A 57,671-nucleotide genomic window follows, 5' to 3' on the forward strand; every position below is an offset into this window, starting at 1 on the left:
TGTAAGTTGGCTGCTGAAGCATTTGGTGAAGTGTTAAGCATGGTTGAAAATGGCCAAACCCAGTATGCGTTGGTTCCATTTGAAAACTATTCATCCTTATTCTATACCATTCAGCAAGGCTGGTTGATGCCTGGTGGTACTGAAGCAATTATCAGAAGCCCAACGTATGGCCCCGATTCATACTGGAGACAGATGAACTCATACCAGCCTTCGCCAATGGCACAGGGTGATGGTATTGTGCTGGCACCTGCTGCCAACTATGTGAACTACTATGGTATGGCCAATGGTATGCCGCTTGATGATCCCGAATCTGGTTTCAACGAGAATCAACCATGGAAAGATCGCGATCCCCGATTCTACCACGACATTGTTTTTGATGGTATGAAAATGGTATCAGGTACAATCACAAACGCCGATGACGAAGTATGGCGCTATGCCAATCTTTTCACCGGAGGTAACTATGTGTCGGATCCACGTCGTGTGAGCCGTACAGGATACCTGAATTACAAGTTTATTCCACTTGGAGCTAACATTTGGGATGCCACTTATGGATACAGTTATGCCACTCACTTACATCTATCTTGGATGCGTTTGTCTGATGTGTACCTGATGTATGCCGAAGCAGTTGCTCAAGGATTTGGTTCACCAACTGCTAAAGCTGTCTCTTTCTCAAAAACAGCTGCCGAAGCCGTGAATACAGTGCGTGAGCGTGCAGGTGTTGCGCCAATGGCATCAAAATATACCAGTTCATTATCGGCGTTTATGGATGAACTCATCAGAGAACGTGCCGTTGAGTTGGCTTTTGAAGGACATCGATTCAACGACCTTCGCCGCTGGCTCCTGTTAACAGAACAACCTTACAATATCAAAACCAGACAATATTTTGATCGTGCACAACCGCTTGATACGAAGGTTGATCCTAAGGAGAATTCTGTATTGAATTGGAGAGAAGAAGTTATAATTGAACGGAATCTCACAAGCAGGCACTATTGGTTCCCATTCAAGACTGATGATGTCAGCATGTATCCCGAGTTTTACCAAAATCCGGGCTGGTAACAAATTGAGAATAAAAAAAAGACTAAAATGAAACAAATATATATTGGTCTCGCAATTTGTATCGTCTTTGTTTTCAGTGTCCTACAAGCTTCTGCGCAAGTTGAGTTTTCAGAAACTGAGACAGTGGCAAACGATACAATACAAAGGAAAGTGGAGGTCGCGTTCCGTTCTATGGACGAAAAGGACCTTTTGGGCGGTATCTCAGTCATTGAGGTGGACGACATGACAAAAAAGGCATATACCGCATTCAGTTTTGCATTTGTTGAGAACCTGGTTGGGGGCTACAACAATGGCATTTGGGGTATGAACGATCTTTTGGTTGTGGTAGATGGTAATGTTCGTGATGCGAACAACGTATTGCCAACCGAGATTCAGCAGATTACCATACTGAAGGGTATGGCAGCAGTGGTACTTTATGGTAGCAGGGCTGCAAAGGGTGTAATTATGATTACTACCAAACGCGGACAAGCCGGGGATCCTACCATCAATGTTCGGGTTAATACTGGTGTGCGTGTGCCTAAAGCTTTTCCCAAATATCTTGGATCTGCTGAGTACATGACCTACTACAACGAAGCGCGTGCAAATGATGGATTGGCACCAAGTTTTAGCGATGAACAGATCTATCGTCATGCATCTGGCGAAAATCCTTATCGTTATCCGAGTTTAAATATGTACTCTTCTGATTATTTGCGCAAAATGTACAATCAGTCGGAAGGTATTGTGGAGATCATAGGAGGTAACGAGCGTGTACGTTATTATACCACAACTGGTTATTCACGTGAGGGTACACTTTTAAAAGTAGGCAACACAGCCGATGATAACATTACCCGTATGTTTGCCCGTGGTAACATCGATTTGGATTTGCATGAGAATTTCAAAGTGCAATCCGATGCAAACGTTACTTTTTATGATTATATGCAAGCCATGACTAGCTGGTGGGGAAATGCTGCTACATTGCGTCCTAACCGTGTTTCTCCATTAATTCCACTGAGCTATCTGGAGGAAATGGATCATCCTTCACGTGCTACTGTGCTTAACAGTAACCACATTGTTGATGGCAAGTATTTTCTGGGTGGTACACAGTTAAATCCTACCAACCCGATTGCTTCAGCCTATGCCGGTGGTATCGATAAGTTTGTTAGCCGCCAGTTTCAGTTTAACACACGTTTTGATCTGAACCTCAGATCGCTGCTTGATGGTTTGCATTTTCGCGCTAAGTATGGTATTGACTATGCCTCTACTTACAATCAGACCTATCCAAATGAGTATGCGACTTTCTCGCCTACCTGGACAAACTACGCCGGGCCTGATATGATTGCCAATGTTACGCAGTACGGAAATGACAGAAAAGCAGGTGTTGAATTTATCTATAACTCTGCTTACAGGTATACTTATAATACTAGTGCTCAGTTTGATTATTCAACTACTGTGAACGAAAACCACAACTGGTTTGGTATGGTAGTAGCCAATGCCTGGCAAAGAAGATTTAGCGGCGAGTATCACATGCTTACCAACGTGAACCTGGGTATTCAGGCTTCCTACAATTTCAAGCATAAGTATTATGTTGATTTCAGCTCTGCTCTTCCTTATTCTGCTAAGCTTCCCGAAGGTAACCGTTTAGGATTTTCTCCTACTGTGACATTGGGATGGCGTCCTGTTAAGGAAGATTTCTTTAGCAACACTGCTTTTGATGATTTGATGCTGACCGTTTCAGGAGGTGTCATTAATCATGATATAGACATATCAGTGGATGGTAACGAGATGGGTTATTATCTCTATAAGCCTATTGTGCAGAGAAGCGGATGGTACTCATGGGCCGATTTGGGTGGTGAAGCAGCTACTTCATTCCAGCGTGGTGAAAACCCTGCTATGACATTTGTGAAGAGAAAAGAGTTGAATTTGGGTGTAAGGGGTTCGCTTTGGGATAGATTCCTAACATTTGATGCCAACTATTTCGTTGGTAAAATGGATGGTAACCTTGCTTTGGTACATTCACTTTATCCTATCTATTTTACGCAGGTTGGATACCCAACATCTTCCATCATTCCTTATGTGAATTACAATATCGACAACCGTTCCGGCTTTGACTTCAGCATGTATTTTAACCAAAAAGTGAGTGCTGTGGATATGATTTTGGGCGTGAGTGGTATGTACTCTAATACCGAAGCCGAAAGACGTGACGAAAACATCAGCTATGATTATCAAACCAGTATTGGTCGCCATGTGAGTGGTATTTGGGGCTTGCAAAGTCTTGGATTCTTCAGAGATCAAAACGACGTTGACAACTCTCCGGAACAAGCATTTGGTGAGCAGGTAAGACCTGGTGACATCAAATACAAAGACCAGAATGGTGATGGTATCATCGATAACAACGACGCGGTATTTCTTGGACGTTGGGATACACCATTCCGTTTAGGTGTTAACTTTACTGCAAAATGGCGTAGTTTCACCTTGTTTGCCATGGCCGATGGTTTCTTTGGCGGATACGGTCTGAAGAGCAACTCATATTATTGGGTGCGCGGTGATAGCAAATATTCGGACATTGTTCGCAACAGATGGACAGAGGAGACTAAAGATATAGCTACATATCCAAGACTCACTACTACCAATGGCAATAACAATTTCCGTAGTTCAGACTTCTGGTTATACAAAACCGACCGTGTGAATTTGTCGCAGGTTCAATTAACGTATGATATTCCTGAAACAGCGTTGCAGGGATCTTTCATAAGCGGACTCAGTGTTTATGTAAGTGGATATAATCTGTTGACTATTTCGGACGAGCGTAAGCATTTGGAGATGAATGTTGGACAAGCACCGCAGACACGTTTTTTCAACATCGGTGTTAAAGGCATTTTTTAATGATGTAATCAGAACAAAATGTATTCAATCATGAAGAAAAGAAATAAATTATCCATAATTGCGCTGATTGCTTTGTTCTCATTTGTTCAAACAGGTTGTGAAGACATGTTTGAGCCCGCAATTGAGAATCACAAAGAAACCAGTGACTTGTACAACATGCCGGCATGGGCTGCCGGTCTGTTGGGACACGTGTATATCAGCAACCCGCTGGGTTCCTGGTCTTTCACCGATGTGGCTACCGACGACGCCGTATCTAACAACCCAAACAATGGTTACAGATTGATGGCTACCGGTTCGTGGCGGGCTACCAACAACCCGATGGACAGATGGCAATACATGAGGGCTTCATGGCAGTATCTAAATACATTTATCAGCATTGCTGACGATGTAAACTGGGCTGCTGACCCTTTGGTGGCTGAGATGTTTAGAGATCGTCTTAAGGGTGATGCTTTTGGTATGAGAGCACTGTTCATGTATCATTTGTTGCTTCACCACGCAGGTCCTATCAATGGCCAGATGTACGGTATACCCATTGTATTGGAGCCTGAAAATCTGAACTCTGATTTTAATTTGCCGCGTAACACTTTCCAGGAGTGTATCGATCGTCTGTTTGCCGATGTGGACTCTGCTCTAAGATTGCTGCCCGACGATTATGGTGCAATTGAAGATGAGAATCTTGTTCCTGAAAAGTATCGTTCAAAAGGTGTTAGTGCAGGTCAATATACACGCGTATTTGGCGACAATGCCAAAAACCGTATGAGTGCCCGCATTGCCAGAGCCGTACGTGCGCAGGCTTCTCTGCTAGCTGCAAGTCCTGCTTATGCCAGTGGGTCAAATGTGACCTGGGCTGATGCTGCCAATAGCATGGCGATTGTGTTGAACGGATTGGGAAGCAATCCTGTTGCTGAATTGGATCCGCAGGGTAACCGTTGGTATGCCAACAATGCAGCCATCAGGGATTTGCCAGCGGGTGTAAACCCAAAGGAGATTCTTTGGCGTGGAAACAAAGAGAGCAATGTGAACTTGGAGGTGGATAACTATCCTCCAACACTGTTTGGTAATGGACGTATCAACCCAACACAAAATTTGGTTGATGCCTTTCCAATGGTTAATGGTTATCCAATCACCGATCCTGCCAGTAACTATAACCCAAACAATCCGTATGCCAACAGAGATCCCCGTTTGGCGCTTTACATCATTTATAACGGAAGTCAGGCCGGACCTGCAAATGCGGCGATTACAACAGCTGCTGATGGTGCAGATAACAACGCGCTTAACAGAACTGAGACATCTACACGTACCGGTTACTATATGAAGAAGTTGTTAAATCAAACGGTTAATGCCAATCCAAATTCACAAACACCCGGACACCGTTACAAACCATTTATCCGTTATACCGAGATTTTCCTTGGTTATGCCGAAGCCGCCAATGAGGCTTGGGGACCAACAGGAACCGGTACACATGGATACTCTGCGTACGATGTGATTAAGGCCATCCGTCAGAGAGCAGGAATTGGTGTAAACGGAGACGATCCTTATCTTGAGTCTGTGAAAAACGATAAAGATAAGATGCGCGAATTGATTCACAATGAGCGCCGTCTGGAGCTTTGCTTCGAAGGTTTCCGTTTCTGGGATTTGCGTCGTTGGAAAAAGGAGTTAACTGAGCCTGCAAAAGGTATGAGCATCAGTGCAGGTAACTTCACGGTTCTGCCACAGGTAGAAGGTCGTGCTTACCAGAACTATATGTATTATGGACCTATCCCATACGGAGAAGTGAACAAGTTCAGTAATCTGATTCAGAATGATGGATGGTAGAACATATTTGAACATTTAACAAGATTGAAAATGAAAAGGATACTATTTATAACACTTATAACGGCGCTGGTAACAGGGTTATTTACCTCCTGCGAGAATGGTGATTGGGAATTTCCCGATTATGAATATTCGTCGGTATATTTTGCCTACCAGAGCCCAATCCGCACCATTTGCCTTGGTGAAGATGTGTTCGACACCACATTGGACAACGAATGGAAGGCCCAGATCATGGCCACCATGGGCGGTGTTTATGCCAATAAGTCTGATGTTGTTATCAGCTTCCGCGTTGATAACTCCTTAACTACTGGTTTGGCGTTTGCCGACAGTTCTGACATTGTAGCGTTGCCAGCTAATTATTACACACTCTCTTCTGATAGAATCACAATCAAGAAAGGTGAAATTATTGGAGGAGTTGTAGTTCAACTTACTGAAGCGTTTTTTAACGACCCCGCTGCACTCACAACAAATTATGTTATTCCGGTTGTGATGACAGGTGTATCAGGTGCCGACACCATTCTTTCGGGCAAACCGTTGGTTGCTAATCCACGTCGTGGCGTAGCTTCTGATTGGGAAGTTCAGCCTAAAGATTATGTGTTTTATGCGCTTAAGTATATCAACAAGTACGACGCCGTTTATCTGCGCAGAGGTGTTGATGTAATTTCTGGCAGCCAAACTGGTACAAAAACTCGTCGTGCTTCGTTTGTGGAGAGAGATGAAGTGGTAAGTGCCATTACTACCCGCTCACTCAACACCATTGCCTGGGCACATCAAACCAGAGACATGAATGATTTTAGCCGTAGCTGCGTGTTATTGCTTACATTCGACAATCAGGGAAATTGTGTTGTTACCACCGAAACTGCTGGTGTAACTGTTAGTGGTACTGGAAAATTTGTGTCTAAAGGCGAGAAAAACAGCTGGGGCAACAAAGACCGGGATGCGATTTATCTGGATTATACTATAAACTATGGCGACATACAGTTTGCCATTACCGATACTCTGGTAACTCGCGACAGGGGACTTAAGCCTGAATGGTTTACTTCCATATTAAAATAATAAGCTAGTACCTTTTGTAAAACAAAAATTATGAAACATACTTTTAATATCTTAGCTGCTTTCGCCCTGCTATTGATTTTTGCCGTTTCATGTGTGGATGATACGCTTGACCATTTTAATGTGGAGAAGCCTCAGTCTATTGCTGAGCTGGAGTATCTCGACGAATATGAGCCGCTTAAATCTTACGTTGACAGGGCAGCAAATCCCCATTTTATACTTGGCGCTGGTGTAACTGTTAGTGATTACCTGAGAATGGGTCATTACTATCGGTTTATCAATTCCAATTTTGATGGGATGACTGCGGGTAACGCAATGAAATACAGCTCTGTAGTTGGTGATAATGGTGCAATGAACTTTGCTTCAGTTATTCAATTTGTTGATGCTGCCAAAGCTGCAAACATGGCTATTTATGGTCATACACTTGTGTGGCACTCACAGCAGAACAAAGTTTATCTGAACAGCCTTATTGCCGATAAGGAAGTAGAGATTGATCCCGACGCAACTGTAGAGGTCGTTGATGGAATTAAAGATTATTCTGTTGAAGGATTTACCGGTTGGGTTGGTGGCCCTGTGACACCTTATGTTCAGGATGGCGTATTGGTTGTAGCCAACCCTACTGCTCAACCTAACTTCTGGGATGTACAGTATCACGTTGCCAGCGGTATTCCTACCATTGTTGACACCAAGCATAAGGTGACAATTCGTATCAAAGGTACTACGGCCGGACAAATCACTTTGGCTCTCGGAACCTGGGGTTCAACTGCAAATACCACTATTCCAATTACCACGGAGTGGGCTGAAGTAACTGCTGAACTGAATGGTCTCACTACTAACAGCTTTGTAATGCTGCAATCTGGACACTATGTGGGAACCTATGAGGTAGCTTGGGTGAAAGTAACCCACTCAGAAGCTATGGCTGTTACCTGGTGGACAGAATTACTTAACAACAGTGATCTTGAAGGTGATGATGTGTCAAACTTCTTTGCTACTGAAGAACGGGTTGGTCCAGTTCCCGCAACCATTGGCGCCCCGGGCACCGGTTCAGATGGTGTTGGACGTGCAATTGTTGTGAAATCAGGTGCAGCTCCTGTAAATCCTTGGGATACACAGTTTTTTGTAAAAGCTCCAAGAAAATTTGAGGAGGGTGACAGAATCCGATTCAGCATGAAATATAGAGCTGAAAAAGCTGCAAGTTCAGAGTCTCAGGCTCATAATGAGCCAGGTGGATATTTGCACTGGTCAATGGTGGGAAGTCCTGCCTTCACCACTGCCTGGAAGGAACATACCTTCACCGGAGCAATCAATGCCAGCCAGGCCGGTATGAACACCATTGCCTTCAATTTGGCATTGTTGGGTGAAGCAAACACCTACTATTTTGATGACATCTATTGGGCAGTTGAAGAGTCAGGAAACAAGATTCCTCTTACTCCTCAGGAGAAAAGAGATACCCTTACCTGGGCTCTGGACAACTGGATTGCTGGTATGATGACTGCCACTCAGGGTTATGTAGTTGAGTGGGATGTGGTCAACGAAGCGCTTTCTGGTATGGATAAAGATGGTGATGGCAATTACGATCTCAAATCAGCCGTGCGCGAAACAGTATCAGCTGCCGATATGGAAAACAGCTTCTACTGGCAGGATTACCTTGGTGATGACTATGTGCGAGTGGCTGTAGAACTAGCCCGTAAGCATGGTGGTGACAATTTGAAGTTGTTCATCAACGATTACAACCTGGAATCGGATTGGGACGACAACAAAAAACTCAAGAGTCTTATCAATTGGATACAGAGATGGGAGAGTGACGGCAAAACTGTTATCGATGGTATCGGTACTCAAATGCACGTTTCTTACCACATGGATCCTGTGGTTCAGGCCAGAAAAGAGGCTCACATTGTTAAAATGTTTGAGTTGATGGCTGCTACCGGTAAGTTGATTAAGGTAACTGAACTGGATATGGGACTTGTAGGGGAAGATGGTCAGCCTGTAATGACACCTGATGTTACAAGCGAACAACACAAGGCCATGAGCGACCATTACAAGTTTATCGTTCAAAAGTATTTCGAGATTATACCTGCCAATCAGCGCTATGGTATCACACATTGGTCTCCTGTTGACAGCCCTGCTAGCTCATCGTGGAGAGGTGGAGAACCAATCGGCTTATGGTTTGAATCATTTAGACGTAAGCACACCTTTGGTGGATTTGCCGATGGCTTGAAATAATTAGGTGAATAAACGCTTGTTGCAGTAAGTAAGATATTATTTATCTGGCTTAGCAAAGACAAGTAAGGGTTTAATAATCAGGGGTTACCTTATTTTGCGAGGTGACCCCTTTTTTTATTGTGCGGTAAATTAATAATCAATTCATCCATAAATTTCCGTGCAATGAAAATGGCATCCAATTCTAAGTGACTGTTTAAATTTTATATAAAATCAGCTTTGAAGATTTTTAAACTATTTGATGCAGAGCAAAGCGATGTCCCACAATGCGGGATTAGATATTTAGACTGATAGATATAATTCAATAGAAATAAAGATCAATCTAACGACCTTTTTTCTCATCTACTCTATCTATCTAAAATCTAACCCTCTTTGCATCTATATCATGTTTTAAAGATTAATCTGAAACAGATTCTAAATTTTTAGCAGGTTTATTCTGATGATTTGCTCAACAGAGCCAAAAATGAGTGAAATATATCTGATTTCAGAAGTTTAATATCTAAAATTAGAAACAAAAAGGAAGGCTCTTGACTTAATTTTACGTTGTGATTAGGATGAATCTAATATGGATTTGATTCTTTCAGAAAAACATTTGGCTCTTTCAAATTATCGATAATTGATGATGAACCTTTTCTCAATGAGATTAAGCGATTATCTAAAATGATAAAGATGAATAGAAAGAGCTGATAGGAGAGCATGAGACCATCTTTTGTCTGAGTTTTACCGAGGCCAATGACGGTTGATTGATTTCAAAAATGTGACATCCATTTTTCTCATAAATAGATGTAATTTGGTTTAAGAAGAGACCGCCCCATTGCTGTTCGGGGCGGTTTTTTTATTTCCTGACCTCATTGAATGTAAAATCAATCTTTTTAGGTGCACAAATACCTGAAAAAGTCATATTTCCTCGCCTTTAGGTTGCGAAATATCTAAAATCTCAACCAGATTATCTATTATCTAAAGTCAGATCTTCCGACCTTATGTATTATTGTATATTATTTTGAAAAATTAATAAAGGAAGTTCAGTTGCACGATACAAAAATCGCATCAGTTATTGTTGAGCTTTTTTCGTGTGAACGATTTCTAAAATCATTTTCCAGCAGCCTGACATTATTAATACTTATTTATAAAGTAGGAAGTTGGATTATCAAAAACATACAAGCACCAATGAAAAGATTTTTATTACATACGATTTTACTCTCGCTCTTCGTTACAGTTGGTTTGCCTGCCTTTGCCTGGGTGGGTATGCCAACACCAAGATTACGCGTTGAGGGGCGATATCTGAAGGATCCGCATGGCAATATTGTGAATTTGCATGGAACGGCAGTTACACCAAGTCCTTGGTTCAATGGAGGCCAGTTTGGTACATGGCGCTGGAACAATTATGATGTGGAAGGATGTCTTAATTATAATAAGGCTGTAATTGATAAGCTGACGGATCCGGATGAAGGCTGGTTCATGAGCTACATCAGATTACACATAGACCCCTATTGGACAAATTTACCCGGTACGCCCATTCCTGAGCATGACATTTCAAGGTTTAGGTATGATCGTTTGGTGTATGCAGTGGACAATGTTATTATGCCGCTCATTGATTATGCAAAAGAGCGTGGTTTGTATGTGATTCTTCGTCCACCGGGAGTATGCCCCGAAGAGATTGAGGTTGGAGATGACTATCAGCAATACCTCACGGTAATATGGGATTATTTGTCGAAACATCCGGGTTTGAAAAATGCAGATCACGTGATGTTCGAATTGGCCAATGAACCTGTACGCATTAAAGGTACCGATGGCAATATGGGTTCCAATTCACAGGCGCATTTCGATGCTTTGAAACTCTATTTTCAACCATTGGTAGATCTGATTCGCGCCAATGGGGCTGATAACATTCTTTGGATTCCGGGTTCTGCCTACCAGTCGCATTATAAGGGTTTTGCTGTGAACCCCATCGAAGGTCACAACATTGGATATGCGGTACACATCTATCCGGGATATTGGGGAGGCGTGCGAAACTATAACGATTTTAAGCGCGCATGGGACGAAAACGTGAAACCTGTGGCTGATTTTGCACCAATAGCCATTACTGAAATAGATTGGTCGCCCGACGGAGTAGGCTCATGGGGTGTTGGTGTTACCGGAGTGGCCGGAGGGGAGGGCTTTGGTGCCAACTTCAAGAAAATTACAGATGAGTCGGGTAATGTGAGCTGGAACCTGTTGTTGCCTGATAACCTTTTGAAAGACGCAGATCCCAATGGGCCACTGGCTTACGATGGCGATCCTGAGGCATGTGCCTATCCTTCATATATCTGGTGGCAGGAGTATGCCAACTACGACAAACCAAAACCCGATTTTATCTACCAATCGCGCAGCGACAATGGGGATGGTACTTTCACCAATCCGTTAATATATAGTGATTTTTCCAGTCCCGATGTGATTCGGGCAGGCAACAGGTATTATATGGTATCATCCTCCGGAAATCGTTTTTCGGGAGTTACATTGCTCAGTTCACCTGATTTGGTAAACTGGGAGTATGTGAGTAATCCGGTAGAGAATATTGCCGGTTACAATGCACTTAATGGAACGGTTGAGTCTAAGCTAAATTACCATCAGGGGGTTTTCTATATTGTGGTGAGTGTTTCAAATGGGCAAACGTTGCTGCTTAGCGCAACCAATCCTGAAAAGGAGTGGACTACCATAATGCTTTCTGATGACATAGAGCATGCAGGTCTGTTTTTCGATGCCGATGGTAAGGTTTACCTGTATCATGGTGTTCATTCACTTGGGATAAAAGAGCTAGATGATGATTTTCAGCTTATTGGCAATGGGGTAGAATTGGTTAGTCGTCCGGAGTCTGATTTGAGAATTAATCAGATGCTTAAAAACAGTGGATACTATTATCTTTTTGCTACTTATTCTGGCGTTCAGCCATCGCTGGTGGTTTTTCGTTCTGAAAACCTCACAGGGCCTTATGAAGAGCGTGCTATCACAAGCGATATACCCTTTAAAAGTGGAGCTCTGGTCGAAACCCAAACGGGTGAATGGTGGGCTGTTTTATCGGGCGAGACCGGTATCTTTGGTCATACTCCAAACTTACAAACCATTAGTTGGATAAGTGGCTGGCCGGTGATTGGTGCTTTGGGGCAAACCAGAACTACATTTAGAAAACCAAATGTGGGGCGTACCTACATTGGAACTACTTTACCAACAACTGACAATTTTCGTAATTATAAGCTCGGTTTACAGTGGGCATGGAGCAACCATGCAGAACCATCTGGTTGGTCGATATTTGAACGTCCCGGCTTTTTAAGATTACACACGGTTGATTTGGGTGGCTCATTGTCTGAAGCCCATAATATTCTGTCTCAACGTGTGTTTGGTTTCCATTCCGGTGACAAGAGTTCATACGCAACCATTCGTTTGGAAACAGGTGAAATGTTGTCAGGTGATTTAGCCGGATTGGCAATAATGCATGGAACAGATGATTTTGTGGGTGTTCGCTCATCAGGTGGCGTAAAACAAGTTGTGGTTCATGTGAACAATGTGGAACATATAGGTTCTGTTATTGATGATGATGTGGTTTATCTGCGAGTAGTAACCAATGGCCAGACCGGAATCACCAATTTTTATTATAGTCCGGACAACCTGAATTACCATATTGTTTCGGAGCATGCAGTAGTTGAACTCAATGCTTCTGCATCGGTTAAAAGGTTTGCAATTTTCAACATTGCAACCGAGGCTGCAGGTGGGTATGTGGATATTGATTGGTTCACTACCGAGGAGGTTTTCAACGAAGATATGTTTTATGATGACCGGTTTACTGGTTTCACTGAGGAAGAGTTGACCTTGGACTATTTGTACATGCTTCCTGAGGAGGTGGAAATGCTTTTGGGTACCAATAAAACCATCTCACTTTATGCCTTGTTTCAGGATGGTCATTCGGAGAATGTTACGCTTCAGGCAGCCTATTCCAATTCGAATCCGGATGTTATAGAAATACGCAATGGCCAGCTCATTGCAAAAAAGCCGGGCGAGACTACCATCACTGCTTCCTACGAAGGCAAATTGGGCGGTTTAAAAACGCTTGAGTTCACCGTTAAGAGCATGATGTTTCCGCTCACGGCCGAATTGTTCAATCCATCGATATGGGAAACAGGCTCGTTTAATCCGGAAACCGGCGAACTGAGAACTGGCCAGTGGGGATTTGGCGGCTGGCGATATGACAATGGTCTTAACCTTTCGGGATATAAATATCTGGTGGTTCGGCTTAAGGTGCCAACCAGCAGTGGTGCTGCTTTCCGAATTTTTGACCAAAGCAATTATTGGGCGCCTCCGGTTACTTATGATATGGGGTCTGCTACTCAACTGGTTGTTGAACTTAAAAATATGACCAAGAGCGTGAATGGGCAAACCGTGGCGGCCAACCCATCCTCAATTTACATTGTTGGGTTTTGGTCACATGGCAACGCACCTATCTATATCGACACCATTTATCTTTCTAATTCAGATGATTTAACGCCAACCTCAATTTCCGAAGAAGTGTTGGCCAATGATTTGGGCAATCTTATTGTGGATGTTTACAGCCTCATGGGCGTTAAAATTCGCTCCGCTGTGCAGATGAAGGACGCCACCACAGGATTGCCGCGAGGAGTTTACGTTATTGGCAATGCAGTTGCAGGATATAAAAAAGTTCTGGTTTCAATGTCTGCTTTTTAGCGCAAAGCAATCACGTGAGTTGTAGCGGTGGTAATAAGTTTAGGCGTGTAACCTGTTGATTTAGTTGAGTTTTAGTACGAATATATAAATGAGTATTTAGTTGATAATTAATTTTTTGTATGATGAAGAAATTGTTTTTTCAAAGGTTCAGTTTATTGGCAATTACCATACTCCTAAGTATGGCAGGTGTTGCCGATGCTATCGGACAAAGAAATGCAAACAGAAATGCACCCCTGTTTTCACAATTTGTTTACGAAGGCAACGACCAGGTTTACATTGACAACCCACTGGGACCGGATGAGTTTTACACTCCAATCCTTCAGGGCTGTTATCCCGACCCGGCTATTGTGCGACGTGGAGATGACTACTTCATGGTGCATTCGTCATTTGCCATGTTCCCTGGTGTACCAATCTTTCATTCAAAAGATTTGGTTAACTGGAAGCAGATTGGACACGTTCTCGATCGTAAATCTCAGCTAAAGGTTTATGATTCAGGGATTAGTGCCGGTATTTATGCTCCAGCGATTAAATTTAATCCGTTCAACGAGACATTTTACATGATTACGACCCAGTTTGCCGGTGGTATTGGTAACATGGTTGTAAAAACAAAAGATCCTTTTCAAGGATGGAGCGACCCATACAAATTGAACTTTGAAGGGATTGACCCATCTATGTTTTTCGATGATGACGGAAAAGCTTACGTTGTTCACAACGATGCTCCAGATGCTGGTAAAGAGCTTTACAGCGGACACCGTGTTATCAAAATCTGGGATTACGATTTGGAGAAAGATCAGGTAATTGCCGGTACGGATAAAATTATTGTTGATGGCGGTGTTGACATCACCAAAAAGCCCATTTGGATCGAGATGCCCCATATCTACAAAAAGGATGGCCGTTACTTCTTGATGTGTGCCGAAGGTGGAACAGGTGGCTGGCATAGCGAAGTGATTTTTGTAAGTGACAGCCCAAGAGGACCCTATGTGCCTGCGCCTAACAATCCTATTTTATCCCAGAGGTATCTTAACCCAAACCGTCCAAACAGAGTTGAGTGGGCTGGTCATGCCGACTTGGTTGAAGGCCCCGGTGGTAAACTGTATGGCGTATTTCTAGCTATCCGTCCCAACGAGAAAAACCGTGTGAATATTGGTCGTGAAACGTTTATTTTGCCTGTTGACTGGTCTGGAGAGTTTCCTGTATTTGAAAATGGACTTGTTCCAATGCAACCTAAGTTAAAAATGCCTGCCGGCGTTGTAAACAAAACCGGAACCGAAGGTTATTTCCCTAACGGAAACTTTACATTTACCGAAAACTTCACTACCGAAAAGCTGGATTACAGATGGATTGGAATGAGAGGTCCTCGCGAAGATTTCATCTCTGTTACCCGCCGTGGTCTTCAGATTCGTCCGTTCGAAACCAATATCAAAGAAGTTAGACCAATTTCCTCTCTGTTTAAGAGACAAATGCACCAGCGTTTCACCGCATCTACTGTTTTGGAATATACCCCACGGTCGGAGAAAGACCTCGCCGGAATGGTATGTTACCAGAGTGAGTTGTTCAACTATGTGTTTGGCGTTACCAAAAAAGGAAAAGACTTTTACCTGGTACTTCAACGCACCGAACGCGGTAAGTCAACAATCATCGCAAGCGAAAAGATTGATGTGAAAAAGCCAATCCACTTGCAGATTGATGCCGATGGTGACAACTATAATTTCAACTATTCATTTAATGGCACCGATTACACTACTTTGGGAGGAACCGTATCAGGTGATATTTTGTCGACCAACGTAGCAGGTGGTTTTACCGGTAACCTGATTGGATTGTATGCCACATCAGTGAACGATGCACAACCCGAATAGTTATTGAGAAAATAATATATATTTCTTTTCCATAGTTTGTTTTTAGTTGTGTTGATTCAATTGTTTTAGATTGAGCTTGATTGTTGCGCCGGCCTATTCTCATTTTGGGAATAGGCCGGTTTTTTTATTCGCTGTTACATGATGAACAATGAGCAATTTGAAATCTGAGATTTTTACATTCTTTGTGTACCAGTTTTTTCGTCACCAGAATAATGGTTTGATGTGCTCCAAACATCCTTACTGCGGGCAAAAATATCTAATCTCATAAATCAATTATCTAAAATTGATAAACCATAGCGAAGTGGTTGGTTAATTTTACAATTGTTAAGATTGTTTAGTTTTTATGCCGTAACTTGGCTTTAAATGTTTGAGCAGAAGGATGTCTGTGCAGCGCGTGTTGTTGCGCTATTGTTTATATCTTCTTTTTGCTGCATAAAAACGCTTCTGACACATTAATTTTCTCAAACTACAAACTATTTTATCTATGAAAAGAAGCGATTTCATTCGTTCGGTTATGATTCTAATTGTTTTAACGATGATTTTTGGATGCAATAACAGTACAGAGAAGGGAAGCGAAAGCCCATACCATACCGGCAATTACCGCAATCTCTTTTTGGAAGCCGGTTACAGCCAGGAAGAGATTGATCGAAAAGTAGAAAAGGCTTATTATGATCTGTTTGAAGGGTCGGATCGAATCTATTTTGAGGTGGGCGATACCATGGGGTATGTCTCTGATTTAAAGAATTTCGATGTGCGCTCTGAAGGGGTTTCTTATGGTATGATGGCTGCTGTACAATTAGACAAGAAAGATGTGTTTGACCGTATCTGGCGATATGCCAAACACTATATGCAACATCAGGATGGGCCACATGAAGCTTATTTTGGTTGGAGTTTTAATCCGCAAACATTAAAGCTTAACTCAAAAGGAAGTGCTTCCGATGGTGAGTTCTGGATTGTTACAGCCCTTTTGTTTGCATCTAACCAGTGGGGCAACGATACGGGTGTTGATTATTACGGCGAAGCCCGACGTATTTTGGATGCCATGTGGTCAAAGGATGGCACAGGCAACGTTTACAACATCATCAATGTAGAGCATAAACAAATTTCTTTTGTGCCGCATGGAGATGGATATAACTGGACCGACCCATCGTACCATGTAGCTGCCTTTTATGAGATTTGGGCAGAGTATGCCAACGATGGACGTGAGCAGTTTTACCGCGACTGTGCCGATACTTCACGTGTTTTCCTTCATCGTGCCTGCCATCCGGTTACCGGACTAAACTCTTGTTATACTGAATTTACCGGAGAACCTCACCCTACACGGTGGATGCCCGAAGGTTTCCGTTACGACTCGTGGCGTGTACCTATGAACATAGCCATGGATTACACCTGGTATGGAAAAGACACAGAATGGCAGGAAGATTATGCAGCTCGTTTTCAGGCATTTCTTAGGTCACAAGGGATTGATTCGTTTTTGGATCAGTACAATTTGGATGGTACCACGCCCGAATACATACTTCCGGCCGGCGAATTTCAAAAGCTGAGGCACTCACTTGGTCTTAAAGCTACTGCTGCCACGGCCTCGTTGGTGAGTAAGGATGAGAATACGCTTGATTTTGTTCATGAGCTTTGGAATGCCAAACTGGAACCATACGAGGACGGCTATTTTGACCCCTATTACGATGGTTTGCTATATCTCTTTAGCCTCATGCACCTGAGTGGCAAGTACCAAATTATTACGCCACAACACAATTAAATGCCACTGTTAATAAATCAACAATTAACTATCTGGAACGTATTTATATTTATATAACACCTTAATTTTTAGTCAAATCTATATCATGAAACAAATCCTGATTTTATTATCTCTTTTCGTGCTTTTGTGCCACGGCGTACATGCACAAATAAACATTGAACGCGCTCCACAGGGGTTCGATCAGGCTCGGCCGAATGTTCCAAACGGCAAGGTTGAACTCATCACCTACAAGTCGAAAACTGTTGGCGTTAACCGCAGTGCACGCGTTTACACACCTCCCGGATTCAACAAAAAGAAGAAGTATCCTGTTCTTTATCTTTTGCATGGCATTGGAGGCGATGAAAATGAGTGGTACAACAATGGCGTTCCACACATAATTTTTGACAACCTGATTGCCGAAGGCCGGATGGAGCCTATGATTGTTGTGTTGCCCAACGGACGTGCCATGAAGAATGACCGTGCCGAAGGTAATATTTTCGAGCCTGAGAAAGTTGAAGCCTTCGCAAGATTCGAAAAAGATCTGCTGAACGATTTAATCCCTCACATCGAAAAGAAATATCCGGTTCTAAAGAACCGGGAGAATCGCGCCATTGGTGGTCTCTCAATGGGAGGCGGTCAAACACTCAACTTCGGGCTTGGTAATTTAGATAAGTTTGCATGGGTGGGAGCTTTTTCGTCGGCACCCAACACCAAGGCTCCTGCTGAATTGCTGCCCAATCCTAATAGTGCAAAAGAGTTGCTTAATCTGTTGTATGTTTCCTGTGGCGACAAGGACAATCTGATTCATGTAAGCAAGCGCACGCACGAGTATCTCAAAGCCAATGACGTACCGCATATCTATCGAGTTATTCCCGATGGTTATCATGATTTTGCCGTGTGGAAGGATGATCTATACCATTACGTTCAAATGCTTTTTAAACCGGTTGAGTTGCCTACACAGGTATCAACCTTGAAAGATGCCTATAAAGGCAAATTTTTTATTGGCACCGCACTTAATACACCACAAATTTTGGGAACGGCTGTTGATGAGGTTAATATTATTAAAACCCATTTCAATTCAATAGTTGCCGAAAACTGCATGAAGAGCGGCCCTATGCAGCCCGAAGAGGGTAAGTTTAACTTTGAGCTTGCTGATAAGTTTGTTGAGTTTGGTGTAAAAAACAACATGCACATTGTGGGGCATACACTCATTTGGCATTCACAGGCACCACGGTGGTTTTTTACCGATAGCGAAGGCAACGATGTATCGCCCGAAGTGCTTAAGGAGCGCATGAGAACTCACATCCATACTGTGATGGGTCGTTATAAAGGGAAAATCCATGGCTGGGATGTGGTGAATGAAGTGGTGTTGGATGACGGCAGTTTCCGCGACAGTAAATTCTACCAAATATTAGGCGAAGATTTCATTAAGTATGCCTTTATCTATGCCCACGAGGCCGATCCTGATGCCGAGCTTTATTACAACGACTACTCGATGGCATTGCCCGGGAAAAGACAAGGTGTTGTGAATATGGTAAGAAAGCTTCAGGAGCAGGGTGTGAAAATTGACGCCATTGGGATGCAAGGCCACGTTGGACTTGACTATCCCGAGCTGGAAGAGTTTGAAGCAAGTATGGAAGCTTTCGCTGCTTTGGGCGTAAATGTGATGATTACCGAGATGGAGATAAGTGTGCTGCCAATGCCGGTGAGAAACCTTGGCGCCGATATTTCAACCAACATTGCATACCGCGAACAATTGAATCCTTATACCGAGGGACTGCCAGAATCTGTTAACAAGCAGTTGGAAGAGCGATATCTGGAGTTTTTCCGTCTGTTTCTCAAACACGACTATGTAACACGCGTTACTGTTTGGGGCGTGAACGATGGCAACTCCTGGAAAAATGGATTCCCGGTACGCGGAAGAACGGATTATCCTCTGCTGTTTGATAGAAACAACCAGCCAAAATCTGTTGTGCCTAAGTTAATTGAGTTGGTTAAGACCAATTAAAAAGGTAAATTAAACCTTCATTTATTGCACTTGTCAAAGGGAAGTCGGTCAGTTTGATTTCGGATAGCGAAATTAAACTGACCGACTTCAATCTATTTTTGATAAGGAGTTCCTGTTCAACCAACAACATGCTACGGCTTTGTCTCCATGGTGAACACAGTTTGTCTCCATATCATCATGGTACTAATCGCTTTTTTATGTAGTGAATTAAATATTAGTGAGTTGCTGATTGTTTTTCAGTTTATATACCTTAATTCTTAAATCAATTTAAAAAGCTTCAAAAAAATGAAAAAGCTTATCCAGTACATTGCATTATCAACCCTGGCAATTGGAGGTTTCTCTCATGCACAGGTTGTTGAAGACTTTAAACCTTCATCAGTAAACCAACCCGGAAAAGAGTATCCACAGGTTAATTCCGAAAGACGCGTGCGCGTCCAAATCTTAGCACCTGATGCAAAATATGTTCAGCTCGACATTGGTGCTGTTAAGTATGATTTGGTGAAGGATGAAAACGGCGTCTGGACAGGAGAGTCGGCTCCGCAGGACGAAGGGTTTCATTACTACCAGTTGAACATTGACGGTGCATCAGTACCCGACCCCGGAAGTCTCTATTTCTATGGCGCAAGCCGATGGGGTAGTGGCATCGAAATACCTGCTCACGACCAGGATTTTTATGCCCTGAAAAATGTGCCACACGGACAGGTTCGTGAGCATATCTACTTTTCAAAAACAGACAATAGTATGCGTCGATGCTTTATTTATACGCCTCCCTGCTATAATAAAGACCAGAACAAGCGCTATCCTGTGTTGTATCTTCAGCATGGTGGTGGCGAAAATGAAACCGGATGGTCATCGCAAGGAAGAGCCAATTTAATCATGGACAACCTTATTGCTGAAGGTAAAGCCAACCCATTTATTATTGTTATGGATAACGGAACATGGCGTATGCCGGAGAGACCTCAGACAGCTCCCGGTGCCGAGAGACCTCGCGGTGCTTGGCCTCCTGCTGGATGGGCTGATGGCTTCATGAATGTGCTAACTAAGGATATTATTCCAATGATAGATGAAAACTATCGTACGATAGCCAACCAACAAAACAGAGCTATGGCCGGATTGTCAATGGGAGCCATGCAAACAAGAGTGATTACACTGGCTAATTCTGATCTGTTCTCACATGTTGGTATGTTTAGCGGTGGCAGCATCTCGGTTGAGGATGTGGAGAAAAACCCTCAGTTTCTTAAAAATGTTAAAGTGCTTTTTCTGAGTTTCGGAAGCAAAGAGGTTGAAAGTGGACGATACAATCTCGGTTCTGATCCAAAGTCTAATGTGGAGGAGCTTAATAAGAGAGGGTTAAAAACCCATTATTATGTGTCGCCCGGGACAGATCACGAATGGCAAACGTGGCGCAGAAGCTTGTATCAGTTTGCGCCTTTATTGTTTAAAAACTGATTGCCGATATATATAATGTAAAGTAAAAACCGTTGAGTGACATCTGGTGAAAACAAGCTTGATGTCATTACAGTGTAAATAATAAAACATATTGAAAATGAGAATTACCAAAGTTATCGCTATTGCTTTATTGTCGTTTCATTTTGCAATGGTGCAATCGGCTAATCCAGTTATAATTGAAGATTTTAAACCCGCCATTTCTAATCAGGTGGGTAAAGAATATCCAAAAGTAAACTCCGAAGGAAGAGTTAGAGCTCAAATTTCAGCTCCTAACGCAAACCTTGTTCAACTTGATATTGGTGGCATTCAGTACGATCTGGTGAAAGACGAAGCCGGCGTGTGGACAGGCGAGTCGGCACCTCAGGATGTGGGTTTTCACTACTACCAGCTTATTGTCGATGGTGCTGCCGTACCTGACCCGGGTAGTATGTTTTATTTTGGTGCTTGCCGTTGGGGAAGTGGAATCGAAATACCATCTGACGACATGGACATGTTCGCTATGAAAAATGTACCACACGGACATGTGCACGAGATTCATTTTCCATCAAAAAGCACCAATGTTTCGCGAAGAGCTTATGTTTATACACCTCCCTGTTATCAGAAAGAAACCGCAAAGCGTTACCCTGTTTTATACCTTCAGCATGGCTATTGCGAAAACGAAACTTCATGGCCAAATCAAGGATATGCCAATCTGATTATGGACAATCTTATTGCCGAGGGTAAAGCAAAACCTTTCATCATTGTAATGACCTATGGCATGATAAACCATGTGGAGTTTGGGAAAATCAGAGAGTTTGATATTAATCCTTTCCAGACTGTGCTTATCGATGAGTTAATACCTTATGTGGATGCCAATTTCAGAACACTTAGCAATCAGGAAAACAGAGCTATGGCAGGGTTGTCGATGGGTGCTTTTGAAACACGTCTTGTTACACTAAACCGTCCTGATGTATTTTCACATTATGCTCTGTTTAGTGGAGGTGTCTATTCTCCCGAAGAACTTAAAGATCATAAAAATCTAAAGCTTGTGTTCTTGAGTTGCGGAAGCAAAGAACGGCCTGAGAGAATCAAAGCCGCCGCCGATGAATTGCTAAAAGCCCGAATTAATACTGTATCGTATGTATCAGAAGGCACAGCTCATGAGTTCCACACGTGGCGTCGCAGTTTACACCAATTGGCTCCTTTGTTATTCAAATAAGAAACAGTAGCGAATTTCATAAAAGCCTGTTAAATAAAAGTATTGCCTATGGTTCTTGCCTTGTTAACAGGAGCCATGGGTAATGCTCAATCGGTAAAGGTTGTTGAAGATTTAAACCATCTGAGGTAAACCAACAAAGAGTTTTCCGCCGGTAAACTCCGAAAGAGGTGTACGTGTTCAAATTGGGTTTTTTGGTGATATGCTTAACGAACAGAAAATTAAGCATGTTTTTTATGAGTCAGAGGAGACCGGTCACCACTGGTTAACTTGGCGTAGATGTTTATATCAATATGCCCAATTGCTTTTTAAATAATATTTTAAGTTTTGGATTATGAGAAATAAGGTGAGATGGTTCAAAGTTTGCGCTTTGGTAATGGGATTTGCAGTTTTTTGCATTAATAATTCCGAAGCACAACCGGTAGAGGACTCAGTTGCAGCATCTACAAACATAAATCTTAATCAATGTCCATGCATAATGCCCGATAATAGTGTAGTGTTTCGGGTGAATGCTCCCAATGCGCGGAAAATTCAGATTGATTTGGGCAAAAAGTATGATATGGTTAAGGATGAAAGTGGGGTGTGGACAGTTCGCACTGAGCCCATTGAACCCGGCTTTCATTATTATTTTCTGGTAATTGATGATGTGCCGGTTGCCGACCCTGCAAGCCAATCATTTTTTGGTACAGGTAAGATGACCAGCGGAATAGATATACCTGAAAAGGGGATTGATTTTTACGATATTAAAGATGTTCCTCATGGTTCAATGAGTTCCAGAATATACTTTTCGAAAGTAACGAACAGCTGGCGAAGATTATATGTTTACACGCCACCGGGATACGACAAAGATATTAACAAAAAGTATCCTGTTGTTTATTTGCAGCATGGAGGTGGTGAAGACGAAACCGGATGGGTAAATCAGGGAAAAACCAATCTTATTCTTGATAATTTATTTGCCGAGGGAAAGGCTGAGCCTATGATTGTGGTTATTGCCAACGGAAATGTTAGGGCAACAATGGCAGGTTACACAAGCGAAGCAATGGATAGTTTCAAAAAGGAGATGACCCAGAATATTGTTCCTTTTATTGATGAGAATTATAGAACAATACCCGATAGAAGCAACAGAGCACTTTGCGGACTTTCAATGGGTGGAGGACAATCTTTCTATGCAGGCCTTGAAAACTTGGATGTTTTTAGCGCTGTAGGGATTTTTAGTTCAGGATTATTTGGAGGTATCCACACCTCCTCGGCCAATGCCTTCGATGCCGAAAAGGAAATGCCAGGCTTACTTTCTAAATCAAATGAGTTTAACAAAAAACTGGATTTGTTCTATATCTCTTGTGGTGACCAAGATATGCGTATTGATCACACTAAAAAAGCTGTTGCTACAATGCGTGAAAAGGGATTAAGGGTCGAGTTTAATTCCTTCCCCGGTGACCATGAGTGGCAGGTGTGGAGAAAATCGTTTCACGATTTTGCTTCGAGGGTCTTTAAATAGCAGAATACCTTTGCCCAATTATTATTATGTGTAATAACGATTACTCTGAACACAAATATTCAGGGACACTATAATTAATTATTATGAATAAGAATTTAATTTATATTATTGGTTTCTTTATTCTTGTGCCTTTTATTTTAAAGGCACAACAAGCCAATGTAAATCTCGATTATAATCCGCAAAAAGACACCGAAGGACTTATCCCATTTAGCGCTCCGGTTAATTCACCCGAAGTGCACGACGACCAAACGGTGACTTTTCGCTTGAGGGCTCCTAATGCCAAAACGGTGGTTTTGCCTCCGGGTGCTATACACACTGCCAATGCTCTGGGTAATCAACCTATACCTTTTACAAAAGGTGATGATGGTGTATGGACATTAACCATTGGCCCTTTAAAAACAGATATGTATGCATATCATTTTCATATTGATGGCGTTCAGGTTCCCGACCCAGGTAATACCTATGCAGCGTTTACCGCGATGCCTCCATACAGTCAGCTGGTGGTACATGGCAGTGAGCCTGCTTATTACGATGCCAAAAATGTGCCTCATGGCAATGTAACCCGCCATGTTTATCGTTCCGATGTGACTAATGGTGAGCGTGAACTATATGTTTACACACCTCCGTGTTATGATGCATCGAAAGCGTATCCGGTTTTATATCTTGTTGGTGGCAGCGGAGAGCTTCCCTCTAATTGGGTTTATGATGGTAGGGTTAACTTTATTAAGGATAATCTTTTAGCCGAAGGCAAGGTTGTTCCAATGATTATTGCAATTCCAAATAATCAGGTTATTCATCGTAACAATCCGCGACATGCAGAGCTTACATTCGATGTTTTTGAAAGAGAGCTTAGAGAGCATGTCATTCCGCTGGTTGATAAAAGCTATAGCACTATTCAAACACCTAAGGGACGCGCAATTTCAGGTTTGTCCATGGGCGGTCGGCATAGTATGTTTATCGGATTTCGTTCTCTTGATCTATTCGCCAATTTTGGAATTCTTAGCGCGGGTGATGAGAATCCTGAGACCACTCTCAAGCATTTTCTTACCGACCCAAAGGTTAACGAAAAAGTGGATTATCTGTTTGTAGGTCAAGGTACGATGGAGGCTACGAGTTTTTTTAATCGTCGATGTAAAGCTTTAGGCGACGCCTTAACCAATCACAATATTAAACACGAGTACTATGTTGGGGGCCACGGCGGCCACGATTGGGGAACATGGCGCCATCTGCTCTATTACCGTTTCCTTCCAAATCTCTGGAGAGAAAACTAACCCATAAATACATTAAATATTATGCGACGAATCTATTTCACTCTGATTGCATTATTTGCAGTTGTATTAAGTTCTTGTAATCAGCAACCTCCCGGACAGGTAAAGGTTGAAGGCGGCACAATACAGGGAATTGTGACCGAAGATTTAACTATCTATAAAGGCATTCCCTTTGCCGCACCTCCGGTAGGCGATTTACGCTGGAAAGCACCTCAGCCTGTGGAAAAATGGGACGGTGTGAAGCTTACTACTGAATATGCGCCCGCGCCCATGCAAGGTGGCAATCCTCCTTCGGGTAAAAGTGAGGACTGTCTTTACCTGAATGTATGGACACCGGCAAAATCATCGAAGGAAAAACTACCGGTTTTGGTGTGGATTTATGGCGGTGGGTTTAGCTTTGGGTCTACCTCTGAGCCGGTACACAATGGCGAGCATCTGGCCCGAAAAGGGGTGGTGCTTGTAAGTATTGCCTACCGTGTGGGTCAAATTGGCTTTTTAGCCCATCCCGAGTTAAGTGCTGAAAATCCAAATGGTGTTTCCGGAAATTATGGCTTGCTGGATCAAATTGCGGGTCTGGAGTGGATACAACGCAACATTGCGGCCTTTGGTGGCGATCCCGACAGGGTAACCATCTTTGGTGAATCGGCCGGAGGTATTTCTGTGAGCATGCTTTGTGCTTCTCCGCTGGCCAAAGGGCTGTTTCACGGCGCCATTTCTCAAAGCGGTGGTTCTTTTGGACCAACCCGACCAACTACTTATCCTGGAGAAAACATGAAAACCCTTTTGCAAGCTGAACAGGACGGCATTGAGTACCTCAAAGGATTTGGTCTCTCAACCATTGAAGCGCTTCGTCAGGTTGAGGCTGAGAAGTTAATACCGCAAGGGTGGACGATGCCAGGAAGTTGGCCCATCGTGGATGGCTACGTTATTCCTGATGATCAATTTAAACTTTACGAAGCGGGCAAGTATAATGATGTGCCGGTTCTTGTTGGTTACAACTCCGATGAAGGGTTGAGTTTTCCGTCCGGACGCACACCACAGGAGTATATTGACAATGTGAACAGACGCTTTGGCCCTTTTGCCGAAAAGCTTTTGCAAGCCTATCCCGTAGGCGAAAACTCTGTGCCCCGCAGCGCACGTAACCTTATGCGCGATGCGGCTTTTGGTTGGCCAACATGGGCATGGGCCAGACTTCAGGCTCAGACTGGAAATTCAGATGTGTTCCTCTACTATTTTGATCAGCATCCGGCTAGAGAAGCAGACTCCCCTCAAGCTGACCACGGCACACCGCACGGGGTGGATGTACCTTATGTATTTATGCACATCGACCCTTCAAACCCAAATACCACTGAGAGCGATTTGGCAATCTCGGAGATTATGGCAACGTATTGGACCAATTTTGCCAAACGTGGCAATCCCAATGGTGATGGCCTTACCTACTGGCCGGTATTTAGGAACGACAATCCGCAGGTGATGTACCTGGGGCCAAATGCCTATCTGGGCTCTGTGCCCGATGAAGCTTCTCTTTGGGTGATGGATGCCTATTTTGAATGGCGCCGTTCGACTGCAGGAGCTGAATGGGCTGAATAGAGCTATTGTTTAAATCTATTTAAGCTAGTATTAATTAAGCCGGATGAGAACAAACTGTGCAGGCTTGCCTGACAGGCTGAGGGTTTCCATCCGGCCATAACAAAAAATGCGATGAGATTAGATATCAGATTCCGGTTGACCATGTTGTACCTGATTTTAAGCACTATGGTTTTTTCACAAAATCCAAATTTCCATATTTATCTATGCTTTGGACAATCGAACATGGCGGGTTCAGCTCCTGCCGAAGCACAAGATTCATTGGTTGATTCCCGTTTCCGAATGATGAGTGCCATGGATTGTATGGATAAAGACCGGAAAAAGGGCAAGTGGTACACGGCCACACCACCAATCAGCGACTGTAATGCAGGTCTTTCGCCGGCAGATTACTTTGGCCGCACGCTTATCGAAAATCTTCCTGACTCTATAATCGTTGGGGTGATAAATGTGTCGGTGGGGGGTTCTCGTATCGAATTGTTTGATAAAGAGAATTATCAGAGCTACATCGAAACGGCTCCTGACTGGATGCTCGGCTGGATTAGAAACTATGGCGGTAATCCTTACGGACGATTGGTTGAGATGGCTAAGTTGGCTCAGAAAGATGGTGTAATCAAAGGCTTTTTAATGCACCAGGGAGAATCAAACCCAAACGATACACTCTGGACGCAGAAAGTAAAAGGTATATATGACAACTTGCTATCTGATTTGAACTTATGTGCCGATAACACGCCTTTGCTGGCTGGCGAACTGTTAAGCGCCGAGTTTGCAGGCAAATGTCATCTGTTTAATGCATTTATACACCAATTGCCATGCGTGATACCCAATGCACACGTGATTTCTTCCGAAGGGTGTCCGGGAATGAAGGATGGACTTCATTTTACCGCCGAAGGATACCGGATTTTGGGAAAACGGTACGGTGAGAGGATGCTATCACTGCAAGGTGTCAACAAGTAAAGTCTAGTACGGTTTAGGGTTGGGATGACAAACAACAAGTCACAAACCCTGTTACTAAATATTTAAGAGTTTTATCCAACCACAAATAAAAAAAATACCCTAATGATGAAGAAAACTTTTATATCTCTTATGGTTCTGATAGTTGCCGGTTTTGGCTTTCAGAGTTTGCTTTTTGCACAGGATTGTGCCACTCCAAATCCGCTGGGACGTGTTGTGGAGGACGGCGGAACAGGTGCTTATAGTGCAATAATGTACACCGACAGCACTCTAAAAACCCACACCATCTTTCGTCCAAAAGATTTGAAGGTGTTTGGAACTGATAACAAATTGCCAATCATAGCATGGGGGAATGGCGCATGTGCCAACTCGCCCTGGGAGCATGTCAACTTTTTGTCCGAAGTGGCCTCACATGGTTTCTTGGTAATTGCCATTGGCCCAATGCCGCAGGAGGGAGAACAAGGACGTGGCCGTTCATACGCTTCTCAGTTGCTAGATGCCATTGATTGGGCTATTGCCCAGAATGGCGACCAGACGAGTCCGTTTTACAATAAGGTGGATGTATCGAAAATTTCAGTAAGTGGTATGTCGTGCGGTGGATTGCAAACACTTGAGGTTGCTCCCGACCCGCGCATCACAACAGCTGTTGTATGCAACAGCGGCATCATCGGAAATGCCGGAAGTGGCATGCCAGGTATGCCGGCCTTAACCAAAGATCATCTTGCAAAATTACACTCGCCAACGCTCTATCTGCTTGGTGGTGAGAGTGACATAGCTTACAATAACGGAATGGATGATTTTAACAGAATAAACCACGTGCCAATTTTTGTGGCCAATATGGATGTGGGGCATGGTGGTACGTATCGTGAGCCACATGGCGGTGAGTTTGCCGTTGTGGCAACTGCTTGGTATAAGTGGCAGTTAAAAGGCGACGAGGAAGCCGGAAAAATGTTTACAGGCAACCCTTCTCAATTGTCGCACTCTCCGGTTTGGACGGTTGACAAGAAGAATATGCCATAATCTTCTCTAGTGATACATAACTTCAACAATCTTTTAAAAATAGCGATGTGAATTTTCAATTTGGGCGTAAAGATTCATGATTTACGCCCAAATTTCTTTCCCTTCAAGTTACGTAAAGTGTTAATTTTTAGTTTTTTTCTCTATATAATTTTTAGATTATGAAGGTAGTATTGATATGCATCGGATTATTTCTTCTAACATTTTACTGAAAACGGATGATGGGTTTCACATTCAGATTATGAACCGGGCGCTCATACACGAAGGCGTATTTGGGAACGGTTTTTTTGTTAATCAGCTGTTGATTTGGAAGCGCCCATAAATAGTCCATACGAATACCTTAACCATGCCATCTTTATCGGCCCCCTTGGGTCCCTGATTTACAGCCGGGTGAAGACCCATATGTGATTATTGGGGTTTATAGGTTGTTATAATATGCTTGATTAAAAAATAGCACGAAATCTATCAGAAAATCTTCGTTTATCATCCGCAAGTTTTTGTGCATCATTTAATTATTCAAAAAAAGTAAGCAAATGCAAAAAAGATTATTCCTTATCGGCTTGTCGGTTTTTATTGCTGTTGGCCTCATAGCCTTTATGCCGACTTCGTATGATTTTAATAAGCCAATTTACCTTAATACGTCCTATTCTTTTGAAGAACGGGCTGCTGATTTAGTTTCTCGTCTTACTCTCGAGGAAAAACAAAGTTTACTCGGAAATACAATGGCGCCAATTCCTCGCCTGGGAATAAACAAGTACGATGTATGGGGAGAAGCTCTGCATGGTGTTATGGGACGAAACAATAACAGCGGAATGACCGCCACTTCGTTTCCAAATAGTAACGCTATTGGCAGCACTTGGGATCCTGATTTAATTAGAAGAGAAGCTGAGGTAATAGCCGATGAAGCACGCGGGTTTAACCACGATCTTATTTTTACTTTAACATATTGGTCGCCTGTAATTGAGCCTGCTCGCGATCCGAGGTGGGGACGCACGGCTGAAACCTTTGGCGAAGATCCATTTCATGTGTCGCAAATCGGTAGTGCTTTTGTAAGAGGAATGATGGGCGATGATAATAGATATCTTAAAACTGTTCCTTGTGGAAAGCATTATATCGCAAATAATACCGAATTTAACAGACATACCGGTAGCTCCGATATGGATGACAGAGACATGCGAGAGTTTTATTTAAGACCATACAAGGCTCTTATTCAAAACGATAATCTTCCTTCAATAATGACTGCATATAATGCCGTGAACGGCGTTCCTGTTTCTGCCAGCAAATTCTTGGTCGATACCATTGCCCGAAGAACATACGGTATGAAGGGATATGTAACGGGCGACTGTGGAGCTATTACTGATATTATTACCGGACATAAATATGCTAAGGATGGTCCCGAAGCAACAGCCATGGGATTAATTACCGGTGTTGATTCCGATTGTGGTGGAGAATATCAGAACCACGCACTTACTGCTCTGAAACTAGGATTAATAACCCAAGCTGATATTGACCGTGCTTTAATTAACATGTTTACTATCAGAATGCGTTTAGGTGAGTTCGACCCTGCACGTAAGGTGCCTTTTGCAGGTATTAAACCTTCGGTAATTAACGACCCTTCGCATAATGCTTTAGCTTTAGAAATTGCCACAAAGACGCCGGTGCTTCTTAAAAATGATGTGGTTACATCAATGGGGGCAAAGGCGCTTCCCATACAACCATGTAATATTCGAAAAATTGCCGTTTTAGGTCCTCAGGCCAACAAAATTGAGTTGGGCGATTATTCCGGCCCGGTAGAAGATTACTATGTAAGCACTCCCTTACAAGGAATAATTAATTATGTAGATGATAATAATTTGGGCATTGAAGTGGTGCATGGTGGAGGAGGTAATATTGATCGTAGAAACGATTTTTATTCATTATCAGCCTTTTCAACAATATCTACTAAGGGCGAAGTAAATCAATACGATGCTACTAAGTTTGATGAGTCGGCTAGTGGTATTATTGCTTCGGAACGGTTTGGAACTAATGCTTTAAGAGGTATTAAGGATGGCGACTGGACTGCATATCACAATATTGATGTAACAGAACTGGATTCAATTAGGTTTAACCTCAATGTTGCGTTAAGTGGTGGCTCAATAGAGGTGAGAGTAAATTCACCTACGGGTAACATTATTGCATCGCAAAAAGTTGAAAGTGCATCAACAGGTGGTTTTTTTGGAAGCAGAGTTGCTGTTACGTCAAAAATAAACACTCTAGGTATTGCCGGTCCTCAAAATCTTTATTTTGTTTTCCGCGAGCCACAACCTGAGTCAACCGATCAGGCTACTCTCGATTTGGCTGCTTCTGCCGATGTTGCTATTATTTTTGTTGGTACTGATCAAACTACCGGAAGGGAAGAGTCCGACAGATTTTCTCTTGCTTTGCCCGGAAACCAGATGAACCTTATTCAATCTGTGGCAGCAGTTAATCCCAATACAATTGTAGTTATGCAAACCATGGGAATGGTTGAAGTTGAAGAGATAAAGCACAATCCAAATATTCCGGCAATTATTTATGTTGGTTATAATGGACAGGCTCAGGGAGCTGCCATGGCTAAGGTGTTGTTTGGTGAAGTTAACCCCGGTGGCAAATCTACTGTTACATGGTATAAATCGGCTGATGATTTGCCGGATTTTAACGATTATACCTTACGTGGCGGCGATGATAAAAACGGACGTACTTATTGGTATTTCGATAAGGATGTGTCATACGAGTTTGGGTTTGGATTATCGTACACTACTTTTGAGTATAGTAATTTCAGAATTAATAAAAGCAAAATAACTCCTAACGAAACGGTTACAGTTAGTGTTGATGTTAAGAATTCAGGATATGTTGATGGCGATGAGGTTGTTCAAATCTATGTAACTACGCCTGATAGCCATGCATCGTTGCAACGACCCATTAAACGCCTTAAAGGTTTCGAAAGGGTTACAATTCCTGCCGGGCAGATTAAAACAGTATCGATAGAAATTAATTGCGCCGACCTTTGGTTTTGGGATGAAGTGAATAACAAACTGGCTTTTGATAAAGGCAGATATGTTTTTGAAATTGGAGCTTCATCGCGTGACATTAAAGGAACCGTTGAAGCTGTTATGAGCGGTGAGTTTAATGCTGAGTTAAAAACTGTAGTTGCCACCTCAAACAAAATAGTTCTTCAACCGGGTGAGAATGCAACCACAAGTTTTACGGCTTCTCTTTCCGACGATAGTTTTATTGACAATAAAGAATCAACGGTGGAATATAAAAGTAACAATCCGGCTGTTGTAAGTGTTGATGCTTTTGGTAGAATTAAGGCTCTTAAACCCGGTGTGGCTACTGTTTTTGTGAATGTAACTTATAAAGGAAAAACTGTTACCGATAGTTTTCCGATAAAAGTTATGCCAAATCTTGCACCTGCTGCTATTAGAATTAACGGCAAGTCGATAAAGGGATTTAATGCCAACACTAAGGCTTATAGTTATTTAATGAAAAGCAATGCAAAAGTTCCCGTTATTCAAGCATCTGCAGTTAGTAAGGATGTAACTGTTGAAATTACACAAGCCACAAGTATCCCGGGAACTGCAATTGTTAACTTTGTAGATTACAACACTTTTGAGAAGAATACATTCTATATAAATTTTGATGTAGCTTCTGTAAGTGATGAGTTTAATGGTGCTCAACCGGGTAAACAATGGCAATGGGTAAGAGAGAATAAAGCTAATCATAGCCTTACATCGGCACCGGGTTCTCTTACTATAACAGCCGAAAAGGGAGATATCTCGGAGGGTAGTAACAACGCCCGTAACTTGTTGTTGCAAAGTGCAAATAACGATTGGACAATCGAAACAAAGCTTGTGGCGTCAAGAACTCCATCTCAACCCGAAAATGCTGGGCTTATTGCTTATCAGGACGACGATAATTTTGTGAAGCTTATGTTCAGGGCAGTTATTAAAACTTCACGACAAAGAGGCGTTCAGCCCGGCACTATCGACTTGCTTTTCGAAGAAAATGGTATTGCTAAATCTATTGCATCCTTTAATTTGCCAGAGGAAATAATAGGAGACAACAGTCTGGTGTTACGCCTTTCAAAAGAGGGAAGCACCTATGCAGCCTATTATTCGGTTGATGGTAAGAATTTCGGGAAATTGGGTGAGTCTGATATTTTATTGAAGGATATTAAAGTGGGACTTATGGCTTGTGACGGTATTATTACCCAAAGTATGACCAGTACTTTTTGGTTCGATTCTGATACCACAAAACCGGATACTCCTTTTGATGTTTCGTTCGATTATTTCCGAATTCAAAACAGGGGTATTAAGTAGTATCTCTTTAAGGACATGACAATTAGTATGTAAGTTTTTTATTATGTTGTTAAGGCTTAATTCTTGTTTGCTTAAATGGTTGAATTATAGGTTTGTAGAATTATTGAGTTTTAAAACCGATGAAGCAAGCTTTGGTGAATATTTTGACAAACAAGGGTATGACGAGTTATTTAATTTTGATTGATGGACATTTTCTAAGTAATTTTAATTTACAATCCTCTAAAATTCTAATAATGAAACAGATGTTTTTTGTTGTTTTATCATTCTTATGCTTGCAGGTTTCTGCCCAGGAATTCTCTAACGCTTGGAAAGATGTTAATTATGCAAATGACACTATAAGTTATCATAATATGGATATTTATCTGCCTAAAATAAAGAAAGATAAGTATCCTGTGGTAGTTTATATTTATGGAAGTGCCTGGCTTTCCAATCGTTCCAAAGGAGACGATTTGGGAACTATCGGTGCTGCCTTGCTAGATGCCGGTTTTGCAGTGGTTATGCCAAATCATCGTGCAAGTTATAATGCTCTTTTTCCGGCTCAGGTGCATGATATTAAAGCTGTTGTACGATTTCTGAGGGCTAACGCTGACGATTATAGTATCGATACCAACTTTATTGGTGTTAGTGGTAGTTCTTCGGGAGGTAATTTAGCAGCCATGATGGGGGTTACAGGAGGTGTTACTGATTTTTCGATAGACGACGCTAATGCTAATCTTGAAGGCAATGTTGGAGCATACGCTGGTTACAGCAGTTCGGTAGATGCTGTTGTTGCATGGTTTCCGCCTACAAATATGCTAATAATGAATTCTTGTGGCGGTACCGATATGAATCACGATGATGTTAAGTCGCCGGCTTCGCTATATATTGGTGGTGCAATTCAGGAAAACAAAGCAAAAACTCTTCTGGCTAGTCCTACATCATATGTAAGCTCGAGCAATCCGCCTTTCTTAATTTTTCATGGTAACAAGGATAGAGTTGTACCTCATTGTCAAAGTGAAATTCTTTATGAGGCTTTAAAGAAGGCAGATGTTGATGTGGAATTTGTTTTGGTTGAGGGCGGAGGACATGGCCCCGGTGTGCATGTGAAAGAGAATATTGATAAAATGGTGGAGTTTTTCAATGACAAATTTAAGTCGTTAAACAAATAGGGGTTCAATTACATTGATGTACAGAGAAAATTATGGATAATCATAAAAAGTAAGTGTCCGTGCCGTTTGAGCACTTAAAACGAAGTGTGGATATTTTTCGGACAATAGAAAAGATATATGAATTTTCAATTTGGGCGTAAAGATTCATGGTTTACGCCCAAATTTCTTTCGCTTCATATTGCGTGAAGTGTTCAGATTTAGTTTTTAACTCTATGCAATTTGTAGATTATGAAGTTAGTATTGAGATGCATTGGATTATCGCTTCGTAAATTTTTCTAAAAACGGATGATGGGTTTCACATTCAGATTATCAACCGGACGCTCATACACGAGGGCGCTTTTGGAAACGGCTTTTATTGTCGTTCTGTTATTGATTTGGAAGCGCCCATAAACAGTCCATACGAATACCTTAATCATGCCATCTTTATCGGCCCCCTTGGATTCCCTGATTTGAAACCGGGAGATGAGCCTTATGTGATTATTTGGGTTTATAAATTGTTGTGACAATTGTTGGTTTTAGATACCAAATTGTACGATATTATGCAATGGTAATATTATGCGTTTGTAACAGAGATGTATAGTTGTCTCACACTCAAAAATAAATGTTAAATATTTCACTCTGTAAGGTTCCGTTTTTAAGATTTATTAGCCGAATTATCCAAAATTAGAAACGGATTACCTAGAATTGAAAATCAAATACACTTAGCCTTTGTAAGTTTGTAACTAGTTCACATTTTTTAGTAGTTATTTACGCACACGTGTGCAAAACAATGAAGCGAGTTACAATAAAAGATATTGCCCACAACCTTGGGTTGCACCACTCAACAGTTTCAAGAGCTTTGCGATTTAGTTCGGAGGTGAATGCTGAAACAAGAGAGCGGGTGATAAACTATGCCCAAAGCAAAGGTTATCAGATAAACCGTAATGCGTTACTTCTTCGGGGTGTCAGGAGCAATATCATTGGCGTAATTGTCCCGAATATCCACCATAACTTCTTTTCAAATTTTGTAAGTATTGTCACACGACTGGCTTTTGAGTCCGGATTCATCGTTGCCATCTTTCAATCAGAGGAGTCTCTGGTTCAGGAAATCGAAATTGTAAATTCAATCATACAGCAGAATCTGGCAGGCGTAATTTTTTCCCATTCGATGGAGACTGAAGAAGTATCTCATTTCAATAAGCTGGATCAGTATAAGATTCCAATCGTTTGTTTCGACAGGGTAACCAAATCCTTAAATAAATCAGCTGTTGTGTTGAATAATGAGGCAACCCTAAGAAATGTGGTGAGAAAGTTGAGCGCAATGGGTTATTCAAAAATTGCCTATCTGTCAGGCGCTTCTTCGATTCAACTTTTTCGGGAGCGACAAAATGGGTATATTGGTGGATTAGAGGAGATTAATGCTTCATACAGCAACTGTGTTGCATTAGCTGGAGCCTTCACCATTCAAAAAGGACAGGAATTGATAAAGGAGTTATGGATGCATGATGAGAAGCCGGATGCACTGATTTTTGATTCTCACTTTTTGGCGATAGGTGCCTTGAGCTATCTAAAGAAAAACCATCCTGGCTGTACGGATAACTTAGGTATAGCAAGTTTTGGCGGAGATCCATGTCTCTCGCTCTATGCCGAAAACACAATAATTATTAAGCAGCCCGAAAAGCAAATGGCTGAGGCCGCGCTCGATTTGTTATTGTCAGCAATTGATAATCCTGCTGCCGACAAGGTTGAAATCATCGAGTTTCAAGCCGAGATAATTGATAATAAACTTTAAATCAGGTCTTATGTTAAAAGGAATCTCTCCCATTATTAGTCCCGACTTACTCCAGATTTTGGCACGTATGGGGCATGGCGATGAAATTGTGTTTGCTGATGCCCATTTCCCCGGAGAATCATTCAATAGCCGTATTCTGCGTGCCGACGGAATAAGAATTCCCGACTTGCTTGAGGCTGTTTTGCCTCTCTTCGAACTCGATAGTTATGTTCCAAATCCATTAATCATGATGGCTGCGGTGGAAGGTGACGTACTCGACCCGGCTGTTGAGCAGCAATATCTGAAGGCCGTGCAAATATCGAACCCCAATATTTCAAGCGTTAAACGTATTGAGCGGTTTGCGTTTTATGAACGCACACGCAGCGCATTTGCAGTTGTTATGACCGGGGAAACGGCAAAGTATGGAAATATTATTTTGAAAAAAGGAGTAACTCCAACAGGACGATAATTTTAAAATCAAAATTATGATTAAGCAGCTTATTAGTTTGGTGTTGTTGTGGTTGATGATTGGTTCATGCAGCAGCAACCCAAAGAACGCAGACCTGAAATTATGGTATTCTGCTCCCGCCCAGAAATGGGAAGAGGCACTCCCGGTAGGCAATGGACGGCTTGGAGCTATGGTTTTTGGAAATCCCATTAGCGAACTGATTCAGCTAAATGAAAATACCATCTGGGCCGGAAGTCCCAATAGAAATGACAACCCCAATGCACTTGAAGCCTTGCAAAAGGTACGGCAACTGATTTTTGATGGGCGATACATCGAAGCACAGGATTTGGCCAATGCCTCAATTATCTCAAAATCATCGCATGGAATGCCTTATCAGACTGCAGGTAACTTGCGGTTTAATTTTGAGGGGCACGAGGGCTATTCAAAATTTTACCGGGAACTCGATATTGAACGTGCAATTGCAACCACACGCTATAAAGTGAATGGAGTTACCTACACTCGTGAGGTTTTTTCTTCGTTTACCGATGAGGTTACAGTTATCAGACTAACAGCTGATAAACCCGGTGCCATAACTTTTACCTCACAGATGGATCGGCCGGGAAATGTGGTGCTTGATGTGGTTGGTAACGATGTGTTACGCATGAGAGGTGTTACCAGCAACCATGAATCGGTGGAAGGCAAAGTGGAGTTTGTGGTACTTGGTAAAATAATGAATGAAGGAGGTGTGCTTACTGCCGCAAAAAACCAGATAAAGGTTGAGAATGCCAACAGTGTCACTGTTCTGGTTTCAATAGGCACCAATTTTATTAATTATACCGATATAAGCGGGAATGCCCAGCAGGTTGCTGAGAATTATCTGAACAAAGCCATAGTAAAAAATTATGACCAGATGCTACAGTCGCATGTGGCTCATTATCAAAGTTTCTTTAATCGCGTTTCGTTACATCTTGGTCAAACCGACTCAATTCAGAATACAACGGATGTGAGAATTGAACAGTTTAGCAAAGGCAATGATCCTTCGCTGGCTGCAATGTACTTCCAATTTGGGCGCTACTTGCTAATCACCTCTTCGCAACCGGGTACGCAAGCCGCCAACTTACAGGGAATCTGGAACGATCAGCTATATCCGGCATGGGATAGTAAATACACACTCAATATAAATGCTGAGATGAACTACTGGCCTGCCGAACCAACCAACTTGCCGGAGTTGCACGAGCCATTTATCCAGATGATCAGAGAGCTTTCTGAGGCCGGATGCGAAACTGCCAGAACAATGTATGGCGCCAACGGCTGGGTAACGCATCACAATACCGACATCTGGCGAATTACCGGTGCCGTGGATGGTTCATACTGGGGCATGTGGCCAATGGGCGGTGTCTGGCTTAGCCAGCATCTGTTCGATAAGTATGAGTACAGCGGCGATACCGAATATCTGAGGTCAGTTTACGACATATTAAGAGGAGCGGCTGAGTTTTGTGTCGATTTCATGGTAGAAGAGCCTGAAAACGGTTGGATGGTTGTGGTTCCTTCAAACTCACCTGAAAACTCGCCTTCAATTCATTATCAGTCTTCCATAGCGGCAGGTACCACCATCGACAATCAACTGGTCTTTGATCTGTTTACAAAAACCATTAGGGCTGCCCAAATTCTGGATATTGACGAAGAACTGGTTCCAGAGATGAAAAGAATACTTGAGTTGCTGCCTCCCATGCAAATTGGCAAGCATGGTCAGCTGCAGGAATGGATGCACGATTGGGATAGCCCCAATGACAAGCACAGACACGTTTCGCATCTGTATGGGCTATTTCCTTCCAATCAAATTTCTCCCTTTCAATCACCTGAACTGGCTGATGCTTCGCGCACCACATTGATTCACCGGGGCGACCCATCCACAGGCTGGTCAATCAACTGGAAAATCAACTTGTGGGCTCGTTTGCTCGATGGCAACCATGCTTATAACCTGATGCGTGAACAGATTAAGCTTGTAGGTCGAAATACAGATGCCAGAGCACACTCTGAGTTGGGTGGTACCTATCCAAATATGTTTGATGCCCATCCGCCATTTCAAATCGACGGGAATTTTGGTTTTACATCGGGATTAACAGAAATGTTGATGCAAAGTCATGATGGGGCACTACATCTTTTACCGGCACTGCCAGATGTATGGCCCACTGGCAGAGTCACCGGCCTGAGAGCTCGCGGCGGTTTTGAAATAGTAGAGATGGAATGGAAGAATAATAAAGTGACGAAGTTGGTTGTTAAATCGTCGCTTGGCGGAAACTTACGATTAAGAGCCGGCAATGAGCTTAAGATAAAGGGTAGGGGGAAAATGGCTGTTGCAGAGGGAAATAACAGCAATCCGTTTTATCAGTTGCCTGAGATTAAGCAACCAATTATTTCCACATCGGCCAACCTGAATGAGTTTGTTCTGCCTAATGTTTTTATGTACGATGTTCAAACTGAAGCAGGAGGGGTCTACACCGTTGTTGCCAAATAACGGGATTAATACTTAAAGCTATGTTAAAGCCAAAACTTGTAGAAAAGAAGTATCTGCTCCCATTCATCATTGTGACCAGTTTGTTCGCACTGTGGGGATTTGCCAATGATATTACCAACCCATTGGTTGCTGCTTTTAGCACCATAATGGAAATTCCCAATGCCAAAGCTGCTCTGATTCAGTTTGCATTTTATGGTGGGTATGCTACCATGGCCATTCCGGCTGCTTTATTTGTGCGCAAGTACAGTTATAAAAAAGCAATTATTCTCGGATTGGCGCTTTATGCTACAGGTGCTTTGCTTTTTATCCCGGCGGCACAGTTCGAGTTGTTTGGCTTTTTTCTGGCATCGCTTTATATCCTGACGTTTGGACTGGCTTTTTTGGAGACCACAGCCAATCCTTACATCCTTTCGATGGGTGATGAGAAGTCCTCAACCCGCAGGTTAAATCTGGCACAATCGTTCAACCCATTAGGCTCAATACTTGGCATGTTTGTGGCTTCAAATGTCATTTTAGCATCATTGCAGTCCGAACTGCGCGACAGTTCAGGAAACCTGATTTTTGAAACCCTCAGCTTTGCCGAGAAGGCTGCCATCCGAACCCACGATCTTGCTGTAATTCGCAATCCTTACGTGGCATTGGGACTGGTGGTGATTGCTATGATAGTTGTTTTTGTTATCGCAAACATGCCAAATACCCGCAACGAAAACCCCAACGCATCGGTGAAAGCAGCCTTTAAGCGACTGTTCAAAAACACCATTTACCGTCAGGGAGTAATCGCTCAGGTGTTTTACGTAGGCGTTCAAATCATGTGCTGGACATTCATTATTCATTATGCCGAGAATCTGGGGTTGTCAAAAGCAACCGCGCAGCGATACAACATGGTAGCAATGTCACTTTTTATTGCCTTCAGGTTCTTTAGCACATTTCTGATGCGCTACTTTAACTCCCGCAAATTACTCATGGCTTTTGCAATAGGCGGTGTTATTGCCATTTCAGGAACAATCTTCATTCAGGGAATGGGCGGTTTGTATTGCCTTATTGCTACTTCCGCGTTTATGTCGCTCATGTTTCCTACCATTTACGGAATTTCCCTCGAAGGTATTGGTGAGGATGCCACACTTGGCGCAGCCGGATTGGTTATGGCCATTGTTGGCGGAGCGCTTATGCCTCCACTACAGGGCTATATAATGGATTTTGAATATATAATCGGCTTTTCTGCTGTAAATCTTTCATTCATTCTTCCTCTGGTCTGCTTTATCGTCATCGCCCGATTTGGTTATGTGACTGCAAAGGCAGAAAAACAAACATCTGTTTAATCATGGAATCTAATAATGACAAATATTTAAATGGGAATAAAATTCCTAAAATCACTCTTAACAATGGAACCAATATTCCAGTTTTGGGTCTTGGTACTTTTGGTTCTGACAATTATAGTGCGCAACAAATAGCTGATGCTGTTGATTTTGCAATCAGAAACGGCTATAGGCACATCGACTGTGCATCGGTTTATATGAACGAAGCCGAAATTGGAAGCGTCATTTCAGGGCTGATAAAGGAAGGGGTTGTAAAACGTGAAGAACTCTGGATTACATCTAAAGTTTGGAACGATGCGCATGGAGCAGGTGAGGTCATTGATTCGTGCAAAAAATCACTCAAAAACCTAAAGCTTGACTACCTCGACTTATTCCTCATACATTGGCCTTTCCCGAATTACCATGCTCCCGGATGCGATGGTGATGCACGAAACCCAAACTCCCGGCCTTATAACCATGATGCGTATATGATGGCCTGGCGACAAATGGAGGCTTTGGTAGATATGGGTCTGGTAAAATCCATTGGCACATCAAACATGACCATCCCAAAAATGGAACTTCTTTTAAGAGATGCCAGAATTAAACCGGTGGTAAATGAAATGGAGCTTCATCCCCATTTTCAGCAGCCGGAGTTGTTTGATTTTCTGGTTGAAAGAGGCATTCAGCCCATTGGCTATTCGCCCATCGGCTCACCCAAACGGCCAGAGCGTGACAGAACGTCTGACGACACAGTGGATATAGAGGACCCGGTAATAGTATCAATAGCAGAAAGATTGCATTTACATCCTGCTGAGGTATGTATTAAATGGGGCGTGCAAAGAGGTGAAGTAGTCATACCTTTTTCGGTATCACCAACCAAAATAGTAAACAATCTCAAAGCTGTCACAAGTAACGCCATCACCCATGAAGAGATGCAGCAAATTGCCGGTATCGATAAAAATTGTCGACTGATTAAAGGTCAGGTGTTTTTATGGGAAGGTGCAAAAAGCTGGGAGGATTTATGGGATTTAAATGGTGAAATAACTTGTTAATCAATTATTAAAGTCAAAGAGTATTATGAATACAATAATGAAAGCAGCATATCTTCCTGGGAATAGCACCGTTGATTTTAAAGAAGTTACAATACCTCAACCCGGACCCGGCGAAGTGCTTATCAGGATGAAGGCTTCTACTATTTGTGGCAGCGATATACGTGCCATTTACCGCGAACATCTGGGAAAAGGACCAGAGGCTTATCAGAATAAAATTGCCGGCCATGAGCCAAGCGGACAAATTGTGCAGTGCGGGCCCAAAACCAAAAGGTTTAAGGAGGGCGACAGGGTGGTGGTGTACCATATTTCGGGCTGTGGTGTTTGCAACGATTGCCGCAGAGGTTACATGATTTCGTGTACCAGTCCTTCGCGTGCAGCTTATGGCTGGCAGCGCGATGGGGGCATGGCGCCATACATGCTAGCCGAAGAGAAGGATTGTGTATTGCTGCCCGACGAACTCACTTACGTTGACGGCGCGCAGATTGCGTGCGGATTTGGTACGGTTTACGAAGGTCTGGAGAAGATAGGTATTTCAGGTAACGATGCAGTGTTGGTTGTGGGCTTGGGGCCTGTTGGACTGGCTGCGCTTATGCTTGCAAAAGCCCTTGGTGCAACGCACCTCGTTGGTGTTGACACCGTGAAAGAACGCTGTGATTTGGCGCTGAAACTCGGCCTGGCCAATGAGGTTTTTGTATCGGGTTCCGACACTTTAGAGCAGGTGGTGGCCACTACCTATCAAAAACAGGGATTTGAGAAAACGGTTGATTGCTCCGGCAATACCCATGGCCGTCAGCTCTGCATCAGGGCTACACGCAAGTGGGGTAAAATGGTGATGATTGGCGAAGGGGGTACTGTGGAATTTAACCCAAGCCCCGACATCATTCACGACCAGATAACCATATATGGCTCATGGGTTACAAATATCTGGAGGATGGAAGAATTGGTTGAGCGCCTTGTTAGGTGGGGCATTCATCCTGAAGATTTGGTTACGCATCGGTTTACCATCGACAAGGTTGATGAAGCCTATGAACTGATGAATGAAGGTAAGTGCGGAAAAGTAGCTGTGGTGTTTGATGAGGAGATAAAGTAGGTGTTAGAGTATCTCCATGTTGGTAAGTAGGGTAAGCGATTTCTAATTTTTTAAATGAGTCATTAATTCTTATTGTCATGCATATATTCAAACTGTTTAGCACCTGGGTAGCTGTTCTTTTAGTTCTTAGTAATATGGCTGGGATTAATTGCAATGCTCAAAAGCCAATCATCCAAACCAAATACACCGCCGACCCGGCACCTATGGTTTACAACGACACCGTGTTTCTATATACCGGGCACGACGAGGACGATGCCATGGGTTTTAAAATGTTTAATTGGTTGCTATATTCATCAACCGACATGGTAAATTGGACCGACCATGGTGTGGTTGCATCGTTAGATAATTTTGACTGGGTACCTTATAATAATGGTGCATGGGCACCTCATTGCATCGAGCGCAATGGCAAGTTTTACTTCTATTGTCCCATCCCAAATGGAATTGGAATAGGGGTTTTGGTGGCCGATAGTCCTTATGGACCGTTTAAGGATCCGCTCGGCAAACCTTTGATTCAAAACAGCCATCATGACATTGACCCGGCTATATTTATCGATGACGACGGGCAGGCGTACTTATACTGGGGCAATCCGAAAGTCTATTATGTGAAGCTTAACGAGGATATGATTTCATATTCTGGGGAAATTATGGTTGAAGAAACAACACCTGCGAACTATCAGGAAGGCCCTTGGGTGTGGAAGCGCAACGAACATTATTACCTGGCTTATGCCTCTACCTGTTGTCCCGAAGGGATTGGTTACGCCATGAGTAGTTCGCCCACCGGACCATGGGAGTATAAGGGAATGATAATGGATGCTACTGAACTTAGTCGGGGAAATCATCCCGGAATAATAGAGTTTAAAGGGAAATGGTACTGTTTTGGTCATACATACGATTTGCTTAAACTAACCACTACCAAGTTTTATGAGCGCCGTTCGGTGATGATGGATGAGATGATTTATAACCCCGACGGAACCATACAAAACCGTCCCTACTGGACGATAGATGGTGCGCAACAAGTGGGAGCCCTGAATCCTTTTGTACGTGTGGAGGCAGAAACGATGGCCTGGAGCGAAGGTGTTAAAACCAGATTTGAAACCGAATGGGAAGGCGATTTTGATTGGGCAAGAGGCGCGAAAATCGCCGACAGGAGGTTTGTAACATCCATAAACAATGGAGATTACATTATGGTAAAAGGTGCCGATTTTTCAAATGGCGCAAAATCGGTCGAGGTAAGTGTAGCCTCGCTTTACGGTGGGAAAATCGAAATTAGAATCGATAAAATAGATGGGCCAATCATTGCCACTGTCGATGTAAATACATCGCGCGAAGGCGGTATATGGAGAACTTTTACTGCACCTGTAAATAAGAAAGCAAAGGGCGTACGCGATGTGTACTTTGTTTTTAAAGGCGAAAAAGACCTTTTCGATTTTGATTGGTGGAAATTCAATAAATAACACATTACAAAATATATTATGAAGAGATTAATGTTACTGTTTCTGGGAGTTCTGTTATTTACAGGTATAAACGCTCAAGACCGCCCGCCTCACCCCGAGCTGGAAAATCCGGCTATTCAGGGAATCAACAAGGAGGATGCGCGTGCCTATTTTGTGAGCTACGAAAGCAGGGAAGCCGCGTTAAAAAATGACAAACATAAATCTACCCGATTCATTGGGTTAAACGGAACCTGGAAATTCAACTTTGTAACAGGGGTGTCGAACCGCATCAGTAATTTTGCCGATACAGGCCTCGACATTTCAGGTTGGGTTGAGATTGAGGTGCCTTCAAATATGGAGATGAAGGGTTACGGTTATCCAATTTATACAAATGTGCAGTATGAGTTTTACCCACATTGGAATTTTAATCCTCCGTATGTTAACGATTTAGAAAAGAACAACATCGGTTACTACCGTCGCGACTTTGATATTCCAAGCGACTGGGATGGAAAGCAGGTGTTTGTGTTTTTCGGGTCAATAAAATCGGTTGGTTTTGTGTGGGTTAACGGTCAAAGGGTTGGCATGAGCAAAGACAGTAAAACGCCACAGGAGTTCGACATCACAAAGTACATTAAGCCCGGCAAAAACTCCATCGCTGTTGAGGTGTTCCGCTGGAGCGATGCAGCATACCTCGAGTGCCAGGATTTTTGGCGATTGAGTGGTATTCCGCGTGAGGTGTATGTTTATGCCCAGCCAAAAGTGCGCTTGCGCGATTTTTACGCCAAAGCCAGGCTCGACGAGAGTTATGTAAACGGCGTTTTCGACCTCGATGTGGAGCTTAAAAACCATACCGGCAAAACTGCCAAAAGTGAATTCAGTTACGAAATAATCGACAATGCCGGGAAAACACTGCACTCTGATGCCAAAACCATCTCTATAAACGATACAATTGGAGTTTTAAATTTTAAAGCACAATTGCCGTCCGTAGCGATATGGAGTGCTGAAACCCCCAACCTTTACACCCTATTGCTTACCATAAAAGATGATAAAGGAAATATCTCTGAGTCAACGTCAGTAAAGATTGGTTTTCGCACCAGCGAAATAAAAAATGGCCTCTATTTGGTGAATGGTAAGCCGGTATTGCTTAAAGGTGTTAACCTGCATGAGTTTCACGAAACTACCGGTCAGGTGGTGAACGAGGCCGATGTGATGCTCGATTTGCAACGTATGAAGGAGCTTAATGTGAATGCCATACGCTTAAGTCATTACCCGCAACCTGAGTTTTTCTATGCTCTTGCCGATAAATATGGATTTTATGTGGTTGATGAGGCCAATGTGGAATCACACGGTATGGGGTACGACAGGTCGGTAGGTAAAAGTTTGGGAAACAATCTGGAATGGACTGAGGCGCACTTATTCAGAACACGCAACATGTTCGAGCGTACCAAGAATCATGCATCGGTGGTTATTTGGTCGCTTGGCAACGAAGCGGGCAACGGGTACAATTTCTATCAAACCTATCTATTTCTGAAAAGTCGCGACAATATGCGTCCGGTTCAGTATGAGCAATCTGGTCGCGAATGGAATACCGACATTGTGGCTCCCATGTATGCAAAGCCCGAACACATAGAGCACTACGCTAAAACTTATACCGACAGACCGCTTATTCTTTGTGAATACTCACATGCCATGGGCAACAGTATGGGTAACCTTAAAGATTACTGGGTGATTATCGAAAAGTATCCGCAACTTCAGGGTGGTTTTATTTGGGACTGGGTTGACCAGGGACTTGCTGTTGAAGATGAAAATGGAAAATATTGGGCTTATGGTGGTGATTTTGGTCCAGAAGGAACGCCTTCGGATGGTAATTTTATCATCAATGGCGTGGTGTTCCCAGATAGAAGCCTAAAACCTCACAGTCTTGAAGTGAAGCATGTGTATCAAAACATTGGTTTTGAGCCTGAGAATATAGAGAACGGATTGGTTAAAATCACCAACAAGTTTTTCTTTACAAACCTTCAGAAGTACGCTTTCAGTTATGAGATTACGGCAAATGGCAGGGTTGTTAAGTCAGGTAAGTTGCCTGAGATGAACATTGCCCCTCAGCAATCAAAAACGGTGAAGGTTGATTTAAAAGGCATAAAAGCCAGACCGGGAGTTGAGTATTTTGTAACCATATCGGCCAAAACCAAAAAAGCTGAGAACTTATTGCCGGCAGGATGGGAGATAGCTTCGCAGCAAATTAAGCTGCCATTCGAAGCGCCCAAACCCCAGTTTGATTTGTCAAAATCGGGTAATGTCTCTTTTACCGAAGGAGCTTCAATCGACATCACCGGTAACGGTTTTTCGTTGGCCATCGACTCCAAAACAGGAATCATAACATCCTACAAAAGTAATGGCAAGGAGCTTTTGCTTAACGAATTTGGCCCCCGTCCTGCTTTTTGGCGCGCTACAACCGACAACGATTACGGATGGCGCATGCAGCGTAGAAGCCGTCTGTGGAAAGAGGCATCGGAGAACACACCTGCTCCCGAAAGCGTGAAAACAAGCCGTATAGGAAATGCTGTTCAGGTTGAGGTGGTTTATAAGCTCGATTCTCTGCAATCCACATGGACTACTCTTTATACCATTATGGGAAATGGCAATGTGAAAGTCGATAATGAGCTGGTTACATCGGGCGACGACATGCCGGTTATTCCCCGGATGGGCATGAAAATGCAGTTGCCAGTTGAACTTTCGCAAGTTGAGTATTTTGGACGCGGACCATGGGAGAACTACTCCGACCGCAACTCGTCAACTTTTGTAGGGCGTTATAAAACAACCGTGGCCGATATGTATGTGCCGTATATCCGTCCGCAGGAAAATGGTCACCGTACCGATGTGCGCTGGTTGGCTTTATCTGCAAATAATGGCAGCGGATTGTTGGTTGTTGCCGACTCATTAATTGAGTTTAACGCGCTTCATAATCCCATTGAAGATTTTGATGCAGGTCCGGAGAAAGATAAAAACCTGAGACACACCTACGATATTAAACCTCAAAACCTGGTTGAATTGCATATCGATTACCGCATGATTGGGGTTAGTGGTGACGACAGTTGGGGTTCTCTGCCACACGAACCATATCTTCTAAGACCAAGTGCTAAAGGGCATAAGTACAGTTTTACATTGGTTCCGTTTAATTCTCAAAGGGAGATGGATGCTATGATTGGCTATAGGTATTGATAATTAGTTATTTATGTGTATGATGGAATTATTATGAATTATAAAATTAATAATAGAGTGATGAATTTTAAAAAGTTTAGTTTTTTATCATTGAGTTTGCTTGGAGCATTTAATTTGTTTGCTCAAAACCCAATTTTCCAGACCATGTTCACCGCCGATCCGGCACCTATGGTTTATAACGATACGTTGTTTGTTTATACCACCCATGATGAGCAAACCACGTCTAATTTCTTCACCATGCACGACTGGCAGTTGTTTTCGACTGTTGACATGGTTAACTGGACTGCCCACGGAACGGTGGCTTCATTGGGAGATTTTAAGTGGTCGGAAGTGAAAAATGGAGCTTGGGCACCACAGTGTATAGAGCGTAATGGTAAGTTTTATTTCTACTGTCCTATCCATGGCGATGGTGTGGGTGTGTTGGTTGCCGACTCGCCTTACGGTCCTTTTAAAGACCCCATTGGCCGTCGCCTTGTTGAAGGCCCCAGAGTTTGGGACGATATCGACCCTACAGTTTTTATAGATGATGACGGACAGGCTTACCTCTACTGGGGAAACCCGGGGTTGCACTATGCTAAGCTTAACGAGGATATGATTTCAATAGATACATCCATTGGAAACATTGGTGTGGTTTCATTGGACATGACGCCCGAAGCATTTGGCAAACGTGAAGTGGAACACGAAAGATACAAAACCAATTATGAAGAAGCGCCATGGCTTTATAAGCGTGGCGATTTGTATTACATGCTATTTGCTGCAATTGGCATTCCTGAGTATATTGCTTATTCAACCGCACCTACAGCAACAGGTCCATGGACTTACCGTGGTGTAATTATGGGTCGCCATCCGGATTTGGCTTTTACCAACCACCCGGGCGTGGTGGATTATAAGGGAAACTCATATTTTTTCTATCACAACCAAGGGTTACCCGGAGGAGGTGGTTTTAACCGTTCGGTATGCGTCGAGCAGTTTAACTACAACGCCGATGGCTCAATTCCTGAAATCATCCCAACCAAAGAAGGCATTGTAAATGGCGTGGCCAAATTGAATCCGTTTATTCGTGTGGAGGCTGAAACAATAGCCTGGTCCGAGGGGGTTAAAATTGGCCGCGACTCTGAAGCAGGCATTTATGTGACCAATATCAGCAATGGAGATTACATTAAAGTAAGAGACGTCGATTTTGGTAAAGGAGCCAAGCGATTTCAGGCTTCGGTGGCATCGGCAACCCAAGGTGGGCAAATTGAGATTCGCCTGGGTGGCGTGAATGGCACCTTGGTAGGCGTATGCAATGTTGGTAATACCGGTGGGGCGCAAAAATGGGACGTGAAATCAGCTAAAATTAAAAAGGCGAAAGGTGTTCACGACCTCTATTTTGTGTTTAAAGGCGCCGAGGGCGAGTTGTTCAATTTCGATTGGTGGAAATTCTTATAGTAGTAACTAAATATTTGATATGTAGATTAATATTATTCATTGTAAAACCTTTTTAAAATGAAAAAATCAACCTTACTCTTTACCCTTTTTTTAATTGTTTCTGTTGCGATGTCCGCAAAAACGAGAACGTTAGTAAACCCGGCTTACGAGGTGCGCTCTACCGGAGTTTATGAAGTAGCTAAGGTAGAACTTTCCGACTCTGCCACTTTTGTTACCATCAATTGTACGTTTGTTCCGCGTTGGTGGGTTATGTTCACCAACGAGGTGTTTCTTCGCGATTGCGATACCGGCACAGAATATCCAATTGTTGACATAAAGGGAGCAGTGCTGAATGAGTATTTGTGGATGCCTGATTCGGGCGATAGTGCTGTGGTATTAAAGTTTCCGCCACTGCCGCCATCGGTCACCAAAATTGACTACCACAACTATGTTTATGGGATTTCATTGGATGAAAGAAATCAGAAGAAGAGAAACCTTTTTGAGCTTACAGCCGATACCGACATATGGATAAATGCGCAGGTATCAAAATCAACAAAAAAGGCTCTGATAAATTTCAATTCTCCCGATTTCTTTCATAACGCTCCTGCCCGATTGGTTGGTGTTATCAAAGGCTACGATCCGCGGGTAGGGTTCTCTACCGGAATTGTTTATTTACGAAGCAGTTTAACCGTTGAGGATTATCCCATTGTGGTTGAGATTTCACCAGATGGACGTTTCGAATTTGAAATGCCTTTGGAGGTGCCCACAATTAACACAATATTCTTCGGTGATAGATATCCGATTGAATTCTATATTGAGCCAGGGCATACTTTGGGGATGATACTTAGTTGGGATGAGTTCCTGACTGCGGATCGCAACCGACACATATCCTATAAGTTCAATGACATCGAGTTCAGGGGCAGTTTGGTATCAATAAACAATGAAGTTAAACAGTTTCCTGCGCCATGGTTCGATTACAATGCTTTTAATGAGAAAATTAAAACAATGGCTCCAATGGATTTTATGGAGGAGCAAATGAACGAACACCGCCGTAATCTCTCAAACCTCAATCACATGCTCAACGAGAGTTCATTGTCTGATAAAGCTAAACAGTTAATCAGGAGTGATTTAATCGTTGGCAATTCAACTAAAATGTTTGATTTTGTGATGAGACGGGAATCATTGGCCAGAACCGATTCGCTAAATGAAGTTCTGAAAATCGAGGTGCCTCTAGGTTATTACGCTTTCCTGAGAGAGATGAATTTAAATGACAACTCTTTACTGGCCACCCGACAGTTTAGTTCCTTTATTAATCGATTCGAGTATTGTACTCCATTTTATAATATACAGGTTGCGTTGCAACTCAATCGGGTGTTTAAGCCGGAAGTCTCGCTCTACGAGTTTTTTAAGTCGAATAAGATTGAGTTAAAACCGGCAGAATGGGCATTTCTTAAGATTGCATCAGACGATGAGGATGTGGACAAATTACAATTGGAATCTCCCGAAATGCAAAAGCAGTCGGCGGACTTCCTTGAGGCGCATAAAGAGCATCTGGACAAGTATGTTAAGGAGCATGTTCAACCGCTTCTCAATGTCGACTATGCCCGTGAGTCCATCTATAGCTGGAAACAACGTGATACCATTCTTACCCGCGACTTGCAGTTAGAACCAAATCTAATATATGAGCTAGCTAAATTCCGGAGTATAAACGTACAAGCTCGATATTCCAGTATCGATAAGTTAGGGATTCAAATGTGGGATGCCATGCGCAGCGATTTTTCAAATGCATATTTGTTAGCTTCTGGAAACCAGCTTTTCACCGAGGCTGCCATCGCAGCGGATAAGAAGGCATATAAACTTCCCGAAGGAACAGTTACGGAGGTTTTTCGCAAAATTATGGCCCCTTACAAGGGAAAAGTGGTTTTGGTAAATTTCTGGGCAACAACGTGCGGACCTTGTCTGTCAGGCATCCGAAATAGTGCTTCACAAAGAGAAAAGTATAAGGATAGCTCAGAGTTTACCTTCGTTTTCATTACCGACGAAAGAAGTTCACCTGAAAGAAATTATAACGCTTTTGTTGAGGAGCAAAAGCTGCAAAATGTATATAGAGTCTCCAGTGATGAGTTTAACTATTTAAGGGGTCTCTTTAAGTTCAACGGAATACCACGGTATGTGTTAATCGATGAGAATGGCGATGTGCTCAACGATAATTTCTCGATGCACCGTTTTGATGAAGAGATTGCAAAGGTGTTAAAACCATCCGGATTGTCATCAAAAAATTGATGTTTTGATAGTCTGTTTAAGGATGTAATTCCGTGCCAGGTTGTTGTGATTGTTTTTTTAAATGTCTGATAATTATAACTGTATATGATAAAGACTTATTTTGCTTTTGGATTATTGTTGTTTCTCCTTTTGGGATGCAACTCAAAAGTATATTTTGAGAAGCTTCCCAATGGCGTAAATGTTTCATTGACGCAAGGAACTCTTGGCATTTTTCCGGTAGCGGACAATGCTGTTCGCATTAACTATTCAGAGCAACCCGTAGCTGACTTGCCAGAATTCATCCTTAACACAGACTATGTAATTCCTGATTTTCGCGTTACTGAGTCGCGCGGTAAAATAGTTGTATCGGTTAAAAATATGTCGGTTGAGGTAGATAAGAAAACCGGCAATCTGGTATATCTTGATAATTTAGGGAATGCCTTCTTAAGCGAGAAGGCCGGTTCTAGGAAGATTTTGCCGGACTCGGTGATGGGAGAGGCATGTGTCTTTGTGGAGCAAACTTTTAATTCTCCTCACAACGAAGCCATTTTTGGATTAGGGCAGTTTCAGGACGGAAACTACAACCTAAAAGGTGTGACTCGTAGATTAACGCAGGTAAACAGCCAGATAGCCATTCCGTTTATCTATTCGAGTAAAGGATATGGATTGCTTTGGCACCAGTATGGGTTAACAGATTTTAATCCTGCCGATAATTTTATAACACTAGAAAAGCAGGAAGAAGCAGGCAATGGTGAGAGTAACATGGCCGAAGTCACTACTACTGCCGGAACTCAGCTGGTTGCTCAGGATCAGTCTCTTTATACCGGGCGTTTTGTGGTGCCTGCTGATGGGGAGTACTCCATTTTTCTCGATTTGGGTGACATGGGTAATCGCCACTATGTGGTTATTAATGGAAACCCAATCATCGACCAAACCAACATGTGGCTTCCACCAACGGCCGGTGCTCTGGTGAAATTAGAAGCTGGTGAACACGAGGTGCAGTTGGTGTGTAAGGCTGATAATAAACCGGCTCTATCGTGGAAGATAAAAGAAAATACCACAACTTTTCGTTCACCCCATGCTCAAAAAATTGATTATGTGGTTTTTTATGGCCCTTCGGCCGATGAGGTTATTGCCACATACAGGCAACTTAGCGGTGAAGTGCCTATGTTGCCCAAGTGGGCTTATGGTTTTTGGCAGTGTCGCGAGCGTTATGCCTCTGCCCGCCAGTTGGTGGAAACTGTGAAAGAATTTCGCAAACGCAATTTGCCCATGGATGTAATTGTTCAGGATTGGCAATATTGGGGAAGCAAAGGATGGGGTGTTCCGCAGTTTGATGAAACCCACTATCCCAATCCTTCAGGTTTTATTAGTGAAATTCATGATTTGAATGCACATTTCTCTATTTCAATATGGTCGAACCCCGACATTAACTCAGAGCTTGGCCGTGAATATCAAAAGAACAATCATTTTATACCAAACACCAATTGGTTAGATTATTTCAACCCTGCCACGCGCAAGGCATATTGGAATACTCTAAACGAGAATATGTTTGTTCATGGTGTGGACTCGTGGTGGATGGATGCCGTTGAGCCCGAGAATGATGCGCTGCGAGGTGTAACCACGCACATTGGCCCTGGCGATTTTTATAGATTAATTTATCCTTTGTTGGTGAGTAAGTCGGTTTACGAAGGACAAAAAGCTGTTTCTTCAGATAAAAGGGTTTGTATATTAACTCGTTCGGCATTTTCGGGTCAGCAAAGATACGGAGTCATAAACTGGTCGGGCGATGTGGGAGGCACTTGGGACGAATACCGACGCCAGATTGTTGCCGGTTTAAATTTCTCAATCACCGGCTTACCATATTGGACTACCGATATTGGCGGATTTTTCCGCCCCGGGCATTCGCAATACACCGATAAGAACTACCACGAATTGCTTACCCGATGGTATCAATGGGGCGCTTTTAACCCAATTTTTAGAATGCATGGCTACCAATCCGAAACTGAACCCTGGAAATACGGACAAACAGTGGAAGATAATATACGCAAAATGTTGAATCTGCGTTATCGCTTGCTTCCTTACATCTACTCTGAAGCATGGCAGGTATCAAGCAATGGTTCAACCATGATGCGCCCATTGGTGATGGACTTTAGGGAGGATGCCTCTGCGCTTGAGCAGCCTTATCAATATATGTTTGGAAAAGCTTTTATGGTAGCTCCTATTACCGAATCGGGCATTGTTAATCACTACGTTTATTTGCCCAAATCTGCCGGTTGGTATAACTTCTGGACTGGCGAACGCTTCACCGGAGAGCAAACCGTAAATGTAGATGCTCCTCTTGATATAATTCCTCTCTTTGTTAGAGCGGGATCTATTATTCCGATGGGTAAAAAGATGCAGTTCTCAACAGAAAAACCTGCCGAAGAACTTGAAATTCGCATTTATGAGGGAGCAGACGGAGAGTTTGTTTTATATGAAGATGAAAACAATAACTACAACTATGAAGCTGGCAGTTATTCAACCATTGTTTTTTCTTGGGATAATGCATCAAAAATACTAGCCATCAGCGAACGAAACGGAGCTTTTCAAGGAATGTTGACTGAGCGTAGGTTTAATATCGTGATGGTTTCCGAAAAAAATGGCTTAGGTATTAATGAGTCTGATATGTATGATAGTACAGTAGTTTATAATGGACAAAGCATTAATGTGGAATTTTGATTTTTATTTAAAAAAATTGATTCAGATGAGAATATTTTCGAGTACGAAGTACGGCGTTTTACGGATATTGTTTATTGTGCTGTTAGCATTTTTGGCGTTGCCATTGTGGTCGCAGACTGCGGTTGTAACTTCTCCAAATAAGAATATTAATGTAGCTCTGCATTCTCAACAAGGGGGCCACACAGGCAATTGGTATCTTGAAGTAGCCTATTCGGGAACTGATACCCGCTATTCTGTTATTCCAAAGATTGAAATTGGGCTGGAGCGTAACGACCAGAGTTTTTCGGGTAACTTGAAGTTCCTCAAAACTGGTAAGCCTCGTTTGATAAATGAACAGTATAGCGCCATTCACGGAAAGCGCAGTATGCGTAGCAATTCTGCCAACGAGGTTGTTGTGTCGTTCGAAAATCCCACAAAGGCAAAGATGAACCTAATCATCAGAGCTTATAACGATGGCGTTGTTTTTCGTTATGAGTTTCCGGAAAAGTCGGGTACATATACTATTACCGATGAGTTAACATCCTTTTTTATACCCGATAGTACCGACAGATGGTTGCAAAAGTTCGATTTATCCAACGAGTGGCTCTACAACAAAAGAAATGATGCATCTGAGAAAGCCGATTGGGGTTATCCTGCATTGTTTCATGCATCAGAGGGCGACTGTTGGTATTTAATTCACGAGGCCGATGTTGACCGTGGATATTGTGCCACCAAACTAAGTAGCGATGGCGATAAACCGGCTTATAAAGTAACATTACCATATCCGCACGAGGGCGAAGGCGAAGCGCTACCCACTATCTCTCTTCCATGGCAATCGCCTTGGCGTGTTATTATATTGGGCTCATTGGCTGATATTGTTGAATCTACTTTGGTTGAGGATGTTTCAAAGCCGTCGGTAATAAAAAATACTGATTGGATAAAGCCCGGATTGGTTTCCTGGAATTACTGGTCCGACAACCACGGTACACGCGATTTTCAAACAGTGGCCGCCTTTACCGATTTGGCCGCTGCAATGGGATGGCCATATACTCTGTTCGATTGGGAGTGGGATGCTATGACAAATGGCGGAAACGTGGAAGATGCTGCCAAATATGCGCTATCCAAAGGCATTAAGCCGTTAATCTGGTACAATTCGGGCATGTTTAAATGGATTACTGCAACTCCCATTGACCGAATGAAAACGCATGAAAATCGTATGGAAGAGTTTGCCTGGTTAAAAAGCCTTGGCTTTGTTGGTGTAAAAGTGGATTTTTTTCTCAGCGAAAAGCAATATATGATTGATTATTACCTCGATATTCTTGAAGATGCCGCCAAATTCGAGATGATGGTTAACTTTCATGGTTGCATTGTGCCTCGCGGATGGGCACGAACATATCCGCATTTGATGACGCTTGAGGCCGTTCGCGGTGCCGAGTGGTACAATAATGGTCCTGAGTTTACAACCACTGCTCCAGAGCACAATTCCATAATTCCGTTTACACGAAATGTGATTGGCTCAATGGATTACACCCCTGTTACTTTTACCAATTCGCAATATCCGCATTTAACATCTTACGGTCACGAACTTGCGCAAAGCGTTGTATATGAGTCGGCACTTCAACACATGGCCGACAGACCAGATGGATATTATAATTTACCCGATGCGCCACGAACATTCTTAAGAGATGTGCCTGTTGCATGGGACGATACCAAACTGTTAAGCGGGTATCCCGGTCGCGACATTGTAATTGCCCGTCGCAAAGGTGACAGTTGGTATGTAGGAGGATTAAACTCAGAGCAAAAGGAGAAAGTTGAAACCATCGATTTTAGCTTTTTACCTAAAGGGGTTAAATACAAGCTAACCCTCATTGCCGATGGTAAGCATGATAAGGAGTTTTCTACAAGTTATACCGTTGTTGACAGTTCAAGTAAAGTTGATGTTAAAATGCTCCGTCGAGGAGGGTTTGCTGCATCTATACAACCATTTGAATAGTTAACTAATCCTATTATGAAACGAGCCATGAGAACGAGTTTCCACAAAGGGCATTACTATTATGGCGAGTTTCACCTGATTAATGAAAAAAAATATAGACAGATGAAAAAACAATCAATCGGTTCATTCAGAAGATGCTTAAATCAGATTAGCGGGATGGCGACTGAAACCATGAGGCGAATAGTGCGTTCCGGACAATTTCCGGTGAAGGGTTTAATTATCATATTTCTATTCATAAGCTTTTCCGGTGTTTCCCAACCATTTCAAAAAACTGAGAAGGGCGTTGTTGCTCACTGCAATTCAGTTGATGTTGAAATTCAATTCTTCAGCAACTCTATTGTCAGGGTAACTAAATGGCCAAATGGCACTTCATTCACCAAAGAGAGCCTTTCTGTTATCAAGGCGCCGGAAAAAACGGCGCTTCGAATTCAGCAAGATGGGAATTTCCTTAACTTAAGAAGCAGCAGGTTAATGGTTCAGCTAAATCTGGACAACGGACAAGTGACCTTCTTAAGTGGTAATGGCGATGTGATGCTTAGCGAATCAAAATCTGGTGCCGAGTTTATTGATTTTGACGATGCCGGAGTAAAAACGTTTAGTGTGTCGCAATCCTTCAATCTGGACGAAGAAGAGGCGATATACGGTCTTGGTTTTCAGCAGAAGGGAAGAATGATCCAAAGAAACCTTGTGATGAACATGATTCAGAACAATACCGAGTCTTTTGTCCCTTTCTTTCAGTCTGTTAAAGGGTACGGGCTCTTTTGGGATAATTACTCCCCAACTACCTTTTCAGATTCATCGAATGTGACTACGTTTAGTTCTGTGGTGGGCGATTGTATCGACTATTATTATATGGCAGGTGCAAATGCCGATGCTGTAATTGCGCAAATGCGCGAGTTAACCGGACAGGTACCAATGTTTCCGCTCTGGACTTACGGCTACTGGCAAAGTAAGGAGCGATACAAGAGTCAGGAAGAAACCGTTGGAATCGTCAGAAAATACAGAGAATTGGGTGTGCCACTCGATGGCATTATTCAGGATTGGCAATACTGGGGCAGCAACTACCTTTGGAATGCAATGGAGTTTCTGGATCAGGAGTTTCCGAACCCTCAAAAATTTGTGGATGATGTGCACGCGCTTAATGCACGCATGATAATCACCATTTGGTCTTCTTTTGGACCAATGACCAAACAGTACAGGGAGTTAGATGCCGGGGGAATGTTGATGAATATCTCTACCTGGCCGCAATCCGGTTCTACTTTATGGCCTCCAAAACTTGATTATCCTTCAGGAGTTAGGGTTTACGATGCCTATCATCCTGAGGCAAGAGATATTTATTGGAAGTATTTGAACGATGGCCTTTTCTCTTTGGGCATTGATGGTTGGTGGATGGATTCAACTGAACCGGATCATTTTGATTGGTTGCCGGAGGATTTCGACTTTAAAACGTATCTCGGCTCCTTTAGGCGGGTTCGTAACGCTTATCCACTAATGACTGTAGGTGGAGTTTATAAAAATCAACGTGCCGTTACATCTGATAAACGCGTGTTTATCCTTACCCGCTCTGCTTTTGCCGGTCAACAACGCTATGGCGCGAACACCTGGACTGGTGACGTTATCGCATCATGGGAAACTTTAAGAAATCAGATATCGGCCGGACTAAATTTCACACTCTCTGGCATACCTCATTGGAATAGCGATATTGGAGGCTTTTTTCTTTGGGAGTTTCCCGAAAAGCTCAATGATTCGGAATATCGCGAGTTATATGCCCGCTGGATACAATTTGGTGCTTTTTGTCCCATGATGCGATCGCATGGCGCAGAAGCTCCCAGAGAAATATTCCAGTTTGGAACCAAAGGTGAGCATATTTACGATGCAATCGAAAAGTATATCAATCTGCGCTATCGGCTTTTACCATACATCTACTCCACGTCATGGGATGTCACTGCCAATCAGTCTAGCTTTATGCGGGCTTTGATGATGGATTTTGCCTCTGATAAAAATGTGTGGGATATCAACAATCAGTACATGTTTGGAAAATCGATTTTGGTAAGCCCGGTGACCGAAGCCATGTATTCTGACAAGGTAAACGGAAGCTTTGATAAGGTTAAATCATCATCGGTATATCTGCCGGAGGGTGCCGATTGGACTGATTTCTGGACCGGCGTAAGGCACCGTGGAGGGAAAACAATCTCGAAAGAGTCTCCCATCGATATCATGCCATTGTATATAAGAGCTGGTTCAATTTTACCCATCGGACCAAATGTTCAATACGCCTCTGAAAAAGATTGGAGCAGTTTGGAAATACGGATCTATCCTGGCGCAAATGGTGAGTTTACACTATATGAGGATGAGAATGACAACTATAATTATGAGAATGGACTCTATTCACAAATCCATTTTACCTGGAACGAGTCAAAAAAGACCTTAACCATCGATGCTCGCAAAGGCTCTTTCTCTGGCATGCAAAATGAACGTATCTTTAAGGTTGTAGTGGTTGATGAGTCGAATGGCATAGGCATGGATTCTCATGTAATCGACAAAGAGGTGAAATATAGAGGCAGAAAAACTGTCGTTAAACTTTAGTAATGTACAAAGATTCGAGTTGTTTTCTTGACTTTTTTCAAACAGAGTAATGTAGATAAAATATATACGAATGAGACATCTATTTTTAATTACGCTGGTATTGGTGTTTGTCGCCAACTTGTCGGCACAACAATACCCTTTTCAAAA

At 42.7% G+C, this 57,671-nt stretch carries 34 protein-coding genes (2 of these 34 cut by a window edge); 32 read left to right on the plus strand and 2 right to left on the minus strand.

Going from position 1 to position 57,671, the window contains the following annotated elements; all coding sequences use genetic code 11:
* From ALKIM_RS0114140 to ALKIM_RS0114215, 16 genes are all read left to right on the plus strand, one after another.
* Positions 1-1,056, plus strand: the 3' portion of a protein-coding gene (locus tag ALKIM_RS0114140; RefSeq protein WP_235714422.1) for a RagB/SusD family nutrient uptake outer membrane protein. Its footprint begins 819 nt before the window's first position; only the last 1,056 of its 1,875 coding nucleotides appear in the window; the start codon falls outside the window, past its left edge; the stop codon is at positions 1,054-1,056.
* A gap of 27 nt (positions 1,057-1,083) precedes the next feature.
* Positions 1,084-3,915: a SusC/RagA family TonB-linked outer membrane protein gene (locus tag ALKIM_RS0114145; protein WP_026475214.1), complete on the plus strand. Its 2,832-nt coding sequence runs from the start codon at positions 1,084-1,086 to the stop codon at positions 3,913-3,915.
* Positions 3,916-3,945: 30 nt separating this feature from the next.
* Positions 3,946-5,730, plus strand: coding sequence for a RagB/SusD family nutrient uptake outer membrane protein (locus tag ALKIM_RS0114150; protein WP_026475215.1), 1,785 nt, complete (start codon positions 3,946-3,948; stop codon positions 5,728-5,730).
* A gap of 30 nt (positions 5,731-5,760) precedes the next feature.
* Positions 5,761-6,783 carry a DUF5627 domain-containing protein gene (locus ALKIM_RS0114155; protein ID WP_026475216.1) on the plus strand — a complete coding sequence of 341 codons (1,023 nt, stop codon included), beginning with the start codon at positions 5,761-5,763 and terminating at the stop codon, positions 6,781-6,783.
* Between the two features lie 30 nt (positions 6,784-6,813).
* Positions 6,814-9,003 (plus strand): endo-1,4-beta-xylanase, encoded by a 2,190-nt coding sequence (locus tag ALKIM_RS0114160; protein ID WP_026475217.1) that lies wholly within the window; start codon positions 6,814-6,816, stop codon positions 9,001-9,003.
* 1,164 nt (positions 9,004-10,167) lie between these two features.
* The gene (locus tag ALKIM_RS18680) at positions 10,168-13,713 is read left to right on the plus strand and encodes a family 43 glycosylhydrolase (RefSeq protein ID WP_052345663.1); all 3,546 of its coding nucleotides are present in this window, start codon (positions 10,168-10,170) and stop codon (positions 13,711-13,713) included.
* 119 nt (positions 13,714-13,832) lie between these two features.
* Positions 13,833-15,569: a glycoside hydrolase family 43 protein gene (locus tag ALKIM_RS0114170; protein ID WP_157363920.1), complete on the plus strand. Its 1,737-nt coding sequence runs from the start codon at positions 13,833-13,835 to the stop codon at positions 15,567-15,569.
* A gap of 484 nt (positions 15,570-16,053) precedes the next feature.
* Positions 16,054-17,325 carry a glycosyl hydrolase family 8 gene (locus ALKIM_RS0114175; protein ID WP_044117980.1) on the plus strand — a complete coding sequence of 424 codons (1,272 nt, stop codon included), beginning with the start codon at positions 16,054-16,056 and terminating at the stop codon, positions 17,323-17,325.
* A gap of 85 nt (positions 17,326-17,410) precedes the next feature.
* On the plus strand, positions 17,411-19,312 hold the full coding sequence (locus ALKIM_RS20280; protein ID WP_235714423.1) for an endo-1,4-beta-xylanase: 1,902 nt from the start codon (positions 17,411-17,413) through the stop codon (positions 19,310-19,312).
* Positions 19,313-19,597: 285 nt separating this feature from the next.
* A complete protein-coding gene (locus tag ALKIM_RS0114185; protein ID WP_026475220.1) occupies positions 19,598-20,761 on the plus strand; it encodes an alpha/beta hydrolase in 1,164 nt (387 codons plus the stop codon).
* A 97-nt stretch (positions 20,762-20,858) separates the two neighbouring features.
* Positions 20,859-21,959 (plus strand): alpha/beta hydrolase-fold protein, encoded by a 1,101-nt coding sequence (locus ALKIM_RS0114190; protein ID WP_044117981.1) that lies wholly within the window; start codon positions 20,859-20,861, stop codon positions 21,957-21,959.
* A 475-nt stretch (positions 21,960-22,434) separates the two neighbouring features.
* Entirely contained in the window at positions 22,435-23,454 is a 1,020-nt protein-coding gene (locus ALKIM_RS0114195) for an alpha/beta hydrolase-fold protein (protein WP_218916714.1), read from the plus strand.
* A gap of 83 nt (positions 23,455-23,537) precedes the next feature.
* Positions 23,538-24,725 carry an esterase gene (locus tag ALKIM_RS0114200; protein WP_026475223.1) on the plus strand — a complete coding sequence of 396 codons (1,188 nt, stop codon included), beginning with the start codon at positions 23,538-23,540 and terminating at the stop codon, positions 24,723-24,725.
* A 21-nt stretch (positions 24,726-24,746) separates the two neighbouring features.
* The gene (locus ALKIM_RS0114205; RefSeq protein WP_044117982.1) at positions 24,747-26,312 is read left to right on the plus strand and encodes a carboxylesterase/lipase family protein; all 1,566 of its coding nucleotides are present in this window, start codon (positions 24,747-24,749) and stop codon (positions 26,310-26,312) included.
* A gap of 111 nt (positions 26,313-26,423) precedes the next feature.
* Positions 26,424-27,263 carry a sialate O-acetylesterase gene (locus ALKIM_RS0114210; protein ID WP_026475225.1) on the plus strand — a complete coding sequence of 280 codons (840 nt, stop codon included), beginning with the start codon at positions 26,424-26,426 and terminating at the stop codon, positions 27,261-27,263.
* A 102-nt stretch (positions 27,264-27,365) separates the two neighbouring features.
* The gene (locus ALKIM_RS0114215) at positions 27,366-28,280 is read left to right on the plus strand and encodes an alpha/beta hydrolase family protein (protein WP_218916716.1); all 915 of its coding nucleotides are present in this window, start codon (positions 27,366-27,368) and stop codon (positions 28,278-28,280) included.
* A gap of 202 nt (positions 28,281-28,482) precedes the next feature.
* Here ALKIM_RS0114215 and ALKIM_RS20330 read toward each other — a convergent pair whose 3' ends face one another.
* Positions 28,483-28,608 carry a hypothetical protein gene (locus tag ALKIM_RS20330; protein WP_262480534.1) on the minus strand — a complete coding sequence of 42 codons (126 nt, stop codon included), beginning with the start codon at positions 28,606-28,608 and terminating at the stop codon, positions 28,483-28,485.
* Between the two features lie 202 nt (positions 28,609-28,810).
* On the opposite strand from ALKIM_RS20330, the gene ALKIM_RS0114225 reads away from it, so the two are divergent.
* Both ALKIM_RS0114225 and ALKIM_RS0114230 read left to right on the plus strand, forming a co-directional pair.
* On the plus strand, positions 28,811-32,617 hold the full coding sequence (locus ALKIM_RS0114225; RefSeq protein WP_044117983.1) for a glycoside hydrolase family 3 C-terminal domain-containing protein: 3,807 nt from the start codon (positions 28,811-28,813) through the stop codon (positions 32,615-32,617).
* Positions 32,618-32,736: 119 nt separating this feature from the next.
* On the plus strand, positions 32,737-33,765 hold the full coding sequence (locus tag ALKIM_RS0114230) for an alpha/beta hydrolase (protein WP_026475228.1): 1,029 nt from the start codon (positions 32,737-32,739) through the stop codon (positions 33,763-33,765).
* A 275-nt stretch (positions 33,766-34,040) separates the two neighbouring features.
* On the opposite strand, the gene ALKIM_RS19940 is transcribed toward ALKIM_RS0114230, so the two are convergent.
* Positions 34,041-34,181, minus strand: coding sequence for a hypothetical protein (locus tag ALKIM_RS19940; protein ID WP_157363922.1), 141 nt, complete (start codon positions 34,179-34,181; stop codon positions 34,041-34,043).
* Positions 34,182-34,534: 353 nt separating this feature from the next.
* Between ALKIM_RS19940 and ALKIM_RS0114235 the strand changes: the two genes are divergently transcribed.
* From ALKIM_RS0114235 to xyl3A, 14 genes are all read left to right on the plus strand, one after another.
* Entirely contained in the window at positions 34,535-35,536 is a 1,002-nt protein-coding gene (locus ALKIM_RS0114235) for a LacI family DNA-binding transcriptional regulator (RefSeq protein ID WP_026475229.1), read from the plus strand.
* 10 nt (positions 35,537-35,546) lie between these two features.
* Entirely contained in the window at positions 35,547-35,984 is a 438-nt protein-coding gene (gene fucU / locus ALKIM_RS0114240) for an L-fucose mutarotase (protein ID WP_026475230.1), read from the plus strand.
* Positions 35,985-36,000: 16 nt separating this feature from the next.
* Positions 36,001-38,481: a glycoside hydrolase family 95 protein gene (locus ALKIM_RS0114245; RefSeq protein WP_026475231.1), complete on the plus strand. Its 2,481-nt coding sequence runs from the start codon at positions 36,001-36,003 to the stop codon at positions 38,479-38,481.
* Between the two features lie 20 nt (positions 38,482-38,501).
* Positions 38,502-39,800 carry an L-fucose:H+ symporter permease gene (gene fucP, locus ALKIM_RS18695; RefSeq protein WP_044117986.1) on the plus strand — a complete coding sequence of 433 codons (1,299 nt, stop codon included), beginning with the start codon at positions 38,502-38,504 and terminating at the stop codon, positions 39,798-39,800.
* 2 nt (positions 39,801-39,802) lie between these two features.
* The gene (locus ALKIM_RS0114255) at positions 39,803-40,828 is read left to right on the plus strand and encodes an aldo/keto reductase (protein WP_044117987.1); all 1,026 of its coding nucleotides are present in this window, start codon (positions 39,803-39,805) and stop codon (positions 40,826-40,828) included.
* Between the two features lie 25 nt (positions 40,829-40,853).
* Positions 40,854-41,918 carry a zinc-dependent alcohol dehydrogenase family protein gene (locus ALKIM_RS0114260; RefSeq protein ID WP_026475233.1) on the plus strand — a complete coding sequence of 355 codons (1,065 nt, stop codon included), beginning with the start codon at positions 40,854-40,856 and terminating at the stop codon, positions 41,916-41,918.
* Positions 41,919-41,995: 77 nt separating this feature from the next.
* A complete protein-coding gene (locus tag ALKIM_RS0114265; protein WP_026475234.1) occupies positions 41,996-43,372 on the plus strand; it encodes a glycoside hydrolase family 43 protein in 1,377 nt (458 codons plus the stop codon).
* Positions 43,373-43,390: 18 nt separating this feature from the next.
* Positions 43,391-46,573, plus strand: coding sequence for a glycoside hydrolase family 2 (locus tag ALKIM_RS0114270; protein WP_026475235.1), 3,183 nt, complete (start codon positions 43,391-43,393; stop codon positions 46,571-46,573).
* 60 nt (positions 46,574-46,633) lie between these two features.
* Entirely contained in the window at positions 46,634-48,004 is a 1,371-nt protein-coding gene (locus ALKIM_RS0114275) for a glycoside hydrolase family 43 protein (RefSeq protein ID WP_026475236.1), read from the plus strand.
* Between the two features lie 57 nt (positions 48,005-48,061).
* Positions 48,062-50,266: a TlpA family protein disulfide reductase gene (locus ALKIM_RS19405; protein ID WP_026475237.1), complete on the plus strand. Its 2,205-nt coding sequence runs from the start codon at positions 48,062-48,064 to the stop codon at positions 50,264-50,266.
* Positions 50,267-50,350: 84 nt separating this feature from the next.
* The gene (locus tag ALKIM_RS0114285) at positions 50,351-52,966 is read left to right on the plus strand and encodes a glycoside hydrolase family 31 protein (protein WP_026475238.1); all 2,616 of its coding nucleotides are present in this window, start codon (positions 50,351-50,353) and stop codon (positions 52,964-52,966) included.
* A 25-nt stretch (positions 52,967-52,991) separates the two neighbouring features.
* A complete protein-coding gene (locus ALKIM_RS0114290) occupies positions 52,992-54,938 on the plus strand; it encodes a glycoside hydrolase family 97 protein (protein ID WP_026475239.1) in 1,947 nt (648 codons plus the stop codon).
* 102 nt (positions 54,939-55,040) lie between these two features.
* Positions 55,041-57,524, plus strand: a complete 2,484-nt coding sequence (locus ALKIM_RS18705; protein ID WP_235714424.1) for a glycoside hydrolase family 31 protein — start codon at positions 55,041-55,043, stop codon at positions 57,522-57,524.
* A gap of 70 nt (positions 57,525-57,594) precedes the next feature.
* On the plus strand, positions 57,595-57,671 hold the beginning of the coding sequence (gene xyl3A, locus ALKIM_RS0114300) for a xylan 1,4-beta-xylosidase (protein WP_026475240.1). Its footprint extends 2,518 nt past the window's final position; 77 of the gene's 2,595 nt are visible here — the first part of the coding sequence; the start codon lies at positions 57,595-57,597; its stop codon lies beyond the right edge, outside the window.

It is taken from the genome of Alkaliflexus imshenetskii DSM 15055, assembly GCF_000517065.1.
In the GTDB taxonomy this organism is placed as follows: Bacteria; Bacteroidota; Bacteroidia; order Bacteroidales; family Marinilabiliaceae; genus Alkaliflexus; species Alkaliflexus imshenetskii.

Excerpts from the sequence above, each read along its gene's own strand:
- ALKIM_RS0114145 (WP_026475214.1), top strand. The coding sequence starts at position 1,084 with ATGAAACAAATATATATTGGTCTCGCAATTTGTATCGTCTTTGTTTTC.
- ALKIM_RS0114150 (WP_026475215.1), top strand. The coding sequence starts at position 3,946 with ATGAAGAAAAGAAATAAATTATCCATAATTGCGCTGATTGCTTTGTTC.
- ALKIM_RS0114155 (WP_026475216.1), top strand. The coding sequence starts at position 5,761 with ATGAAAAGGATACTATTTATAACACTTATAACGGCGCTGGTAACAGGG.
- ALKIM_RS0114160 (WP_026475217.1), top strand. The coding sequence starts at position 6,814 with ATGAAACATACTTTTAATATCTTAGCTGCTTTCGCCCTGCTATTGATT.
- ALKIM_RS18680 (WP_052345663.1), top strand. The coding sequence starts at position 10,168 with ATGAAAAGATTTTTATTACATACGATTTTACTCTCGCTCTTCGTTACA.
- ALKIM_RS0114170 (WP_157363920.1), top strand. The coding sequence starts at position 13,833 with ATGATGAAGAAATTGTTTTTTCAAAGGTTCAGTTTATTGGCAATTACC.
- ALKIM_RS0114175 (WP_044117980.1), top strand. The coding sequence starts at position 16,054 with ATGAAAAGAAGCGATTTCATTCGTTCGGTTATGATTCTAATTGTTTTA.
- ALKIM_RS20280 (WP_235714423.1), top strand. The coding sequence starts at position 17,411 with ATGAAACAAATCCTGATTTTATTATCTCTTTTCGTGCTTTTGTGCCAC.
- ALKIM_RS0114185 (WP_026475220.1), top strand. The coding sequence starts at position 19,598 with ATGAAAAAGCTTATCCAGTACATTGCATTATCAACCCTGGCAATTGGA.
- ALKIM_RS0114190 (WP_044117981.1), top strand. The coding sequence starts at position 20,859 with ATGAGAATTACCAAAGTTATCGCTATTGCTTTATTGTCGTTTCATTTT.
- ALKIM_RS0114195 (WP_218916714.1), top strand. The coding sequence starts at position 22,435 with ATGCCCGATAATAGTGTAGTGTTTCGGGTGAATGCTCCCAATGCGCGG.
- ALKIM_RS0114200 (WP_026475223.1), top strand. The coding sequence starts at position 23,538 with ATGAATAAGAATTTAATTTATATTATTGGTTTCTTTATTCTTGTGCCT.
- ALKIM_RS0114205 (WP_044117982.1), top strand. The coding sequence starts at position 24,747 with ATGCGACGAATCTATTTCACTCTGATTGCATTATTTGCAGTTGTATTA.
- ALKIM_RS0114210 (WP_026475225.1), top strand. The coding sequence starts at position 26,424 with ATGAGATTAGATATCAGATTCCGGTTGACCATGTTGTACCTGATTTTA.
- ALKIM_RS0114215 (WP_218916716.1), top strand. The coding sequence starts at position 27,366 with ATGATGAAGAAAACTTTTATATCTCTTATGGTTCTGATAGTTGCCGGT.
- ALKIM_RS20330 (WP_262480534.1), bottom strand. The coding sequence starts at position 28,608 with ATGGACTATTTATGGGCGCTTCCAAATCAACAGCTGATTAACAAAAAA.
- ALKIM_RS0114225 (WP_044117983.1), top strand. The coding sequence starts at position 28,811 with ATGCAAAAAAGATTATTCCTTATCGGCTTGTCGGTTTTTATTGCTGTT.
- ALKIM_RS0114230 (WP_026475228.1), top strand. The coding sequence starts at position 32,737 with ATGAAGCAAGCTTTGGTGAATATTTTGACAAACAAGGGTATGACGAGT.
- ALKIM_RS19940 (WP_157363922.1), bottom strand. The coding sequence starts at position 34,181 with ATGATTAAGGTATTCGTATGGACTGTTTATGGGCGCTTCCAAATCAAT.
- ALKIM_RS0114235 (WP_026475229.1), top strand. The coding sequence starts at position 34,535 with ATGAAGCGAGTTACAATAAAAGATATTGCCCACAACCTTGGGTTGCAC.
- fucU (WP_026475230.1), top strand. The coding sequence starts at position 35,547 with ATGTTAAAAGGAATCTCTCCCATTATTAGTCCCGACTTACTCCAGATT.
- ALKIM_RS0114245 (WP_026475231.1), top strand. The coding sequence starts at position 36,001 with ATGATTAAGCAGCTTATTAGTTTGGTGTTGTTGTGGTTGATGATTGGT.
- fucP (WP_044117986.1), top strand. The coding sequence starts at position 38,502 with ATGTTAAAGCCAAAACTTGTAGAAAAGAAGTATCTGCTCCCATTCATC.
- ALKIM_RS0114255 (WP_044117987.1), top strand. The coding sequence starts at position 39,803 with ATGGAATCTAATAATGACAAATATTTAAATGGGAATAAAATTCCTAAA.
- ALKIM_RS0114260 (WP_026475233.1), top strand. The coding sequence starts at position 40,854 with ATGAATACAATAATGAAAGCAGCATATCTTCCTGGGAATAGCACCGTT.
- ALKIM_RS0114265 (WP_026475234.1), top strand. The coding sequence starts at position 41,996 with ATGCATATATTCAAACTGTTTAGCACCTGGGTAGCTGTTCTTTTAGTT.
- ALKIM_RS0114270 (WP_026475235.1), top strand. The coding sequence starts at position 43,391 with ATGAAGAGATTAATGTTACTGTTTCTGGGAGTTCTGTTATTTACAGGT.
- ALKIM_RS0114275 (WP_026475236.1), top strand. The coding sequence starts at position 46,634 with ATGAATTTTAAAAAGTTTAGTTTTTTATCATTGAGTTTGCTTGGAGCA.
- ALKIM_RS19405 (WP_026475237.1), top strand. The coding sequence starts at position 48,062 with ATGAAAAAATCAACCTTACTCTTTACCCTTTTTTTAATTGTTTCTGTT.
- ALKIM_RS0114285 (WP_026475238.1), top strand. The coding sequence starts at position 50,351 with ATGATAAAGACTTATTTTGCTTTTGGATTATTGTTGTTTCTCCTTTTG.
- ALKIM_RS0114290 (WP_026475239.1), top strand. The coding sequence starts at position 52,992 with ATGAGAATATTTTCGAGTACGAAGTACGGCGTTTTACGGATATTGTTT.
- ALKIM_RS18705 (WP_235714424.1), top strand. The coding sequence starts at position 55,041 with ATGAAAAAACAATCAATCGGTTCATTCAGAAGATGCTTAAATCAGATT.